Raw genomic sequence first — 43,017 nt, forward strand, 5'->3', positions numbered from 1 at the left:
TTCTTTTATAATAACTTTTCCAACATGTACAACTCCTGATAAACTATCTGGAGTTGAGTCTATACTTAACGCCTTAAGTATTTTATGTCTCCAATAAAAAGCTGTCCCAATACTTATATTTAGCTTCTCAGCACAGAATTTTAAAGTTTTATTTTCTGTCATTAATTCAGTAAATTCCATCCAGGTTCTAGTGTTCTTCTTTGAATAACTCCACAATGAATCAGTTGTACGTGAAAAAGTTTTTTCGCATACTTTGCATTTGTATCTTTGAATTCCATTATAAAAGCCATATTTAATATACCAAGTTGACGCGCAAATTGGACATGCATTTACAACTCTATCTTTATAAAAATCTCTTTTTAGAACATCATTAGTATGCAAATCAAATTTTTTAAGTTTAACATCAGGTTGTAGCAAAAGGAACACCTCACTAAGAAAATTTGATAATTAGGTTATCCTCTTAATGCTTGCCACATATTCATTTTTTTAATCATTACCAACATTTATTTAACAAATAACTTCATACAATAAAAATTCACTGAAGCTCCTTTCTGATATGTTCCTTTTAATAGTAGACAGTTATAATATTGGAACCTTGTATACAAAAGCAGAGTAAGCTCTCTTATTCAGTGAGTTTTTTACACGTAACCTTTTCTAAACATCAGTAAAAAAACACTTTCACTCAAATAGTTTATTTTTGACTATTTTTCTTTATTGTAGTTATAAAGATAGACTATTTTGATCCGAAATCTATTTTTAAGCTTTTCTAAATTCTAATTGGAAAACTCTAAAATATAAATCTTATAACTAAGTGGTACATCCATATATAGTTTAAAATTTATAGGACACTGAAATGCTAAGATACTAAATGTTAAAGAACTATCTCCTTCTATCAAGTCTTATTGGTTAAATTTAAATAAGCCATACCACCGAATTGAAACTCAGTGATATGGCTATGTTTTCTTAAAACTTTAGTCAAAAATTTAATGTCACATTCTATTATTTTCTTAATTAATTATTTACTTAATTACTTAGTTTATTATTTAATTGAGTAAATACTTATTCCTTTAATAGAAATTACTTGTTCATTAATTTCTTTATTTGCGAAACAAGTGGGTCTGCTAATGTGCCAACAACAACTTGAACATTGTTTCCACCAAGTCTTGATATACCTGATGCACCAGCTTGTTTTAGAGCCTTTTCATCTAATTTAGATGTATCCTTTAAAGTTAATCTTATTCTAGTTACACAAGCATCGATAGATTCTACATTGTTCTTTCCACCTATTGCACCTAATATAACTTCTGCTTTATCAGATAACTTACTGCTCTTTGAATTGCCAGCTTTAGTATTAACTGTAACTTCATCTTCATCATCTTCTCTACCAGGAGTCTTAATGTCAAACTTCTTGATATAGAATAAGAATATGAAGTAGTAAATAGCAGCGAATATAAGACCTACTATTGCGATACCTATTGGGTTACTTGTATTTGACTTACTGAAGTTTAAAGCATAATCTATGAAACCTGCTGAGAAACCAAAGCCCAGTTTCATGTTTAATGCATAAGTTACAGCTCCTGCTACACCAGTTAATACTGCATGTATAGCATATAAAGGAGGTGCTAAGAACATAAATAAGAATTCGATTGGTTCTGTAATACCAGTTAAGAAGGAAGTTAATGCTATACCTAAAAGCATACCTGTAACTTCTTTTTTCTTTGACTTTTTAGCTGCAGTAATCATAGCTAAACAAGCAGCTGGCAGTGCGAACATCATAATTGGGAAGAATCCAGTCATGAATGCACCTGAGTTTGGATCTCCTGCCAGATATCTAGTTAAGTCTCCTCTAACTACTTCTCCTGCAGCATTTGTAAAGGTACCAAATGTAAACCAGAATATTGAGTTCATTACGTGATGTAATCCAAATGGAATTAATAATCTATTTAATAGTCCAAATCCGAAAGTTCCTGCTGGACCAGCGTTAGCAACTGTATTACCAAATGCATCTAAACCATCTTGTATTGATGGCCATATATATCCAGCCGCAACTCCCAATATAATCATCAAGAAAGACATTAGTATAGGCACAAATCTCTTACCACCAAAGAATCCAAGGAATTGTGGTAATTGAATATCTTTAAATTTGTTATATAAAAGACCTGCGGTTATACCGGCTATGAAACCAGCAAAAACTCCCATATTTACAGTTGGATCTATAGCAGACGCAACTTTTTGTAATACTAGGAAACCTACTGCTGCTGATAATGCGGAAACTCCGTTATTTTCTTCAGCAAGACCTATTGCTATACCAATTGCAAATAATAATCCAAGGATTGATATTGGTGTAGCACCGTCTCCTTTACCAAGATATAATGTACCAAAAATAGCATCTCCAGCCTGAGCAATTATTGGTATACCATTTTTCATTAAATATGCATTTCCTGTCCATCCCCATACATCGCTTTGACCTAGTCTAAGCAATATTGCCGCAGCAGGCATTACTGCAACTGGTGTCATGAGAGCTTTACCTATTTTTTGAAGGAAAGCTAAGGTTCTGTTAGTTTCTTTACTCATTTTTCAACACTCCTATTACTATTAATTTTGTAAAGAAAAAATAGTTAATTAATAAATAAAATTAGATAATTGCTATAACTTTCTTTTTGGCGATCAATTGTCTTATAATAGTTATATGCCATTGTATAAGTTTTTATTAAAACAAAAAAAGCCGAAAAGGGAAAACTCCCTTTTCAGCTAATGCCCTAATTTAGGTTACACGCCGAAAGAAATAAATCAATCAAGCTATTCAACTTTACAAAATTTATTATATATCATATCAATAAAAATTGCAACGTTTTCAATAAACTTTTATTATAAATTTTTCAATCTTTCTATATGAATGGCAAGATAAGCTACTTCATCTATAGTGACTTCTGCTTCTAACTGGTCTTCTATTACTTTTGCAGCTTCTTTTGCAAGCTTATATGATTGTTTATATCGTCTTTTTATTGTATCTTTAAGTTCGTTCTTAATAGTTTTATTGGTCACAATTCTCTCACAAGCAAACCTAACATGTGTTATAAATCTTGCATAGTCTAATGATTTCCTATCAATCTTTAAGTTAAGCTCTTCTTCTATAAATCCCACAATTGAATTATTTATGAAGCTATACTTCATAGTATTTGACAACTTTCCATTTTTTCTCGCTGAATGTATATGTAGAGCTATAAAGCCAACTTCACCATCAGGAATTTCAACTCCTAATTCTTTTTCAAGTCTTAAAGAAGCTTGTTTTGCAAGATCAAATTCTAAATTGTATAAAGTTTGGATTTCACTAATAAAAGGATTTTGTATTTCTTCTTTGTTTTTCAATCTCTTTACTGCAAAATCTATATGATCAATAAGTCCAACATGAATGTTTTCACTTAATTCTTCCCCTAATTTATCTGATATATCTCTTATAATTTCTTCACAAAGTGCTAGGAAAGCTTCATCATTTCTATTCACTATCTCTTTAAAATTACTTTTATTCTTTTCATCTTCTATTGTAAATATCTTTTCTACCAAAGTTTCACTTGTAATAACGTCTCCTAATTTTTTATTAAATCCAATTCCTTTTCCAAATAATATCTTTTCACTCTCATTATTAGTTGCTAAAACAATGTTGTTGTTAAAGGCTTTTATTACAGACCAGTCACAGTTAAGTTTTTTAACCATACTTATCACCTCAACAATATTGTAACACCTAGTTTTATTTTTTCTAGTACATTCTAACTTATTTTGTATATTTATTATAAAAAATTATTATTCTATAATTAAAAGACTGTTTTTTTGCTAATTATTATTTTCATATTAAGTGAAATAATTGTTTAAAAAATGTGTTGGACTTTCACTATTAATATCCGTATCACACAAAGCGTCACACACTTTCCCACAATGATAAACTTTTTTTTAAAGATATCTGAAAACTAAGGATTGACTTATTTTTTGTGCTAAAATAGTTTTTGTTTAAAGCATATTAAAAAGTTCTTAGATAATATTTATAGAAACAGGGGGATTCATTATGGGAGACTCTAAAAGAGTTGATTACTTAGATATTGCAAAAGGTATCCTAATTATTACTGTTATTCTATGTCATAGCGATTTTCCTTTCGCTCAATATATGTACTGGTTTCATATGCCTGCATTCTTTATAATAAGCGGTCTATTATACAAGAATAAGTTAAGTATAAAATCACAAGCTACAAAATTTTTTGTTCCTTATATAGCATTTTCAATAATTGATATGACACTGACTTTTATGGCTAATCCTCATGACCTTTCAATGTCAAATATTCTTTACTATAGTTATGAGCATCTATATTCCGGTAAAATGATGCCTGGTGTATTTTGGTTTATACCTTGCTTATTCCTTACTAAGGTAATATTCCATTATGGAAAGAAGTTATTATCAAACCAAGTTTTAATAATGTTACTGATTGTATTATATGTTGCTGGTCACGCATTTGTTTTAGCTACAGTACCTGAAAATGTAGTAGATATAACCACAGCTAACTATATACCTTGGAACTTAGATGCATTAATGATTACATTACCATACTATGCAATTGGATATTATGCTAAAGACCTATTAAAATTTGTTAATAACAAGATCACTTTAATAATAAGCGGACTACTTGCAATTAGCTACTTAAAACTAAATACTGATCTTCAAATTTATTATTATATGAATATAAAATACTCTGAGTTTAGATATTACTTCTTAGATTTATTAATACCATTAACCTTTACAGTATTTATACTTTCCATAAGTTATCATTTAACTCAGCTAAAACACCTAAGCTCTGTTGTAAGTTTCTTTAAACTTGCTGGTGCTAACTCATTAATAGTAATGTATTTGCATATTCCACTAAATCATTATTTTGAAACATTGTTTAATTATAATTACGTAATTTTCACCCTGATTGGATTATTAATTCCATTAGGTTTAGCAATATTGATAAATAAAAGTGAGCTTTGTGAGTTCATTTTTAAAGGAACAAGTCCATCATCATCATCAAAAAGTCACTCTGTGAGATTTGCTCATTAAATCTCATAAGTTGTTTTAAACTTTAAAACAACAAAAAAACAGTAGAAAACTTCTATTATGTAGTTTTCTACTGTTTTTTATTATATAAAAATCATATTAATTCTTTGTGAAGCTCATTAAAGTATCGGATGTGGAAACGCCTTAAGTTTAGTAATATTAACTATGATATATAATCTATTCAAAGGTTTTTAAGGTTCCTTTAGGTACGTGAAGCTTGTAGTAGAATGCATTTACATCTTTTCCTGAGAACTTTCCAGATGTAGATTTGTAGGTTCGTTTGAATATCTCCACATATCCTTTATCTAAATTATCTTCTTCAGATACACTGCACTGCAATGAACTTATTTCCATATCATAAGACTTTTCACCTTGTTTTTCTACTTCAAATCTATAATAATTTTCTCCATCAGAACTAAAGGTCCCTGCATAATAATTATCTGATTTTACAAGATCGTATTTGTTATCTAATTTTTCATTATAAGCGCTAGCTCCGCTTATACCTAAGTATTCAAAGTATGCCTTTCCTTTATACATATCCTTATCCGAACTATTACTGCTTACTATAAATATAACAAATATACCTATGATTACAGCACCACTAAATATTCCTAAAAGAACTCTAGCAAGAGTATATGCTTTTTTATCATCATCAGTTATATAATTATACTTTTTATTCATTGATGGATTTTTCTCTTTTTTCTTAGTTTTTATCAATGAAGGGTTATACATCTTTTCTTTTTCTTTAGAAATAGATTTATTATTAAACCTTGCATCCCTAAGCTTGGAAGGATTTTTAGGAACTGCATCTAAGTTTTTCTTTATGGCTGGCTTTTTATCATCTTGACTCATTTAACCACTTCTCCTTCCATTGAATATAAAGGTGAGTACATACATATGTTATTTGTTATTTTGGAACCTACTCTAGTATATGCTCCTGCAAAGGTTTCACCAACTATATAAGTACCGATTATAGGATATAAATTTTCCTTCCAAGTACTTAAATTAGACTTTATTGTAAACTTATGAGTAGCTCCTCTTATGGTCTCCTGAAATATGCAATCATAATCAGGTATTTGGTCCAATTCATAAGATAATTTCACCTTGTCTCCTTCTCTTCCAAGCAAGGGTTTTACAACATAATCCCCATTTAAAGTTGTTGGGTCAAAGGTTGTATATGGAATATACTTTTTTATAAGCATCATTTCTTTTTTATCATAAAAGTTATATTTTAATAACTCATAAATTGCACTGAAAAAGCCTTTACTTTGAGGTATTATTGACCAGGTTGGGTTAACAGAAAGTATGCTTTTGTTTATTAGTTTACCTATAGCTTCAACTTCATATTGTGGTTCAAAGAACCAATCCAGTGGATAAAACCTATAAAAACAATCTATTTTATTTCCATACAAGTAACACTGTTCATCTTTTACTTCAATATCGTATATACTACCGATAAGTAACTGTACGCTCATATCTTTATTTTCTTTGATATATTGGCCTTTTACAGCATCATATATGCTATTTATAGTATACCAGTCTTCATAATAGGTTGCTGATACTATAGCCACAGTACTTACAGTTTTCTTTGATCTTGCAGCTTCTAATATCTTATAGAACTGTTCTTTAAGCAATGATGCCAATTTATCATTGATTCTATTAATTTTAAGGTTTTTGTTAATTATTATTCTATCATAATAAAGCTTATCGACTACAAGACTTTCACATACTCCAGCTGGTGTTTCTGCATTAAGTTCCAGCACCTTAAAGTTCCCGTATTTGTCTAAAATCCAATCCATTCTCCCTATAAATATAAGTTCATCAGTAAATTCTCTTTTAATAGTATCTTCTAGATTCTGTATTCCAAGTATATCTCCGTATAAATCCAGATTGTTATATATTAGCTTAGTAGTCTTCTTAAAAATAGCTGCTAGTTTTTCAGTGGCATTCTTTAACTCTTCAAGCTTTTCCTCTTCTATAATTATGATTTCTTCACTAAGATACTCATAATTCTTAGCATAAATTCCTGTAAATCCATGTTCTAATATGGCTTCTTTTTTCAATTTCTCTAGGTCAATATTAGGATTTATTATTCTTAATTGAGGTGCTTTATTTATACTTACAGAACTTATCCAAGTGCTTTCCTCTTCAGTAAGATAGTCATCGTTCCATCTTATACAACTACCTATAAAATCATGTCCACTTAAGAATATACCATAGTTACCAAACGCCTCAACATCATAACTAAATCTCTCATCATAATAAGGTGCAGTCTCCATCTCTATTTCACAAAATTCTTGAAGTATGAAGGTTTTATGCTGCATTTGCTCTTCAACGTATTTCATGTTTTTCTTCCACTCATCTTCATTATGAAGAGTCCCTATAAATACATCTATACTATATCTTCCGAACACTGGCTTTACAACATACTTATCCTTATCACGTAGAGCTTTATAAAAATTAGCTTCACTTAAAATCTCAGTTCTAGGTAGAACAGAAGTTATTACATCAAGTTCTAATTCACTAAGCCTTGGGTCTTTATCATCTGATAGTGACCATAAATATGCATATAAGCTTTTACATTGAGCTATTATTACCCTTGGATCATTTAGTATTAAGAATTTATTATTGTTATGAAGCCTTAAGATATGTTCAAAATCGCTTACTTCATATAAGAATTCTGTAGGATATAATCTTATCATCACATCAATCTGCTTATTGAAGGCATAAACCTTATCCTCTATTACATTGAAATTATCTGGTCCTGCCAAGATAAAGGAATGCTTATCATCTTCAAGTATATCTTTTACATACATTGCTAGATGGGTTTCTTCATATCTAGATGGTGCAGTCAAAAATGCAATATTTAACTCTTTTTTATCTGGAATTTCTTCTGAGCAAATCCTTTTGAATACACTTTTTAAATCTTTATCAAAATTATCACCAAAAGCGCCTTCGAAAGTTGAATTAAAACTGCACTCCCTCTGTGCACAAGGTTTATCGTAGTTAAGTTCACTATAAAAAATACCATCTGCTTTTCTAAATCCATCATATCTGACCCACAAGGTTTCAGGTAATTTTCTTTTTATAGCTATTATCTCGTCTTTATACTTGAAATCTGGTATATATGGCTTTACATCTTCAAACTCTTTATTGATTCCATTAAGGATTCTTTCTATAAGAGAGTTTAAAATTTCACTGCTTTGTTTAAAATTATTTGCTAAAGTCTCACTTATAAGTGCTGCTTCATCAGCAAACACATCATTTTTTCTTGTGGTATGAACCATATCATATTTAAACATCATCATGTCACTAAGGCTTCTATATCCATCATAATGACTTTTCAACATAAGAATCACTCTTTCATCTTTATATGGATGTACCACTTCATTTTTAAATTTATATTTTTAAATTCTCCTCTCATAATCCATAGGAGTTTTAAAAATAGATTAAGGATTGAAGTGTTACATCTTTGGATGTACCACTTCGTGATTAAGTTTATATATTTAAACACTCTCAACAGAAGCCGTGAGAGTTTTAAAAATAGATTTCAGATCGAAGCGTTACATCTTTATTAACTTGAGGAGCTTGTCATTCTATCATTTTTGTAACTGTAAAGACCTTTTCCATCCTGCCAAGCCTTCCAGCTGTCAGAAGAAAACTTTGTTGCCCTTCCTCTAAGTAGTAATGGCACATTTGATGGAAATATTATTGCAGTAGAACCTGTACCATGATAAGCATCATCTTTCTCAAATTTATCTACAGTTTCCTCTTCTTCCTCTTCTGAAGTCCAATTATTAGAGTTTGCTTTAACAATCAGCTTTCCCTCACTATACAAAGGACTTGCCAAGCTTACTGCAGTTGCTACGGACAATGCTAATGCTCTTTTCTTCCACTTGTCATCCATTTACTATATCTCCCTTAAAACTCTAGAATTTCTTCAACTTCAAAACCACTTTTTCTTATATAGTCTAAATAATACTTTACATCTTCTTTTACGTAACCTTCCGAAATATACACAATATTTTTTATACCAAGTGCTTCTAAGATATCAGCAGGAGGTAATTCTTCCTCAGTTATCTCATATTGATTATTGAACTCCATATAGTCACAGATATAATCTTCCTTATACCTGTCTTTATCCAATACAAAACAATATGCTTTTGGTTTCATAAACTCTAACCTATCACTATATAATATTAATCTCTGAGCCATTCCCTCATCACCAACGATTCCAAAAGTATGAAATATATGATTAAAGGATAAGATAGGCTTTACATTTACTTCATTATTTAATAACAAAGCTAGATCTAAAGCTAATTTTGCTTCAAGATCAATAATATGCAGGCTATCAGCTTCAAATCTATGTTTTAATTTGCTGAACTTATCTATACTATCACTGCTAGGTGAAATAGTATCGTCTAATGAAAAATTGTTGTAATTTTTCATTGTAGCAAAAGGGGTTACTTTGAAATAACATTGAAATTCTTCTAACCCCTTTTGCCAATTATCATACACCTTGTAAATATTTATTTCAGTTCTTCGCATTTTTATCTCCTGCTTTAATATCCAGCACTCTGACCTGCTTTATAAGTCACTGCAAAAACTCTAGTTAAGTTTATTATATGAGTATATCCACTAGTGTCTTGAAGAGTAAGATAATCTCCATTTTGCTTAACATCTTTTACTTCCACCGTAACGTCTGGCGCCTCACCATTGTAAGACTCTATTGAATTATAAATATAACATTGAGTTACTCCATACATTTTCTTCACCTCTAAAATTTAAAATTTGATATATAGATGAACCACTTCATACTTCAATTTGTATTTTCAAATTGAAGTATTCTATCTTTATATATTTTATAACAATTGGAAAACTTATTAAATAGTAGCAATATAAATTTTACCTTAAGATTAATTTTTTTTTACTCTTTAACTTATATTATGTTTTAATTCTGTTACTCATACTTATTCACAAATCTCATTTAATTATATCTAAATAATAAAAAAGTCACTGAAGCGACCTTTTTTAACGCATCTGCCTTTCCCAATGTATATAAGGAAAATCTGGTAGACGAATAAGTTTTGTTTTTTTACTATATAACCATATAAAACTTTTAAAATGTTGAAATATCTAGACTTAGATAACTCGAAAATTTTATACTTTCATATATAGTAAAAAAAGAAGGTGCCCTTAAGCACCTTTACTAATTATTATTCTATAAGACAAACTTTTCTATAGCTTTTGCTACTCCTGAATTTACATTTGTATCTGTAACATAATCTGCTTCTTTTTTAATTTCATCTGGTGCATTTCCCATAGCGATACCAAGACCTGCATATCTTATCATCGACAAATCATTTTCGCTATCCCCTATACATATTATCTCTTCTTGGTTTATATCAAGCATTTCTGCCAAGTTCTTTACCGCATTTCCCTTAGATGTACCAGCGTTCATTACCTCAAAGTTGTTAGTCCATGAACTTACTACTTCAAGATCTTTGTATTGTCTTAATTCTGCTTTAGCTTTCATCAGCTTATCTATATCTACTTCTTCAACACATATGGCTTTAAGAATTTCACCTTCATGTCTTTTAAAGGCTTCCTTAAAGGCCGTTCCTTCATCGAATTTTATTCTGCCTTCTTCCGGTAATTCCTTGTTATTAACCTTATACCCATGATTCTCACCTACCACGATCTCTGATATTAAGGTATCATGAGTATTAAAGTATGTTAAAAGATTATACTTTTTTATAACCTCGTAGATTCTTTCTAATTGATCATCATTAAGTGAAGACTTATATATTATATCTTCTCTATCTTTTTCTCTAACATATGCACCATTTGATGCAACTATCGGCACCTTTATACCAATTAGGTCTGCATAGTATTTTGCTGATGTAAATAATCTTCCGGTAGTTATAGCAATCTTTATTCCTTTATTGTACGCCTGCAATACAGCATTTCTATTCTCTTCGCTTATGGTACTTGGACTACTTAAGAGTGTACCATCCATATCTAAGCATATTAATTTATATTTCATCACAAGTTCATCCTCTCCTATTTATTACATCTACATCAATACTTAAATAATTGTAATTGAGTATAAATAAGTATTTTATATACGTTCTTTACCTAGTAACTTTTATTCTAAAATAATTTATCTATATGTTTATTATAACAAATATTCTACATTCTTACCCAAATCTATAGGTTAATTTTAATGTTAAGTTTTGTTTAAAGAGTTCCTATGTCGAAACTTAATTTATACTTGTTCGAAAATCCCGGCTTCTGGGGATTTTCGGGCATGTATAAATTAATAGTTGAGCTAGGCACTCTGTATAAAGGTCACAAGACCGCAAAAAAGGAAGCTTGTTTTGCTTCCTTTAAAAATCACCTTACTATTTTTTTATAGTTCTACTTTCCATAATCCATGTAAATTGCAGTATTCTCTAACTGCTACTACTTTTTCATCACCAGTTTTAAAATACACTTCTGGTTTGTCTCCAGCTTTTAATGTACCTCTTAGTACTTTTGACTCAGTGATAACTTCTATCCACTGTATTAAGTGTTCTTCTGTCATTGGATGTGCTACTTCTCCAACCTTAACTAATACTCCACCTTCAACAGCTTCTACTACTGGAACATGTTTTTCTTTTGCTCCATCAGTTGTATTTTCTTTTTTAAGAGTCATTGGCTTTCCACAGCAAACTAATGTTCCACCAGCTTGATTTACAACCTCAACAATGTTACCACACACTTCACATTTGTATACTTGATTTACTTCTGTCATAATAATTCTCCTCCTACTCATTATGTGATGAAATTTACTTTAATCCCAATTAATATATATATTTATTACATATATTACAGATGACTACTTTATTATAAAATTCACACTTTTAAATTCTTCTCTCAGAGCTCAAAAGAGTTTTGAAAATAGATTTAAAATTAAAGTAGCACATCGTTATAGGCTATGAATGTCTCACTTCGCAATAAAAATTATACTTTTAACTTCTATAGCCGAAACCAGTGATAGTTTTAAAATAGACTGCACATATAAGTTGTCCACATTTAATCGGACAATTTGAAGCCCATATCCTAAATCTGGACTAATTATATATATATTCCTATTAATATTATAAAATTCATGGTTCTTTTTTACAATATAAAATTATAACAATTTGAGATACTATAGATAAACTACTTCATATTTAAATTTCATACCGTGTTGGAATTAAGCGGTTATTCATCCAATGCTTTAAAATCAAAGTAGTAAATCTTAATAACTAAAGGAGTGATATTTATGGCAGACAAAAGTAAAGCTACTAATAAAAATAAAACTTACTTACCAAATGATAGAGATTGGTATTCGCCTGAAGGACATGACTTAATTTCACTTTCTAAAACTGGAAACACATATACTAAATTACCTAATCCTAAGACGGATCCTATTGTATCAAATAACATTTCATATATGGAATTCGATTATACTGATCAATCCTTATATGAAGATCAGGATTCAGATTAAAGGAATGTATTGCTAAACCCCACTATTAAATTAAATGCTCAGTCATCCGATGCTTTAATGAGCCTTCGCAAAGAATTAATTTAATTTAAAAAATATTCTTTAACATATCATAAAGCAAAATGCATGTTCTAAATCATTAATTATGATTTTTGAACATGCATTTTTTTGATGAACCACTTCATACTTAAATCTATATTTCTAAGTTTTCTCGTGAGGAGCCGTGAGAACTTTTAAAATATATTTAGTATCAAAGTGGTTCATATTTATAGATACCCCAGTTCTATAAGTCAAAATATTCTAGAAGCCGTTTTAACTGTTAATGGTACTTTGATTAAGTTATATATTGCATTTGGAACTGGTCTATCTATAATTTAAGCTTATATATGTACCTCTACTTCATGCTTTCCTTCTAGGTATGGAATAATATCTGACTCGAGCACTTTACCATCTAAAATAATTGTTTTTGATGGCTTTTTATCACTTGTATTAGTAGCTTTATTAATATCTTGTGTTACTACTATGTGATAGTGCATATTGTCTTTATTGTACTCTATCTCATATTGCTTCCAATTACTTGGTATAGAAGGTTCTATCTTGAAGCCTTTGTCATAACTTCTATTAAAGCCTAACATATACTCAACTGCTGCCTTATACATCCAACCTGAAGCGCCTGTATACCAACTCCAGCCTCCTCTACCTCCATGTGGTTCCTGAAGATAAACATCTGCCGCCATTACATAAGGTTCTACCTTATAGGTCTTACTTGATAATTCTGAAGAGCTATGATTAATTGGGTTTATCATGTTAAAATATTGCCATGCCTTATTGCCCATTCCAAGCTTTGCCATAGCTACAATAACCCAAACTGCAGCATGAGTGTACTGGCCTCCATTTTCTCTTACTCCAGGTACATATCCTTTGATATATCCTGGTTCTAATTTTGAGTTATTAAATGGCGGATTTAACAGAAGTATAATTCCCTTATCTTCCTTTACTAGATTATTTTCGATGGCATCCATAGCTTCTTTTACTCTTTCTGGCTTTCCACCACCAGTTATTGCAGCCCAGCTTTGTGATAAAGAGTCAATTCTACATTCATCATTTTCTTTAGAACCGAGTGGAGTTCCATCATCAAAGTACGCTCTTCTGTACCAGCCACCATCCCAAGCATTCTTCTCAAGATTTTCTAGAATGAAGTTTCTGCTTTCAGTAAAGTTTTTCGTATTCTCATTGTCTTTCTTATAACTAGTCACTTCAGTAAAATCTCCTAGTATTTCATACAAGAACCACCCAAGCCATACGCTTTCACCTTTACCTTCATTACCTACAGTACTCATTCCGTCATTCCAGTCACCGCTTCCCATTAAAGGTATATTGTGCTCTCCATATCTTAACGAATACTTTATTGCTCTTATGCAGTGATCGTAGACTGTTCCGGACGATTTAGACTCAAATCTATCTGAATATCTTTCATCCTCTCCATCTTTAAGCGGATCATCATATAAGAAAGGTGCTTCTTCATCTAAAACACTATAATCACCAGTAGCTTTTAAGTACTTTGCAACAACATAAGGTAACCATAATAAGTCATCACTAAATCTTGTTCTTATACCGCTGTTTACCACAGGATGCCACCAATGTTGAACATCTCCTTCTTCATATTGTCTAGATGCACTTCTAAGAATTTGGTTTCTAGTAATTGTTTCATCTAATATTCCTAAAGACAATGAATCTTGAAGTTGATCTCTGTATCCATAAGCTCCACCAGATTGATAGAAGGCTGTTCTTGACCAGTATCTACAACTCATTGTTTGATACATTAACCATCCATTTACCATATAATCCATTGATTTATCTGGAGTCTTTATCTTAACTGCTCCTAAGAAATCTTTCCAATAATCCTTAACCTTAGCCAGTGTATCATCAACAGATTTTAAGTTGCTATATTTATTTATAATGTTTCCTATAGCTTCTACACTCTCTTCTGCTCCAAACATTAATATCAAGGTTCTCTTCTCTTTTGATTTTATTGTAATCTTAGTTTGAGCACCTAAACATGGGTCTAGGCCTCCTCCTACTGTATCCGATAGTTTCTCTAGTCTTAAAGCTGCTGGATAACCAAGCCCCTCATTTCTTCCTAAGAACTCAATTCTGTCACCAGTAAAGCTCTCTTCATCTCCTCCATAAAACTTCAAATAGCTCTTATAGTTACCGAAGTTTGCAGAGTATGGATTGTTAGCCCATATGAATCTATCTTTTTTATCTTTACTGTTTTCCTTTGTATTCACTTCATTTATATAAGTTGATACATATTGTGCTGATTGTTGAGGAACAACTCCTAATACCAACTGAGCATAATAATATAGTGATATTGTTCTCTCATCTTCGCCACTATTTTCAAGCTCTATCTTCAATATTTTTATATTATCTTCCATAGAACAGAACATAGTAGTCTTTCCACTTATATTATGGTAATCATGACTAAATCTAGAGTACCCAAAACCATGTTCTACAACGTATTCTCCCGTATCTCTTAATGGTTTAGGTGTTATACTCCATATCTCTTCATTTATATCATCTCTTAAATATAAACATTCAGTTGCAGTATCCATAACCCAGTCATTATTCCAAGGAGTAATTTTGTTTTCCCTAGAGTTCCCGATCCAAGTGTAAGCAGCTCCACTTTCGGAAACATGGAATCCAAAGTCTCCATTTGATATTACATTTATCCAAGGCGCAGGTGTATCTCTATGATCATTTAATACAACTACATATTCACTACCATCCTTCTTAAATCCACCATAACCATTAAAGAAATCTAAATCTCCTATATTATACTTATAATTTATACTTCCTTCATAGTTACTAAATCCATTATACTTAATATCTTTTTCATCTTTACCTGCATTAGCATTTTCTCTTAGTATGGTTTCTCTTCTAGGAATATCATATCCTTGAAGCTCCTTGTGCCTTAGAATCACATCATCTCTAACCTTCTTATCCTTTGCTTCCCACTGCTTCATCTGATTTAATAAAGTCCCTCTATCCGAGCTAATTACAAGCTTTGCTATCCCCAGTAAAAAGTCTCTCATTTCATCACCTAGGGTGCTTTTGCTATGTAGGTATATTCCACCTGGTTTATTCCAATAATCTCTTGATTGAGACGTGTTAACCTGCTCTATTATATTTTTTTGTACTGGCAGATCATAAGAAGTTTCTTCATCATTGTATATCAATAAATCCGACTTAAGACCTTTACTCCTCCAGTAGTAATGCATGTTAATCACTTGTCTAAGAAGATCCATATCAGCTTCTTCTTTTATCACAAGCATTAGTATAGGAAGATCCCCCGAAATTCCATAAGGCCATAGATCTCTTTGATGTTTACTTAGTGATTTTATATATTTTTCATTTTCTCTTCTCCAACTAGTTAAAAATAGTATATTTGAAGCTAATGATTGGAATAAGTTAGCTTGAAATGATTTTATACCTAAATATTTCATTTCTAAAGCAACCTGCTGGGTTGCACCTATAAAAGCTCTTTCGCTTGAGCTATTATCTGTGTACTTACTTGCAATCTTCATAACTTCTTCTCTGCTATCACCAGCAATAGTAACATATGACACTGATACTTTTTGCTTTGGAGGCACCTTCACCATGACTCTCATAGATATAATTGGATCCAGTATTATACCTATACTATTATTTAATGCAGTATCATTATCCATAGCTCTTGGAGCTCTTAAATTTCTATTCCTTCCTATAAAATCTGCTCTTGCAGTTTCATAGGAAATTGCTCCTATAATATCTCCATCACTTACAACTTTTTGCACTAGATGATGTTGTTTTTGCCCTTTTGCTCTTGGTCTCCTTTTAGCAATGATACATCTGTTTTCTTCATCGTACTCTGTTGTGATAAATAAATTCGAAAAGGTTGGATGAACCACATCAGCGCTGAATGGTGCTAAAGTGACTTCCATATAACTTGTTATCTCAATATTTCTCACACTTTCCGAATTATTTTTTAAAGTTATTTTTCTAACTTCTGCATCATACTGTGAAGATACACATACTTCCATAGAACTTTCAATGTTTCCAACACTTCTCTTAAAGAACGCTTTATCTAAAGTAAATTGAACTACCTCTTCATCTCCAGCTACTCTACATGGCTCATATGAAGGACTCCAATATTCATTAGAATTTAAATTCTTTATATAGAACAAGACTCCCCCGCCTTCATCTGCAGTATCGGACTTCCATCTGTTTACAGTCATTTCACCTTTTTTACTTAACCCACTACCACTATTGGTTATAATTGTTGAATACGAACCATTAGATAACAAAAGAACCTCTGGGTTTTCTGTAGCCGAGGAGTACTCTCTTACTATAAGTGGTTCCTGTTCAGCCTTAATCTCTGGCAAATCAAACTCTTGCTTTCTAGTAAATATCTCATGGTAGCCTTGTTTTTCTTGAAGCAATAACTCAAAAGCCTTTACTTGAGGAAGCTTATGAAATCTTTGTTGCAGTATATTTTCATTTACAAAGTTATCAAGTGACATCAAGCTCATACCTTGATGATGTACCATAAAGCATTTCACTGGAGATTCTTGTTTTCCTCTAGTTACTCTTTCTTCAGTGAAATCTATAGCTTCATAAAAACCATATCTTCCTATCATACCTTTGTTTATCAAGGTATTCATATTTTCTATTGAAGACAAAGGGGCAAAACTTAAAGCCATTACTGTTGAATAAGGGGATACTACCAACTCATCTACCAAACCTCTTTTTAGTCCTATACCCGGTACACCAAATGCTTTATATTGATAGTTCATAGCTACATCAAAATGATAAAATGCTGACTCTGATATTCCCCAAGGAATACCTCTTTTATTGGCATAAATCTTTTGAGCTTCTATTACAGAGTTATATGTTAAGTCCCATAGAGTTCCTTCATAATTTTTCATTATTAAGGCTGGCATAAAATACTCAAACATTGTTCCACTCCAAGAAACCAAACTCTTTATACCAAAAGCTGTAGTTATTGCTCTACCTAGCTTAAACCAATGTTCAAACTCCACATCACCTTTTGCTATTGCTATAAAAGACGCCGCCCTTGCTTCTGATGCCAATAAGTCATAACAGTTATCACCTAAAATATTGTTCTCCATATCATATCCGATTGAAAATATCTTTCTATGACTATTATATAGAACCTTGAAATCTGTTTCAGATGCCATCACATCTAGTCTTCCGATTATATTATTTATCTTTGCTATTAAATCAGCAACAGGGCTAGTTTTAATTAGTATTTCTTTATTACTTGATTGAGACTTTCTAGCCAAACTATTGTTTAGAGCTGCTTCAAGATTGGTAACCGGAACCTTTAGTAATATATTTCCGAGTTCATTCAATCTATCATCGTTGTCATCTTCTTCACTGCAAGATTCTATAATTTCTCCTAGCTCAGCTAGCTTCATTACAGCTTCTTTTTTTAGCTTTGTTACCCAATATAACTCCTTCTGTTTGTTTTCTAATTCTATATTTAAACACTTATCTACCACATATTTCAGTGTTTCCATATAATTTTTTAAACTCATATCTTCCCTGCATATAGCATCTTTTTCTAGTTTAAATATATCGTTATCTTTAATTCCCTCTTCAATAATACTCATGGTATCTATCAAGGAGCTTCTTTGGTTATCTGATATAAGAGGTTTCTTTAAATATTCACTTAAAGCTTCTTCAATGACCCACAGATATCCTACTAAATTCCCACTATCAACAGTAGAAACATATCTAGGCCATAATGGAGTCTTTGTTCTTGTGTCATACCAGTTTAAAAAATGCCCATGATACTTATCTAATTTATCCATGTTGTTAAGAATTTTTTCTATTCTATCTACTGTATCGAATAGTGTAATATACCCCATATCTCTTGCAACTATATTTGACATAAGCCCCATTGCCATATTAGTTGGTGAGGTTCTAAAGGCCACTCCGTTGTTAGGATCTTCTTGAAAGTTATCTGGTGCTAAATAGTTGTTTTCTTCATTTACAAAATCCTCATAATAAGCCCAAGTTCTTCTGCTTAAAGTTCTTATAAGCAACTTATCCTTTTCTGGTATATCATTAAAAGTAGTTGCTGCATTTCTATCTTCTTTACTTATTAAATAAGCTACTAGAGGACTAATAATCCATAAAATAGATATTAGTAAATTTGTGCTCCCTAAGGAGATTGACTTATTAAAAGTTGCTATCAAGTACAATACACCTATAAGTGATGAGAGCCACATATACTTAAAATAACTGTATAGATCTTTACCACATGCAGCCTCAGCATCAGCTGAGGTTTGCCACTGAAGCATATTTTTCTTAGATATAGTTGATCTATATATAGTTCTTATTATTGCATCTATCATTATTACACATTGATTTGGTAAAAAGGTTATTGTTAAAAGTACTTGCTTTAGACTTCTCAGTATATCTTTTTTCTTATATTTAGGCGTAATCATCATGTCTGTAAACGCAAAAGCCACAAGCGATATCACACCAAGAAGAGTGAATATATCCCAAAGCATCCCATTTTTCAATACAATTACAGTAATGAACAGACTTATTACAATCCATGGTGCTACTAAACTTCTTCTTAAGTTATCAAATATCTGCCACCTAGATAGTAACTTCAACCTTTTACTAAATAACCAAGGTAGTATCTGCCAATCGCCTCTAACCCACCTATGAGACCTCATACAGCTAGCTTTATAAGAAGCTGGATATCCATCTACTACATTTACATCTGTTAGAAGTGCACATCTTGTATATGAACCTTCCAATAAATCATGACTTAGAACTCTATTTTCAGGTATCTCATCTTTTAAGATATTATAAAATGTATCAATATCTATAATACCTTTTCCTGTGAATATACCTTCCTTAAATAAGTCTTGATAAGAGTCTGATGCCGCACTAGAGTATACATCTATTCCTCCATCACCTGCAAATATTTGAGTAAATATAGTTTTTTCTGAAGCCTCTATCTTCATATCTACTTTAGGCTGCATTATTCCATATCCTCTTATTACTCTGCCTTCATTATTTACAGTAGCTGAATTTAAAACATGAGCCATTGCGCCAACTAATTTTTTTCCTGCTCCCATTGGTAAAACAGTATCTGCATCTAAGGTTATTAAATATTTAGCCTTCTTAAGTTCATCTATATTACCACTAATAACATTATAGCTAGTTTCTCTATCATTTCTTAGAATAGCCATAAATTCCATGAGCTTTCCTCTTTTTCGTTCCCAGCCCATCCAGATATTATCTCTATCATTAAACACTCTTTTTCTATTAAAGAAAAAGAAATGCTCTGGCTTTCCTTTAAAATACTTGTCATTTAATAATTTTGCTGCTTCTTTTCCAACATAATTTATATCCTTATCTGTTTCTTCTTCCTCATTTGTAGAATCAGCCAGATCTCCTAACAGTGCAAAATAGAAATTATCATCTTTATTTGCTATATAGTAAACCTCTAAGGAATCCATAAGTTCCTTCACCTTTCGGCTACTACTAAATATAGCGGGTATAACAACTAAGGTTTTAGAATTCTCAGGTATATTTTCCTCAAAATCCATCTTAGGTAAGAAATCCGGTTTATAAAGTTTAGTTATACTCCAATTCATAAATCCTACAACAACTTCTGAGATAGGCAATAGTACAATTAAAGCACCAGTGACCAACTCTCCTGTAGACATATATGAATCAAAAGCATATGCCAGAGATACAACTATTATTTCACATAGTATGATTAAACATATTTGATATAATATAAACTTCCCTGGAGTTACAACTTTCTTACTTCTAAATCTACCAATACTCTTCTCTAAATCTTTTTCTCCTTGATCTAGTAAATAGTAGCCTACATGAGCTTTATATCTATCATTCTCAAAAGACTTAGCGTTATTACATAGTTTTAAAACCTCTTCTACTACTTTCCACTCCTCTTTTGATGTAGCTCTGCTTATTTCTTCAACTCTATGTCTATAAAAATCCTTGGAGCTAAAATCCATATTACTGTAAGTTCCTTCAGGATCTTGACTTAAGAGCTTTTCAATTCTTGATACACTATCAAAAACATATTTCCAGCTAATAGCATCTATGGTTCTAAGTGAACTTATATAATTCCCCATAGAAAGCTGGAGCTTATTTTCTCTTATAAATTCTCCTGTAATAGCATCTTCAAAATTTTCTTCTTTTGCTATCTTCTTTCCTAACACCTTATAAAGCTCATCATTATCTATAGAGTTATCTCTTAAGACTCTAAATAGTTTTTCTCCCATTTCAACTGAGAACTTGTCATCATTTTTACCTATTTCTTCAACTGTCTCTGCTAAACTATCATTATTACTACTATCTATTATTCTATAAGCTAATTCTTCTCCGCTTTGTTTTTCTTTTTGTATATATGCTAGCTTATCAGTAACTGTTGCTATTCCTTCTATTAACGCAACTCTTAACATCAATGGAAAAGCCCATAACTCTCCCAAAGTTATATACTCTTTATCATCGCAGCCCTTTAGGAAATTTACTGTGTCGTGTTCCTCTACTTTTCCGTCATTAGACTTAAGAAGATCTTTAGCTAGAAGATATACTTTAGGACAAGACTCTTCTCCACTGACTAGGGGAAGATTTTCGAAATATCCCCATGGCATATTTATCTTAATAGTCTTATACTCTTTTTCTATGACATAAATATTGTCTAAAAGCCATTCTGCAGCCCCAACTATATCCCTATTCTCTTTTACTTGTTGATTAATATATTGATAGTTTTCTAAAATTCTACTATAACTCTCTTTTAGAGAATACATTATTCTCCTTCTGCAGTTAACTGAATCAAGTATCTTCATAAGTTTTTTCCTTCCCTCTCTATAGTGTACATTTTATTTTTTCCAAATGTAGCAGAATTATAGTGATTGTCCATTAGTTTTTTTTATTTTTACACATAAAGTTCATTTTTATGCCTAAATATATCTCTTTATACAACGAAAAAAAACACTGAAGAGACTTTCAAGGGCACTGAAAAACTTTAGCTTTTCAGTGCCCTTGTGACTTTCTTCAGTGATTTCTTATATGTCTTAACTTTCCAAATTATATACTATAAAAAGTTTCAAAAGACTTTACACAATAATAATGATCTTTTACTCCTCCTAATTCTCTTACCGAATGCATAGAAAGAATTGGGGTTCCCATATCAACAGCCCTTATATGAAGGTGAGTTGAAGATATTGGCCCTATTGTTGATCCACCTCTTAGGTCTGATCTATTAACAAATCTTTGCACAGGTACTCCAGCCTTCTTACACATCTCTTCATAAACTACAGAAGAATTTGAATCAGAGGTATAGCTTTGAGAAGCTGCTACTTTTATAACTGGTCCTCCATTTATAACTGGTTTAAGTACTGGATCATGCTTTTCTCCATTGTTAGGATGAACAGCATGAGCTAAGTCTGCAGAAATTAAGAAAGATTTTGCTAGTGCTCTAAAATAGTGCTCTCTATCTCCACCTAGACATAATACTATTCTTTCTAATATATGAGCTAATAACTCTGAAGCTGCTCCTTGTTTAGTTTCACTTCCTACTTCTTCATTATCAAAACAAGCCATCACATTTGTAGCTCCAGATGGTTGAGTGTTTATTATGGCCTTTATTCCTGCATGAACCATAGCTAAATCATCAAGTCTTGATGAAGATATAAACTCATTGTTTAATCCCATTATACAACCTTTTTCAAATTCGTATAAAAACAAATCAAAATCTAATATATCACTAAGCTCTACCTTTAACTCTTCTGCTATAATGCTTAGCAAATACTTACCACTCTCAAGCTTCTCACTTATCATCGATAATAAAGGAAGTGTGTCCTTTTGTCTATTTAATTTAACTCCATCATTAACCTCTCTATTCATATGAATAGCTAAGTTTGGTATGACCAGTATTGGTCTGTTGATATTTACGAGTCTAGTTTCTGGAAACAATGGACTCTTTCCTTTTACAGTTACTCTACCAGCTAACGAAAGAGGTCTATCAAACCAAGTATTTAGTATAGGTCCGCCATAAACCTCAGTATTTAATTTTACATATTTGTTTTCTGATGTAATCTCTGGATTAGGTTTTACTCTGAAGGTAGGCGAGTCTGTATGTGCACCTATTATCTTAAATCCGTGTTCTTCTATTCTTCCGCTTCCAACTTTAAAAGCTATAAGTGCAGAATCATTTTTAGTAACAAAATATTTTCCTTCCTTTTTTAGCTTCCAACTATCTTCTTCTTTAAGTTCTCTAAAACCGTTTTTAGTCAATTCCTTCTTTACATTTTCAACTGCATGAAAAGCTGTTGGGCTTTCATATAAAAAGTCTATAAGTTCATTTGCTAATTGTATCTCCATAATTCACCTCTATAATTCTATAATTTAATATATATTTACTATTTTTGAAATTAAGGTATAACTGTAAGCTATTAGAATTAAACTGTTTTAGAAAATGGAATAGCCTTAAAAAATCGCTAATCGTTCTTCATTAGTGATTTTTTTGCGCATCTGCCTTTTCTGAACGTATGTGAGGAAATTTTGGCAGGCGACATATTCTCACTTTTTACTCTTTAAGTACATACACTTTTTGTTTTCTTAAATTTGATATATAAAAGATTTATAAGTAAGTATGATTATTAAAGAGTAAAACTGTATTGTCTGAACTTAGTGAGTTATACAGTTTTAGCTACTCCATTGTAAAAAATCATATTAATTCTTTGCGAAACTCATTAAAGTATCATAGGAGTGATATCTTAATTTCAGTGTAGCGCTAACTATAGCGTATTTAATTTGCTTATGATTATTATTGATTAAGTACCATTCTATTATAATCTTCATCTTATAAATAAATCAGTTCCAAATAGTATTTATATTTGATAATCCTATTACAATTAATAGTTAACAAAAATATCGCTTAGTTTTATTTAGATAGAACTGGTTTATCTATAATATATTATATTTAATATTTCCTATATTATCAAATTATCGATCTATTTTTGTAAATTCCTTGAAAATCAAAAAATCCGCTATATTCAAATAACGGACTTTTTAGTAATGTTTATGTTTACGAGCATTATTTAAATTAAGTGTCTGTGCATGAGATACTATATGAGCGAGCTATTAGAATCAAATGATTTTTTCAGATGGAGTGGCTCTAAAAAATCATACTAATTCTTTGCGAAAGCTCATTTAAGCATTGGATGCGTGACCACTTAATTTAAACACAACGCTTGAGTAAGGATTTATTATTTTATATCTTTATATACTCTGCTTTAACGTATCCTTGCTTAGTTCCCGTATTGGTTATAAATTCTATCTGACACCACCCATTAACTTGAGATATGACCTTAACGCTGGCATTATTAAGTAAGTATCCTATAACCAATGTATTAGTTCCAGCTCCCTGTCTAACATTAAGATTTGTAGAAACATTAATTACATTAGCTGGTTTAGAGCTCGGGGGAGTTTGTCCAGAATTCGTTCCCGTATTTGAACTGTTTTGAGTACTAGTTATTTGTATGTAACTTTTTGATACATATCCTTCTTTATCTCCACTTATAACTTGATACCAATCTCCTTGTTGAGATTTTACTTGAACTTCTGTACCATTACGTAAGTAAGCAATAGCTGAATAATTAGTACCTGCCCCTTTTCTCATGGTTAAGGATGTAGATATATTAACAACTTTTCCCTTTTGAACAGTAGTTGTATTATTATTTTGATCAGTTGATGGCACCGTTGGTGTTGTTGGTGTTGTTGGTGTCGTGGTTCCATTACCAGGTACTGTGGTAGATGGAGTATCTATTATAGAAATATATTGCTTGCTTACAAATCCGGTTTTATTGCTATCAAAGGTTATGTTATACCACCCATTTTGCTCATAGTTTATCTTAACTTCAGTATTATTCTTTAGATAAGCTATAACTGTTGCTGATGCTGAAGCTGCAGATCTAACATTTAGGTTGGTTGAAATATTAGTAACCTTTCCCTTTTTCTCAGTACTTCCCTGCTGACCATTACCAGGTGTTTGTCCACCATTGGTAGCCCCGCCATTTGAACCAGTATTATTGCCTCCTGTTTGAGTATTACCATTAGTGTTAGTTAAAGACCCTTGAGTAATCAACACATAATTTTTGCTTACATATCCATATTGCTTTAGTCCATCTTTAGTTAAATCTATCTTATACCAACCATTTTCTTCTTCATATATATTTACGTTTTGACCAATTGAAATACTTCCTATTATAGTAGAAGTTCCATTAGCTTTTTCTCTCACATTTAGTGATTTAGAAACATTAACTAAACTTCCTTTTGCTTTAGGTTCCATTGTTGCAGGAACACTACCATTATTTATCTGTTGTCCCGCAATAACTGATTTGAAATATGCCCAAAGTTCTGGTCTGTCTTTAATCATCATTTTAGGACATATCTTACCAGAAACATCGTAATGCCTTACAACATTTTCCGCAGGTATGTTATACTTTTGCATAAGATACTTAGTGAGAGCTATTCCATTTTGTAATGTCTTATCAAAATTATTATCTGGATTTACGCATAACTCTATAGCTATGGTATTAGAATTGTTTATTATAGGATTATATCTATCTCCACAGTGCCATCCTCTCCAAGTATTCTCGAGACACTGTATTATATTGCTTTGATCTACAGTATAATGAGCAGATGCATCTGCTTCTGGATGATTAGCAAAGTAATTTCTGTTAGCCATAGCATTAGCACCCAGCTGTCTATTATCTGTATCATGGATGACTATATATCTAGGCAATATATTTATACCTTGCGAATAATTTATACTTATTAGCTGTTTATTTACCTTTATTCCATTCAACACCGGCGTATCAGAATTTACAGCAGTATTTTGCTGTTCTGAATTTGTAGACGTATCTTTATTCTGTTCTTCGCCTAAAGCTTGTACAGCTTCTTCTGTAACAACCATTGAAGTAATAGTTGATGATATTATAAGTGCGGTTAATAACTTTTTCTTCATATGATTTACCCCTCAAAATTAATCGAAACTTATCAAATAAGTTCCATTAAACCACTTAATATATTTATATTATAGCATTTTGTAGCAAATTTTGTTTAAATATAACTTATTTTTCATATTATTTTATGTCGTACTTTAAGCATAAAACTTTAATTAATCATAAATATATTTGTTTTCTATTGAAAATACTTAAAAAAATATGTACAATAGTCAAATCTACTACTTACTGGTTATATGTAAAATATTATCCAGTATTCTGTACTGCAAATTTGAAAATATTAATAGGGAGATTTTGAAAGCATTAATATAACCGTAAAGTTATATATCTAATAACTTTTGGAAGGGGTTTTTAATTTATATGATATCCGATTTTTTGATAAAAAAAGTTTCTAAAAACAGTACTAATTATAAGAATGATACAGTCAGAACTAGACTTGGCTACTTTGCTGGAATTATTGGGATTGTAGTAAACTTGGCTTTATTTCTAATAAAACTCACTGTTGGTCTATTTACAGGAAGTATTTCCATTATGGCAGATGCTTTTAACAATCTCTCAGATGCTGCATCTTCTATAATAACAATAGTAGGAATTAAACTTTCTAATATGCCTCCAGATAAAGAACATCCCTTTGGACATGGGAGATTGGAATATATTTCAGCCTTAATAGTTGCTTTTATGGTAATGCTTGTTGGCTTCCAATTTGTAAAGTCTTCTTTTGAAAGAATACTTAACCCAGAACCAGTTATCTTCCAATGGATTCCTTTTATACTTCTTTTAGTATCAATTATTTTTAAAATATGGCTTAGCAGATTTAATAAAACCATAGGAGATAAAATTGATTCTTCGGCTCTAAAAGCTTCTTCATTGGACGCTTTAGGAGATGTATTTACAACTAGTGTAGTTGTTGTATCTTTCTTCATTGCAAGATTCACAACCTTTCCTCTGGATGGATATATAGGTATAATCGTTGCACTTTTCATACTGTATTCTGGTTTTTCGCTTGTAAGAGAAACTATGAATCCTCTTATAGGCTCAGCCCCAGATGAAAGCCTAGTAAGCTCTATAAATGAAGGTGTTCTTTCATACGAATTTGTAACAGGAGTCCATGATCTAATAATTCATAACTATGGACCTGGTAGGTGTATGGCATCAATACATGCTGAAATTCCAGCAGATATAAACATAATGAAGATACATGACATAATAGATACTGCTGAGCGAGAACTCTCGGAAAAGCTTAATATCTATTTGGTTATCCATATGGATCCTATATCTGTTGAAGATGAGGAGATAAAATCAGCTAAAGAAGAGATTGAAAAAATAATTAACCATAATCCACTAATTAAGTCAATGCATGATTTTAGAATAGTAGGCGAAGGCGATAAGAAGAACCTCATATTTGATCTTGTGGTAAGTTCATCGAAGCTTACCAAAGCAATGTCAGAAGCACAGCTTAAAGAACAAATTATAAATTCTATTAAGGAAACTCGCCCTCAATACAACTGTGTTATAACAATAGATAAAGACTTTGACTAATTTATATAGAATTTTAACTTGAAATTAAGTTGTCACATCTCCAATACTTTGATGTGCTTCGCAAAGAATTAATATTATTTTCTTTAATGGAATGTCTAAAACTGTATAACTCACTTCGTTCAGACAATACAGTTTCCTTACGCCATTCCATCTCTGAAAATCATTTAATTCTAATCGCTTGCTCATATAGTATCTACGCTGTGCCACCTTAATTTTATTAGTATTCTTTAAACTTAGTTATAGATATAACAGTTTGATACAATGGAGTGGGTATATCTATTAACAGGCAAACAAATTTTATCTTTCTACTTTACATACTAAAAAGTTAGTAAATTCATTGAGAATACTAGGTTTAGCTAATATTAAAATTAAAGATTTTCCATATATGAAAAGTGCTTTAGGAATAATATTCCTAAAGCACTTTTTATATTATTAAACTATTTATTATTTAAATATTTACCTCTAATGAACATATCACTAATCTGAAGGGAATCCTCTAGATGTTTCTTTTCTTTATCATCTTTAGGAGTTCCAATAATCTGACCATAATTTAATACAGTTGCATCTCTATTAGTGTTTACTAACACTCTTCCCATAGTGCTTCCATCAAATTTATTTCTATCTATACCTATCAGATATGAAATAGTTGGTAAAAAATCTATTTGACCGCCTGCCTTTGAAATTGTTTCGCCTTTTGAATCTTTACTATATACTATGAAAGGAATACCTTTATCATCTTTTTGCCACCAGTCTCCCTCTAGTTTCACTTGTTTAAGCTGGGCTGGATAGAACTTATGAACACCTGTATGATCTCCATACACAACTACTATAGAATCTTTTAGGATTCCTTCTGCATCTAGTTTATTAATAAAATTGCCTATTTGCTCATCAGTATATCTTACACTTTGGAAATATGCTCCGAGTATTGTTTTGTCAAATTCCTGAGGTAAATTTAACATTTTATATTGCTCTGGCATGTCAAAAGGTCCGTGACTTGTAAGTGTAACCATAAATGAATAAAATGGCTTTGGCATATCCTTCAATTTATCAGCAACTTGGCTTAGATATGATCTATCTGATAACCCAAGTCCTATTACTTCATCTACGTTAAACTTACTTATATCCAATATCTTATCAAAACCTAAGGAACCTCTATGAACTTCTGTCCAATTCCAGTTTCCAGCTACTTCAGGGTGAGTAGAAACAGTGTTATAACCCTTTTCTTTCACTAAGTTAGGTAAAGTAGTGAAAGGAGTATATGGATTATTAAAGAAAGTTGCTCCCTGTCTTATAGGTAACATTGAAGTATTTACCATAAGATCTGCATCTGAACTAGTACCGTTATTATTTTGTTCGTGAATATTATTAAAGTATAAACTGTTATTTATAAGTCTATTTAAATTTGGTGTTATTTCCTGTCCGTATACCTTTTGCCCAATAACAAAGTTTTCTAAAGACTCTACTTGCACAAATATTAAGTTCTTACCATTAAGTTTTCCTTTGTATTCATTGTCAGGTAAGTTTTCTTTATTATCTTCAAACCATTGGGTTATTTTATCAGTATCATCACTAGAAAGCTTGACAGCATTTTTTTCATAAATTGTTTTATAAATATCATATCCATGATAACCAAGTGGACTCATATCTGACATTGTTTGAAATGGTGCCCACGCAATCTTGAAAAGCATCTTTTCGCCTTTTGTACCGTCGATAACATCTATATAATAGTAAGAAGACACTAATGTTACTATTGATAAAACAAAAGTAGCTGCAAAAGCAAATATATATCTTTCCTCAGATTTAATCTTATTCTTAAACTTAAATAACAATGCTGCAATAAATACAAAATCTATAAAGTATACTATATCAACTGCTGCTGGTAAAAATAGATTCTTCTTCACAGGATTAAATAATGCTGGATATAAAATATGTCTAATAGATAAAAAGGTGCCATTTGCTCTATAGTACCAGATATCTGCTAATAATAATACACTAACAAACAAATCAAGTATTATAAGGTATCTAAGTCTACCTTTTGATCTAAATAAGAAACTAATACTAATCACCAATACTATACAAGCTATATGTGCCCATATTGGCGGTGGAGTGAAGTACATATTTTTAAAATTCAAAGAAGAAGAATTTGGAGTCCTAAGCATTGCTAAGAAAGCCATGGATTTCAACATCAGTATAACACCAAAAATTGCTGGAATTATCATTTCTTTTTTAAGTTTTTTAGTCTTTATTAAAAAACTTTTCTCACCCATAAAATCACCTCATATGTATATCATTTTCATTCAACAACTGCAGAAACTTATTTATTCGTTGCCATGAATTATTATATATTATTTAAATATTATATACTATAAAAATATGAAATTGTTTCAATTTATTAATATTTCCAATGATGAAACAATTCGGCCACTACTTCGTTAGCAACTAAAAGGACACTATCCATAATTATGAATAGTGCCCTAAATTGGGGTTGGTATATAAAAACAGTTTAGGATTTAAATCAACATTATTCTATACCACTTATTTATAAATTGATCAGATAAATAAACAAGCTTTATAAACTAATAATTAATCTAAAACCTATATTTGGGTTGGCAAATTAAGTTTATACTAAAATATAAAAATTCATGTACTATCCACTAAATTTCAGATAAAACTATTTAAAGATAATTAATGTCAAACTTCTATCATTATTGATGTAACTTACATTGGTCAAGTCCTCTTAACACCCTGTATATAAATCCAGAAATCTCAAATTAAATATCTCTTTTAAATATTCCACCTTATGATATGTACTATTCATATATCTATATATTTTCAAATTCTCTCTTTAAAATTTCAAGAGAGAATTTGAAAACACTTAATTAAATAACCTACTTTTAAAGTACTTTTGATAGAAAATCTTGTGTTCTTGCGTTTTTAGGATTATCAAATACTTCTTCAGGTGTACCTTGCTCTACTATAACTCCACCATCCATGAATAATATTCTGTCTCCAACTTCCTTTGCAAAACCCATTTCGTGAGTTACAACAACCATTGTCATTCCTTCAGAAGCAAGACCTTTCATAACACCAAGAACTTCGCCTACCATTTCAGGATCTAAAGCTGAAGTAGGCTCATCAAACAGCATAACATCTGGTTCCATAGCTAATGCTCTTGCTATTGCAATTCTTTGCTTTTGCCCACCTGATAATGATGCTGGATATGCAGTTGCTTTATCTCTAAGGCCAACCTTATCAAGAAGCTTGAAAGCCACTTCATCAGCCTGTGCTTTACTAAGGCCCTTTACTTTAATTGGTGCAAGAGTTATATTTTCTAGAACTGTTTTGTGTGGGAATAAATTAAATTGTTGGAACACCATGCCCATCTTTTCTCTTATCTTATTGATATTTATATTTTTACCGATTATATTATTTCCTTCAAATATAATTTCGCCATCAGTTGGCTCTTCAAGAAGGTTCAAACATCTTAAGAAAGTGCTTTTACCTGAACCACTTGGCCCTATAACAACAACCACTTCTCCTTTATGGATATGGTCAGTAATACCTTTTAGAACTTCGTTTTTTCCAAAATATTTATGAAGATTATTAACGTGAATCACTTGCTCCCAGCCTCCTTTCAAATTTACCTATTAATTTAGATAACGTGAATGTCATTACAAAATACATAACTGCCGCAATTATAAGCGGAGTAAAAGGTTCAAAAGTGTTACCTCTTACTGTATCAGCTTTGTACATTAGCTCTGCTATACCTATAACAGATACTATTGAAGATTCTTTTATTATTGTAACAAATTCATTACCTAAGGCTGGAAGTATATTCTTTAAGGCTTGTGGAATCACTATATATCTCATAGTAGCTCCTTGAGTAAAACCTAAACTTCTTGAAGCTTCTGTCTGTCCTTTATCTACAGCATTTATCCCTGCTCTTATTATCTCAGCAACGTATGCTCCACTATTTATTGATAAGGTTAATATACCTGCCATCATACCTGGAAGACGTATCCCAGTATAATCTAATCCATAATATATGATGTACAACTGTACTAATATAGGTGTACCTCTTATAATCTCAATATAAGTAGAAGCAATAAACTTTAAAATTTTATTCTTTGATAGCTTCATAAGGCTTAAAAATAAACCTACTACAGTACCTAAAATTACTGTAAAAAATGCAATTATTATTGTATTTATTGCACCTTCTATATAGAAGCCACTGTACTTGCTCAAAATATCTGTTAAACCCAACCCAATTACCTCCTAAATAATATGAAATATAGCAGGCACCCCTACCTACTATACTTCACTTGATATCTTATACAGCCCCCATTTATATTTATAGCCCCATTACTGCTTATTGCTTTACTTACTAAAACTTAGTATTAAATTTATAAATTAATCAACTGAATTAGTTGCATCTATTACTAATTGATCTATCTTCTTTTCTTTAATAAGTTCATCAAGAGCTTCGTTGATTATCTTAAGCAAATCCTCTGATCCCTTAGCCACTGCGATTGCTGAACCTTGCTCATCAGGATTTAAATCAAATTTAGAATCACTTACTGCTAAACCATCACTCTTCTCTGCATAAAGCTTTGCAACTGGTCCTTCCACAACTGCTGCTTCAACCTTTTTGTTCTTCAAGCTAAGTACTACATCAGGAACTTTTGCTAAAGATTGAAGTTTTGAATCCTTTATCTGCTCCTCAGCCAACTTTTCTTGTACTGAACCCTTTTGAACGCCTATAGCTTTGCCGGCTAAAGAATCTAAAGATGAATATTTAGCTTTATCTTCTGATCTAACCAAAACATATTGAGTAGCTGTATAATATATTTTAGAGAAATCTACACTCTTTTTTCTATCTTCAGTTGGATTCATTCCTGATATTACCAAATCAACTTTATTTGTTTTCAAAGCTGCTACCAATCCATCAAATTTCATATCGCTTATTTCAACTTCAACTCCTAGCTTCTTAGCTATAGCCTTAGCTATTTCGATATCAAATCCTACTATAGTATCCTTACCGTTTATTGATTTGTGGAACTCATATGGAGCATAATCAGCACTTGTACCAATTACAAGCTTTCCTGACTTTTTAATCTTATCTACTGTAGCCTCACTTTTATTTGAACACCCAACCACGCTAAATGCCATTATCCCAACCAAGGCAGTAGCTAAAACTGTTTTTAATATACCTTTTTTCATTTTAAGACCCCTTTCTATAATTAAACATAATATAGTTTACCATTTAGAAATAAATATTATTCCCTGAACTGAGTATAATTATACATTATTCATTCATTTTTATGCAAGTATTTTTTAATATTTTTTTAATATTTATAAATATGCAATTATGATATCGTTTAAATAAAAAAATAAACAAATAAACTCGTTGCTATTACTATATTTCTTAATATATTTCTATAACTATTTTAATTCATATTTATTAGGAATATTCAAAATAAAAAATGCATAAAATGTTTATTTCAAACACTTTATGCATTAATATATTACTAATTTATCTATATAATTATAAGTTTTTGTTTATAATTATAACTTAATATTTATATCTTTTAGCATATGCAAAGCTCTCGTACTCATTATATACTTTATCAAATCCTCATCTTTATCCTTTTCATAGTTGAAATCTACTATGATAACTCCATCAAATTCCAAGCCTTTTGCAAAGTAAGATGGAATAATAACAGTTCCTCCATTATAGATTACATCTTCATTATGGAACTTCATAACAGGAGCAAATTCTCGAACTTTTGGATATATCTTATTCATATCTTCAGAGTTTCTTGTTATGATTGCAATACTTTCTAGCCCTTCGTCTTTGAAATCTTCTATAGACATAAGTATTTCATCTATTAAGTCCTCTTCAGATACTACTTCAACTGATTTTACTTCTTTTCCTTGTCTTACTAGTGGAATTACTTTTTCTTCTTTTAGGAACTTATTAGCATAATTCATTATTTCCATAGTAGATCTATAGCTTATATTTAGATCATAATTTTCAACATCATCTTCTAAATAAATGTCTTCAATGCTTAACATAGCTGCTTCTTGATCAAGATCTACTAGTCTTTGATTTGTATCTCCAACTATAGTCATGCTCTTACAGCCTGTTAGCTCCTTAATAGCCTTAAACTGCAATTCACTATAGTCTTGTGCCTCATCTATAACTATATGCCTAATATCACTTTTTGCTTTCTTACCATCGAGTTTTATCATCAGATATAGTATTGGTGCTAAATCATCTGACGTAAGCTTCTTATATCCATTGAATTTATTATAAATACTTAATATTGATTCATTTTCTATCCACTCTTCTAGTTCTGCTCTTGAGTTCATAAGTTCTCTTACTATCTCTCTTACTTTCATTTTTCTATTGAATTCAATATTGTTTTCTTCTATCAATAAATCATCTGGTTTTAAACTCTTTTTATATTCTTCTGTTTCTTTATTTAGCTTCCAAATCTTTTCATCACGTTTATCTTTTATTTTAGATATGATAACCCTTTTTACTTTTTGGCTTCTTCTAAATATAGGCATATATAAATAATCTTTTTCAAATAAATTACTTATTTCTTCTACACCTAATATTTCTTCACCAAAATATTTAACAGGTTTTATCTTAAAATAATTTTGCTCTATATCTTTTATAAGTTCATCTAACTTACTAATAAACACTTTGGATTTCTTAAGTTTAATATCTTCAATAAATTCCTCATCTCCAGATAGTACTTTTTCCATGTACTTTGGAAACTCCATAATCTCTTCATTTAAAGAAATTTGTTTCATAATAAAATTAGTTATAGTGTCTTGTTTTACACCAACTTCCCCAAGGCTAGGAAGTACTGTCGATATATATTCCATAAATATAGAGTTAGGTCCTAATATCAAAACCTTATCCCCAAGTTGTTTTCTGTTATTATATAAAAGATATGCTACCCTATGAAGAGCTATAGTAGTTTTCCCACTACCAGCTACACCATTTACAACTACAGTCTTTTCTCTGGGTCTTCTTATAATTGTATCTTGTTCACCTTGAATAGTCATTATTACATCTTTAAGCTTTTCACTTGAGTTAGAACTTAAAACCATCTGTAATATGTCATCTTTAACATCTACTTCTGAGTCAAACATCCCTTGAAGTTTTCCCTTTTTTATAATAAACTGTCTTCTTTCCTTTATATCCGTCTTTATATCCCCAACAGGTGAATTGTAGGTAGCTTCACCTAAACTTCCATGATAAAAAAGTGCTGCTACTGGAGCTCTCCAGTCTACAATTATAGGTTCATACCTACCTTCTTGCGTAACTCCAAATCTTCCAATATACAGAGTCTCTAATAAATCTTCTCCTTCAATAAAACCTACTTTTCCAAAGTACGGATTTTCCTTCAATATAGTAAGCTCTTTTAGCTTTCTATCTATGGTTTTAAACGCTTCTTCTTTAACAAATCTTTCATGATCAAAGTATTCCGTAACTTTATCTTCGTCATCTCTGTATTCTTCAATTACATTTTTTCTGTAATCTATTATATATTCTGATATGTATTTGCGTTTTTCTAGGTAATTTAAAATCTCATCATTTACTATCCTTAAGGTTTCAGTTAACTTTTCTTCCTCAAATAGTAATTGTAATTCTTTCTCCCTGCTTGAGTTATTCTCTTCCATTCAAATCACCTTTCCTTTAAATTAATGAAGAAAAAGTTCCCCCTTGGAAACTTTTTCTCTTTCTTAAAATAAACTTATCACTATATAAATTTAAGATTGAACGATACTATTATTACCATCAACCATTAGCTCTGAAGTAGACTCATTTATATTAGGTTCTAAAACTAGATCTGAATATACAGGAACATCATTCTTTTTGTCTCTTCTTTCCTTTTCTAGCTTTTCAAACTCTTTCTTTTCTGCTTCTTTCTTGTCTCTTTCTACTTTTAGCTCTGGATATTTATTATATACAAATATCATAAATTCCTCTCCAGATAAAGTTTCCTTATCTAAAAGATCATTTGAAATATCATTTAATAAATCTCTATTATTTCTTAATATTTCTCTTGCCTTTTCATGACTACTTTTGATTATCTGTAAAGTTTCTTCATCAATTTGTGCTGCAGTTTCAGCAGAACAGTTCTGAACCGGTCTTCCATCTAGATATCTATTACTAACAGACTCTAATGCCATCATATCAAACTTATCCGTCATACCATATATGGTAACCATACTTCTAGCTGATTGTGTAGCTCTTTCAATATCATTTGAAGCTCCAGTAGATATTATATTAAACTCAATCTCCTCTGCAGCTCTTCCACCAAGCATAACTGTAATTTCATCTACCATCTCATCTTTAGAAACCAAATACTTTTCTTCATCTGGAAGTTGCATAGTATAACCCAATGCCCCCATGGTTCTTGGAACTATTGTGATCTTGTGTACTGGATCAGTATTCTTTAGTAAAGCCGCTACAAGTGCATGCCCTACCTCATGGAAAGCAACAATTCTTTTTTCTTTAGGCGAAAGAATTCTATCCTTCTTTTCCTTACCAGCTATTATTACTTCTACTGCTTCTTCAAGATCCTTTTGAAGTACAAATTTTCTATTATTTTTAACTGCACTAAGTGCAGCTTCATTAACTATGTTTGCAAGATCAGCTCCTACTGCTCCAGGAGTACTCTTTGCTATTGACTCCATATCTACATTATCACTCATCTTAACATCTTTGGCATGAACTTTTAATATTGATATTCTTCCTTTTAAATCTGGTCTATCAACTATAACTCTTCTATCAAATCTTCCTGGTCTTAACAAAGCCTTATCAAGTATTTCTGGTCTATTAGTAGCCCCAAGAATTACTACACCCTTAGAAGAATCAAATCCATCCATTTCAGCTAGTAATTGATTTAGAGTTTGTTCTCTTTCATCATTACCTTGGATAGCTCCATCTCTGCTCTTACCGATGGCATCAATTTCATCTATGAATATTATACATGGAGCTTTTTCTTCAGCCTGTCTAAATAGATCTCTTACTCTTGAAGCACCCATACCAACAAAAAGCTCTACAAAGTCTGATCCCGACATCGAAAAAAACGGCACTTTTGCTTCTCCAGCTACTGCCTTTGCAAGCAGAGTCTTACCTGTTCCTGGAGGTCCTACTAAAAGAGCTCCTTTAGGTAATTTTGCACCTATCTCCTGATATTTTTTAGGGTCATGTAGAAAATCTACAATTTCTTTTAATGATTCTTTTGCTTCTTCTTGACCTGCTACATCTGCAAAAGTTTTACCAGTCTCATCTTCTGCATAAAGCTTAGCAGTGTTCTTGCCAAAAGACATCACTCCGCCACCCATCTTTTTATCCATCTTACCAAACATTAATCTACCTATTATGAAAAAGAATATTATAGGTACAACCCAATACAGTATTAAATCAGCTATAGGAAATGCATCTGGAAGCTTTCCTTGATATTTTGCACCAGAATCCTGTAAACTCTTAACAAGATCCTTATCCCCTAGGTTCACTGTATATAGTATCTTACCATAATCACTGCTTTGCTTATTTGGTACTATAGTCAATTTTTGACTTGTTATAGTTACAGTTTCTACCTTTTTATCTTTTAACATACTTTGAAATTCATCATATGTAATGTTTTCTGTCATCATCTGAGTTTTAGTATAATTAAAAGCAAATAATAATCCTAAAGCTATTATTCCGTATATAATAGCATATTGCCATTTTTTATTATTCTTAAACATATTTGCACCTCTTTTCATTTGTCATATTATATGGATGGATAACTTATAATTAAACTTATATCTTTAAAGCCACCCGTCTTTGAATTAACTATTTTAGAAGCCCAATCCTATCAAACGGAAAAACTCTAATTCTTGCTTTTCCTTGTATATCCTTAGCATCAATATATGGATTATTCCAATATCTTGCATCTGCAGAATTAGCTCTATTATCCCCAAACATTAAATATTTTCCTTCTGGAATCTTAAAACTTCCTGTTTTGCTATCTGGATTTTTTACATAATCCTCTTGAAGATATTTACCATTAATATAAACATCCCCGTTGTCTTTTATCTCTACAGTTTCTCCAGGCAACCCAACTACTCTTTTTATAAGTAAGTCTTTAAGTTCATCTGAGTAAAAAACCAATATATCTCCTCTTTTTATATTTTGAGGATTATAAATCTTGGTTACAAACATTTGATCACCTTTTTTTATAGTTGGATACATAGATTCTGTTGGAACAGAAACTTTGTATAAAAGAAATTTATTGATAAGCATGGCAAGCAATATAGCTGCACCAATAGGTACTACCCAATCTAATAAAAATTTGACCATAGGATTTCTATTACTACTTTTCTCCATCGTTCCACATACCTTTCATTAAATCTTCTACAATTGATTTCCTTTTACTTGTTAAATCCTTGTCTATATAATAACTGGAATCTTTTTTAACCAACACATCGCCTTCCTTAGGTACTCCTTTAATATTATTGACATTAATTCTTAGAATTTCTTCATTTACCTCACAAACGGCAATATTGTTTTCTATTCTATCTATTATTATACAATCTTTAGATAGTTCCATATTATCTCCTCTAGATTTATCATTTCTTTATAAAAATTATATTTTCAAATTCTGCCCTTGAAACCAATATGAGCTTTAAAAATAATTGTATTATCGAAATGATTGATTCTAATTAAAATACACCTTATATAAGTATATCATAATAATTTTTTTTTTCTATTGTAGATAGATAATTTAAAGGTTTTTTTCCACTTGTTGTAAACACATTGCATAAAATTTAATTGGGTGAATTATATGATATACCTTTTCTACCATTATGTAAATAGGTTGGCTTAAAAATAACAGAGTGTCGATATATTCAACACTCTGCGCAAATCCTCAACTATTAACTTATCCATAATCTTAAATTACAAAGAAGTAGTGTTTTTCGAACAGTTTTAATTTAATCTTTCCTAATTGAACGCTATATTTCATTTCTAATTATATCTGCATAGGTTTCTCTCTTACAAACAAGTCTATCTTCTCCATCTTTAATCATAACAACTGCAGCCTTAGGAACCTTATTATAATTATTAGCCATTGAATATCCATAGGCACCTGTTGACATTATAGCCAATAAATCACCAGTCTCAATCTTTGGTAACCTTATGCTATTTATTAATATATCTCCAGATTCGCAGCACTTTCCAGCTACAGTTACATCTTCCAACTCATCCGAATTAACTTTATTTGCTACTATCGATTCATATTCAGCATTATATAATGCTGGTCTAATATTATCAGTCATTCCGCCATCTACAGATATATACTTTCTTATTGAAGGTACTTCTTTAATTGATCCAACTTTATATAATGTAATTCCTGCATTTCCTACTATAGATCTTCCTGGCTCTATGGTAAGTATAGGCATATTTATCCCTAAGGTTTCACAAACTTGATCAGCCTTACTTAGAATTGCAGCACAATATTCGCTTGCAGGTTTTGGTTCATCATCAGAAGTATAATAAATTCCGAAACCCCCACCAAGATCAAGTTCTTTTATAAGATATCCTGTCGCATCATATATATCCTTAATAATTGTTAACATTATCTCAGTCGCATCTTCATAAGGAGCTATATCAAAAATTTGAGACCCTATATGACAATGTAGCCCTGAAAGTTCTACATTTTGTAATGATAAAACCTTATTAACAACATTTAATATATTATCTCCTATATATGCAAAGCCAAACTTTGAGTCTAACTGACCTGTTTTGATATACTCATGTGTATGAGCTTCTATCCCAGGTGTTATTCTTAAATAAATTTTTTGTTTTTTATTATGCTTTCTAGCAATATTGTCAATAAGTTCTATTTCCATTTCATTATCTGCTACAAAAGTACCTACACCAAGATCTATTCCTAGTTCAATTTCGTCAATTGTCTTGTTATTTCCATGGAAATATACTTTTTCCAACGGGAATCCAGATTTATATGCTGTAAAAAGCTCGCCACCTGACACAACGTCTAAATATAGATTTTCATCTTGTATTATCCTACACATAGCAAGAGTTAAGAAGGCTTTTCCAGCATATGCAACCCTATTATTTCTATTTTCACAATTAAATCCATTGTAATATTCTCTACAATTTTGTCTAATAAGATTTTCATCAAAAACATAAAGTGGTGTAGAGTATTTTTCTGCAAGCTCCGTAGCTCTAACCCCACTAATTGATAATACATTTTCATCAACATTCATATTTCCAAACAATTTCATCAACATTACCTCCCCAATATTAACTAAAAATCTCTTTTACTTTTTACTATTACATAGTAAAAAACGTCACAGAAAATATCTGTGACGGGTAGAATTCGCTTTAAGGTAAAATTGCAGAAATGAATTTTTATCTTATGATATAATTCTAAAACATATCAATAACTACTTGAAAATATTTTATCGCAATTCTTAATACCTTGTAGCTCTCCACTTTAATAACTGAATGACAACACTATAATTATCTTTCTTTAAAGTGACAGTTATATATATATTATATATATAACCAGAAAAAAAACTTCGCCAAGCTATCTTCTTCGGCTGTTTTTCCTTTCTTTATTTATCTACACTTGCCAGCTCCAAATAAATACTTTTAAAAACAGCACCTCTACCCTAGGTTTCGCTTAATATGTTGAATCAAATAATACTTTAATATTATTATTGATTCGACATTATTCAATTTTATTTATAATTTAACTATTATATTATCATATTAAAATAAATATGCAATACAAAAACAAAAATAATTAAATTAGATTTTTGATTAAAGTGTTTCATCTTTAACTACTCTTTATCGCTTCTGTATTTAACCATAAGTTCACTAAATATTTCACCAGAACTAGGCGGTGTATATGTTATTGCGTTTGCTCCTGCAATTATTGTCTCTTTTATGCTTTCAGTAGTTGGTCCACCTGTAGCTATAATAGGAAAGTCTGGAAACTTCTTTCTTACATTACGAACTATCTCTGCAGTATTCTTTCCACCTGAGACATTTAATATGTGTGCCCCTGCTTCTATTCTACCTTCAAAGTCATCATTTTCAGATACAACAGTAACTATTATTGGTATATCTACTGTATTTCTTAATTTATTTACTATTTCATTTGATGTAGGGGCATTGACTACAACTCCCATTGCACCTTTGAATTCTGCATCTAATGCAAGATTTATAACTCTCATCCCCTGAGTTATACCTCCTCCTACTCCACAAAATACTGGAACGTCTGCAGCAAGCATTAAAGCTTCTGTAATAATAGGCTGAGGAGTAAATGGATATACTGCAATTATTGCATCAGCATTAGTGTTTTTTATTATTGCAACATCTGTAGTAAATACAAGTGATTTTATTCTTTTACCAAATATCTTTATTCCACTTGCATCTCTTATAACAGCAGGCATTTCTATTAAGTGATTTCTTAGAGCACCTTTAATCTCAGGTACATACTTTGGCTCTTTATTTGTGTTTCCTATCATTTAAATATCCCCCTTTCCCTTTCACAAAGATATATAATTAGTAAATTTGAAGTATCAAAGAAATTAAGCACAGAATCTATTGTAATTAAGATATATTTATACATAAATTTTGCCTTATCATAATTTCCTAAGAATAAAAAATAATTTGAAAATTAACTATATTTTAATACAACGAGTTTCTCTTGTCATTTTTTTTATATTAATTTTTCTTTAATTCATATGACAATATTATTCAAAATATAACAAATGTAATTATTTTAATTCATTTAATATCTTTCTAACTACTGCTTTTCCTATCTTATCTTCAGTCATTTCACTTATTGCATCTTCAATGTTGCTCCAATCAAGCCATTCTACTTCTGAAGACTTTATGATTTCTCCTGATTTGTAGTGTGCTATATATGTAAGCATAAGTAGATCTTTCCCCTTGACATAATCACTACCTAAATATTTTATGTTATCTACTATTAATCCCGTCTCTTCTTTTACCTCTCTATAAACAGCATCTTCTGCTTTTTCATCTGGGCTGATATAACCTGAAACCAGTACTTTTGAATTTTTATATATATAGCTTTGCTTAAGCAATAATATCTTATTACCCTTTATAATGGCAACAACAATACAAGGTCTTGGCACATCAAAAAACATCATATCATCCTCTGAACAATATGGTACTCCCCCTTCATCCCAACTATGCTTTTCTTCAAGCTTTTTCCCACAAAGTGGACAATATACGAATTTCATGTCATTCCCCCTAAAATCACTTTACAATATACTCTATATACTATAATATCACTTGAACTTCCTTTTTCAAAGTTATGCTGTCTGGAGTAACCTCACTGCAATACGCAAAGATATCAACTCCATTTTTAGATGCAAATCTTAACGCCTCGCCAAACTCAGGATCTGTTTCATCATGAGGTGTAAATGCTTTTATATCATCAAGTTGTATTAGAAATATAACTCCAGCACCTTTCCCTTGCCTTTTAGCCTCTACCAGTTCCAACAAATGCTTTCTACCTCTTTCAGTAGGTGCATCAGGAAAGCTAGCAACTCCATCCTTTTCCAAAGTCACTCCCTTAACTTCTAGATAATACTCATCACCAATATCATCACTTAATTTAAAATCAAATCTACTGTTTCCAAAAGTTTTCTCTCTCATTATTATATTATATTTCTCTAAAGAAGGAATCCTTTTATTTATTAATGCTTCTTGTACTACCTTATTTGGGATATGAGAATCTATACTTATTAGATTTTCCCCTTTGTATGCAGCTATTAGATCATATTGTGTTTTTCTCTCTGGCGAATCCTCTTTTCTAAGTATAACCTTTGTACCTGGTATCAAGATTTCTTTGCATCGCCCTGTATTGGGCACATGAGTCATTATTTCCTTATTATCTAGAATTACATAACCTTGAAATCTATTAGGTCTTTTAACAAATACCGCTTCTAATACAGGTTTTTCTATTAACACATTAATCACCTTCATAATATATTCAGAATAGTTATCCACATTACCCACACATATTGTCCACATAATATGTGTCCATTGTTGATACTTAACCGTAAAATTTATATTTTTCACTATCATTATTACTTTTATGTAGGTTTTTGTAAGTTTATATACTATTTTGTTATAGCATATTTATTAAACTGAGTATGCTAAACTTTAATTATCACCCTAATTATATTATTTTCTTATAGTATATAGCAATAAATATTAACTTTTCCACTACTTATCCACATTTACTCACAGGTTTGTATACAAAAATGTGGACAACTATTATAAAAATCAACTTTTTGTGAATAAGTCAATACTTTTTTTTAAAACAACCTTTTTCTACATTTTGTCCAAAAAGCCGATAATTTTTATAGACAAAAATAAGGAATTACCCTTATGAGTAACTCCTTACATATACATTTATAGGCCTCAGCCATATTACGTTCTACACATATATAAACTCGATATACTCCGGAAGTAAATCGAGTTATATAAGTTATGGTGACTCCTAGGGGAATCGAACCCCTGTTACCACCGTGAAAGGGTGGTGTCTTGACCGCTTGACCAAGGAGCCATAAACCTAGCGACCACTTACTCTCCCACACAGTCGCCCATGCAGTACCATCAGCCGTCTAAGTCTTAACCGTCGTGTTCGGAATGGGTACGGGTGTAACCCTTAGACGCATCATCACTAGATATTGAA

General features: G+C 31.0%; 29 protein-coding genes, 1 tRNA gene, 1 rRNA gene and 1 riboswitch. Of the genes, 3 read left to right on the forward strand and 28 right to left on the reverse strand.

Features of this window, described 5'->3' with window-relative positions; genetic code table 11:
* The 3 genes from JHL18_RS20900 to glcT all read right to left on the reverse strand — a co-directional run.
* Positions 1-417, reverse strand: a 417-nt coding sequence (locus JHL18_RS20900) for an IS1 family transposase (RefSeq protein ID WP_200272837.1), incomplete at its 3' end; no start/stop codon positions are given.
* Between the two features lie 660 nt (positions 418-1,077).
* Positions 1,078-2,574, reverse strand: coding sequence for a PTS transporter subunit EIIC (locus JHL18_RS20905; RefSeq protein WP_200272838.1), 1,497 nt, complete (start codon positions 2,572-2,574; stop codon positions 1,078-1,080).
* 294 nt (positions 2,575-2,868) lie between these two features.
* Positions 2,869-3,714, reverse strand: a complete 846-nt coding sequence (gene glcT, locus JHL18_RS20910) for a glucose PTS transporter transcription antiterminator GlcT (protein WP_200272839.1) — start codon at positions 3,712-3,714, stop codon at positions 2,869-2,871.
* 346 nt (positions 3,715-4,060) lie between these two features.
* Between glcT and JHL18_RS20915 the strand changes: the two genes are divergently transcribed.
* Complete coding sequence (locus JHL18_RS20915; RefSeq protein WP_200272840.1) at positions 4,061-5,086, forward strand: acyltransferase family protein; 1,026 nt, start codon at positions 4,061-4,063, stop codon at positions 5,084-5,086.
* A 174-nt stretch (positions 5,087-5,260) separates the two neighbouring features.
* Here the strand turns inward: JHL18_RS20915 and JHL18_RS20920 are convergent, their stop codons facing one another.
* From JHL18_RS20920 to JHL18_RS20950, 7 genes are all read right to left on the reverse strand, one after another.
* Entirely contained in the window at positions 5,261-5,935 is a 675-nt protein-coding gene (locus JHL18_RS20920) for a hypothetical protein (RefSeq protein WP_200272841.1), read from the reverse strand.
* On the reverse strand, positions 5,932-8,433 hold the full coding sequence (locus JHL18_RS20925; protein ID WP_200272842.1) for a glutathionylspermidine synthase family protein: 2,502 nt from the start codon (positions 8,431-8,433) through the stop codon (positions 5,932-5,934). Before JHL18_RS20925 ends, JHL18_RS20920 begins: the two co-directional genes overlap by 4 nt.
* 224 nt (positions 8,434-8,657) lie before the next feature.
* A complete protein-coding gene (locus JHL18_RS20930; RefSeq protein ID WP_200272844.1) occupies positions 8,658-8,990 on the reverse strand; it encodes a hypothetical protein in 333 nt (110 codons plus the stop codon).
* A 14-nt stretch (positions 8,991-9,004) separates the two neighbouring features.
* Entirely contained in the window at positions 9,005-9,631 is a 627-nt protein-coding gene (locus JHL18_RS20935; RefSeq protein WP_200272846.1) for a hypothetical protein, read from the reverse strand.
* 14 nt (positions 9,632-9,645) lie between these two features.
* Complete coding sequence (locus tag JHL18_RS20940; protein ID WP_207753077.1) at positions 9,646-9,858, reverse strand: hypothetical protein; 213 nt, start codon at positions 9,856-9,858, stop codon at positions 9,646-9,648.
* A gap of 446 nt (positions 9,859-10,304) precedes the next feature.
* Positions 10,305-11,129 carry a Cof-type HAD-IIB family hydrolase gene (locus JHL18_RS20945; RefSeq protein ID WP_200272850.1) on the reverse strand — a complete coding sequence of 275 codons (825 nt, stop codon included), beginning with the start codon at positions 11,127-11,129 and terminating at the stop codon, positions 10,305-10,307.
* 366 nt (positions 11,130-11,495) lie between these two features.
* Positions 11,496-11,879: a desulfoferrodoxin gene (locus JHL18_RS20950; RefSeq protein WP_200272853.1), complete on the reverse strand. Its 384-nt coding sequence runs from the start codon at positions 11,877-11,879 to the stop codon at positions 11,496-11,498.
* Between the two features lie 513 nt (positions 11,880-12,392).
* Between JHL18_RS20950 and JHL18_RS20955 the strand changes: the two genes are divergently transcribed.
* Positions 12,393-12,617 (forward strand): hypothetical protein, encoded by a 225-nt coding sequence (locus JHL18_RS20955; protein WP_200272855.1) that lies wholly within the window; start codon positions 12,393-12,395, stop codon positions 12,615-12,617.
* A 377-nt stretch (positions 12,618-12,994) separates the two neighbouring features.
* Here JHL18_RS20955 and JHL18_RS20960 read toward each other — a convergent pair whose 3' ends face one another.
* The 3 genes from JHL18_RS20960 to JHL18_RS20970 all read right to left on the reverse strand — a co-directional run bounded on the left by JHL18_RS20960 (position 12,995) and on the right by JHL18_RS20970 (position 25,704).
* A complete protein-coding gene (locus JHL18_RS20960) occupies positions 12,995-21,520 on the reverse strand; it encodes a glycoside hydrolase family 94 protein (protein WP_200272857.1) in 8,526 nt (2,841 codons plus the stop codon).
* Positions 21,521-21,761: 241 nt separating this feature from the next.
* Positions 21,762-23,057, reverse strand: coding sequence for a M18 family aminopeptidase (locus JHL18_RS20965; protein WP_200272859.1), 1,296 nt, complete (start codon positions 23,055-23,057; stop codon positions 21,762-21,764).
* 892 nt (positions 23,058-23,949) lie between these two features.
* Positions 23,950-25,704: an N-acetylmuramoyl-L-alanine amidase gene (locus tag JHL18_RS20970; RefSeq protein ID WP_200272861.1), complete on the reverse strand. Its 1,755-nt coding sequence runs from the start codon at positions 25,702-25,704 to the stop codon at positions 23,950-23,952.
* A gap of 358 nt (positions 25,705-26,062) precedes the next feature.
* On the opposite strand from JHL18_RS20970, the gene JHL18_RS20975 reads away from it, so the two are divergent.
* On the forward strand, positions 26,063-27,241 hold the full coding sequence (locus JHL18_RS20975; RefSeq protein ID WP_200272863.1) for a cation diffusion facilitator family transporter: 1,179 nt from the start codon (positions 26,063-26,065) through the stop codon (positions 27,239-27,241).
* Between the two features lie 24 nt (positions 27,242-27,265).
* Here JHL18_RS20975 and JHL18_RS20980 read toward each other — a convergent pair whose 3' ends face one another.
* The 15 genes from JHL18_RS20980 to rrf form a co-directional block, all read right to left on the reverse strand.
* Positions 27,266-27,427, reverse strand: a complete 162-nt coding sequence (locus tag JHL18_RS20980) for a hypothetical protein (protein WP_200272865.1) — start codon at positions 27,425-27,427, stop codon at positions 27,266-27,268.
* A 251-nt stretch (positions 27,428-27,678) separates the two neighbouring features.
* The gene (locus JHL18_RS20985; protein ID WP_200272885.1) at positions 27,679-29,460 is read right to left on the reverse strand and encodes an LTA synthase family protein; all 1,782 of its coding nucleotides are present in this window, start codon (positions 29,458-29,460) and stop codon (positions 27,679-27,681) included.
* A 675-nt stretch (positions 29,461-30,135) separates the two neighbouring features.
* Complete coding sequence (locus JHL18_RS20990; protein ID WP_200272867.1) at positions 30,136-30,858, reverse strand: ATP-binding cassette domain-containing protein; 723 nt, start codon at positions 30,856-30,858, stop codon at positions 30,136-30,138.
* Positions 30,845-31,504: an amino acid ABC transporter permease gene (locus JHL18_RS20995; protein WP_243278062.1), complete on the reverse strand. Its 660-nt coding sequence runs from the start codon at positions 31,502-31,504 to the stop codon at positions 30,845-30,847. The genes JHL18_RS20990 and JHL18_RS20995 overlap by 14 nt, the downstream gene beginning before the upstream one ends.
* A gap of 147 nt (positions 31,505-31,651) precedes the next feature.
* On the reverse strand, positions 31,652-32,461 hold the full coding sequence (locus JHL18_RS21000) for a transporter substrate-binding domain-containing protein (protein ID WP_200272869.1): 810 nt from the start codon (positions 32,459-32,461) through the stop codon (positions 31,652-31,654).
* 345 nt (positions 32,462-32,806) lie between these two features.
* Positions 32,807-34,939: a HelD family protein gene (locus JHL18_RS21005; protein ID WP_200272871.1), complete on the reverse strand. Its 2,133-nt coding sequence runs from the start codon at positions 34,937-34,939 to the stop codon at positions 32,807-32,809.
* A gap of 90 nt (positions 34,940-35,029) precedes the next feature.
* Positions 35,030-37,018 carry an ATP-dependent zinc metalloprotease FtsH gene (ftsH, locus tag JHL18_RS21010; protein ID WP_200272873.1) on the reverse strand — a complete coding sequence of 663 codons (1,989 nt, stop codon included), beginning with the start codon at positions 37,016-37,018 and terminating at the stop codon, positions 35,030-35,032.
* A gap of 88 nt (positions 37,019-37,106) precedes the next feature.
* Positions 37,107-37,640 carry a signal peptidase I gene (lepB, locus tag JHL18_RS21015; protein WP_243278068.1) on the reverse strand — a complete coding sequence of 178 codons (534 nt, stop codon included), beginning with the start codon at positions 37,638-37,640 and terminating at the stop codon, positions 37,107-37,109.
* On the reverse strand, positions 37,627-37,863 hold the full coding sequence (locus JHL18_RS21020) for a DUF3006 domain-containing protein (RefSeq protein ID WP_200272875.1): 237 nt from the start codon (positions 37,861-37,863) through the stop codon (positions 37,627-37,629). Before JHL18_RS21020 ends, lepB begins: the two co-directional genes overlap by 14 nt.
* Positions 37,864-38,266: 403 nt before the next feature.
* Positions 38,267-39,559 carry a diaminopimelate decarboxylase gene (lysA, locus tag JHL18_RS21025; protein ID WP_200272877.1) on the reverse strand — a complete coding sequence of 431 codons (1,293 nt, stop codon included), beginning with the start codon at positions 39,557-39,559 and terminating at the stop codon, positions 38,267-38,269.
* A 192-nt stretch (positions 39,560-39,751) separates the two neighbouring features.
* Positions 39,752-39,955, reverse strand: a riboswitch (Lysine riboswitch).
* Positions 39,956-40,120: 165 nt separating this feature from the next.
* Entirely contained in the window at positions 40,121-40,810 is a 690-nt protein-coding gene (locus tag JHL18_RS21030) for a beta/alpha barrel domain-containing protein (protein WP_200272879.1), read from the reverse strand.
* A gap of 252 nt (positions 40,811-41,062) precedes the next feature.
* Positions 41,063-41,554 (reverse strand): NAD(+) diphosphatase, encoded by a 492-nt coding sequence (locus JHL18_RS21035; protein WP_200272881.1) that lies wholly within the window; start codon positions 41,552-41,554, stop codon positions 41,063-41,065.
* 40 nt (positions 41,555-41,594) lie between these two features.
* Positions 41,595-42,287 carry a DNA/RNA nuclease SfsA gene (sfsA, locus tag JHL18_RS21040; protein ID WP_420839236.1) on the reverse strand — a complete coding sequence of 231 codons (693 nt, stop codon included), beginning with the start codon at positions 42,285-42,287 and terminating at the stop codon, positions 41,595-41,597.
* Between the two features lie 526 nt (positions 42,288-42,813).
* Positions 42,814-42,888, reverse strand: a tRNA-Glu gene (locus JHL18_RS21045).
* 4 nt (positions 42,889-42,892) lie between these two features.
* A 5S ribosomal RNA gene (rrf, locus tag JHL18_RS21050) occupies positions 42,893-43,010 on the reverse strand.
* Positions 43,011-43,017: the final 7 nt, after the last annotated feature.

The sequence above is a fragment of the Clostridium yunnanense genome (genome assembly GCF_016595795.1).
Taxonomy (GTDB): domain Bacteria; phylum Bacillota; class Clostridia; order Clostridiales; family Clostridiaceae; genus Clostridium_AR; species Clostridium_AR yunnanense.

Excerpts from the sequence above, each read along its gene's own strand:
- JHL18_RS20925 (WP_200272842.1), bottom strand. The coding sequence starts at position 8,433 with ATGTTGAAAAGTCATTATGATGGATATAGAAGCCTTAGTGACATGATG.
- lepB (WP_243278068.1), bottom strand. The coding sequence starts at position 37,640 with ATGGAGAAAAGTAGTAATAGAAATCCTATGGTCAAATTTTTATTAGAT.
- JHL18_RS21005 (WP_200272871.1), bottom strand. The coding sequence starts at position 34,939 with ATGGAAGAGAATAACTCAAGCAGGGAGAAAGAATTACAATTACTATTT.
- ftsH (WP_200272873.1), bottom strand. The coding sequence starts at position 37,018 with ATGTTTAAGAATAATAAAAAATGGCAATATGCTATTATATACGGAATA.
- JHL18_RS20960 (WP_200272857.1), bottom strand. The coding sequence starts at position 21,520 with ATGAAGATACTTGATTCAGTTAACTGCAGAAGGAGAATAATGTATTCT.
- JHL18_RS21030 (WP_200272879.1), bottom strand. The coding sequence starts at position 40,810 with ATGATAGGAAACACAAATAAAGAGCCAAAGTATGTACCTGAGATTAAA.
- JHL18_RS20930 (WP_200272844.1), bottom strand. The coding sequence starts at position 8,990 with ATGGATGACAAGTGGAAGAAAAGAGCATTAGCATTGTCCGTAGCAACT.
- JHL18_RS20905 (WP_200272838.1), bottom strand. The coding sequence starts at position 2,574 with ATGAGTAAAGAAACTAACAGAACCTTAGCTTTCCTTCAAAAAATAGGT.
- JHL18_RS20955 (WP_200272855.1), top strand. The coding sequence starts at position 12,393 with ATGGCAGACAAAAGTAAAGCTACTAATAAAAATAAAACTTACTTACCA.
- JHL18_RS20920 (WP_200272841.1), bottom strand. The coding sequence starts at position 5,935 with ATGAGTCAAGATGATAAAAAGCCAGCCATAAAGAAAAACTTAGATGCA.
- JHL18_RS20950 (WP_200272853.1), bottom strand. The coding sequence starts at position 11,879 with ATGACAGAAGTAAATCAAGTATACAAATGTGAAGTGTGTGGTAACATT.
- JHL18_RS21000 (WP_200272869.1), bottom strand. The coding sequence starts at position 32,461 with ATGAAAAAAGGTATATTAAAAACAGTTTTAGCTACTGCCTTGGTTGGG.
- JHL18_RS20915 (WP_200272840.1), top strand. The coding sequence starts at position 4,061 with ATGGGAGACTCTAAAAGAGTTGATTACTTAGATATTGCAAAAGGTATC.
- JHL18_RS20980 (WP_200272865.1), bottom strand. The coding sequence starts at position 27,427 with ATGAGCAAGCGATTAGAATTAAATGATTTTCAGAGATGGAATGGCGTA.
- JHL18_RS21020 (WP_200272875.1), bottom strand. The coding sequence starts at position 37,863 with ATGGAACTATCTAAAGATTGTATAATAATAGATAGAATAGAAAACAAT.
- glcT (WP_200272839.1), bottom strand. The coding sequence starts at position 3,714 with ATGGTTAAAAAACTTAACTGTGACTGGTCTGTAATAAAAGCCTTTAAC.
- JHL18_RS20935 (WP_200272846.1), bottom strand. The coding sequence starts at position 9,631 with ATGCGAAGAACTGAAATAAATATTTACAAGGTGTATGATAATTGGCAA.
- JHL18_RS20985 (WP_200272885.1), bottom strand. The coding sequence starts at position 29,460 with ATGATAATTCCAGCAATTTTTGGTGTTATACTGATGTTGAAATCCATG.
- JHL18_RS21035 (WP_200272881.1), bottom strand. The coding sequence starts at position 41,554 with ATGAAATTCGTATATTGTCCACTTTGTGGGAAAAAGCTTGAAGAAAAG.
- JHL18_RS20965 (WP_200272859.1), bottom strand. The coding sequence starts at position 23,057 with ATGGAGATACAATTAGCAAATGAACTTATAGACTTTTTATATGAAAGC.
- lysA (WP_200272877.1), bottom strand. The coding sequence starts at position 39,559 with ATGAAATTGTTTGGAAATATGAATGTTGATGAAAATGTATTATCAATT.
- JHL18_RS20970 (WP_200272861.1), bottom strand. The coding sequence starts at position 25,704 with ATGAAGAAAAAGTTATTAACCGCACTTATAATATCATCAACTATTACT.
- JHL18_RS20975 (WP_200272863.1), top strand. The coding sequence starts at position 26,063 with ATGATATCCGATTTTTTGATAAAAAAAGTTTCTAAAAACAGTACTAAT.
- JHL18_RS20945 (WP_200272850.1), bottom strand. The coding sequence starts at position 11,129 with ATGAAATATAAATTAATATGCTTAGATATGGATGGTACACTCTTAAGT.